Here is a 57671-nt window from a genome sequence, read left to right on the forward strand (position 1 = left end):
GGGTTGAGCGGTCGGCCGCGGCTGTTCCGCGGTTGCGGGTCGCCTGCCCCTGCCCGGGGGAACGTACGCGCGAAAGATGCCGATTGCCGCTGCCCGTCCCGGCCGCTCCACGGCCGGCCGGCTCCGCGTTTCCCCAGGGGAATCCAGGACAGATGGCATGGACGCGGCGTGCGCGGGCGCCCGGCCGGGCGTTCGGCCCCGGGGCTCCGTCGCGTGGCAACGGAGGAGACATGGGAGGAAACATCCGAAGAGAACAGAAGGACCAAAGACCTGCGGACGCCGGCCCGGGGCCGGCGGTCGGGCACCAGGCACCGGACCAGCCGACGGAGTTGCCGAGGGCCTCGTGGTGGGTCGTGCTGAAACGGACCTTCAAGGAGTTCCAGGCCGACGAACTCCAGGACCGTGCCGCCGCCTTGACGTACTACAGCGTGCTGTCGCTGTTTCCCGCGCTGCTCGTCATGGTCTCGGTGCTGGGGGTCTCCGGCAGGTCGGCGACCGAGAAGGTGCTGGCCGACCTGACCCGCCTGGCGCCCGGCTCGACCCGTGAACTCCTCACCCAGGCCGTCCAGCAGCTCCAGGACAGCGCGGGCACCGGCTCCGCGCTCGCCGTCGTGGGCCTCCTGGCCGCGCTGTGGACCGCCTCGGGCTACATGGGCGTCTTCATCCGCGCGGCCAACGCGGTCTACGACGTGCCCGAGGGCCGCCCGCTGTGGAAGGTCCTACCGCTGCGCCTCGGGCTCACGGTGCTGCTCATGGTCCTCGCCTACGCCAGCGCCGTCACCGTGGTGTTCTCCGGGGCCCTCGCCCGCCAGACCGGCGCCGCCTTCGGCATCGGCGACTCGGCGCTGACGGTGTGGTCCTACGCCAAGTGGCCCGTCCTCGCGCTGCTGGCGGTCCTGACGATCGCCGTCCTGTACTGGGCAGCGCCCAACGCCAAGCGCAGCGGCGTCCTGTGGATCACCTCCGGCGGGGTGCTCGCCCTGCTGCTGTGGATGGCCGCCGCCGGCGGGTTCGCCGCCTACGTCTCCAACTTCGGCTCCTACAACAAGACGTACGGCGCCCTCGGAGGCGTCATCGTCTTCCTGGTGTGGCTGTGGATCACCAACCTCGCCGTCCTCCTGGGCCTGGAGTTCGACGCGGAACTGGCGCGTGCCCGGGCCGTCGCCGGCGGTCTCCCGCCCGACCGCGAGCCGTACGTGACCCCGCGGGACACCGAGGAGTGGAGCGAGGAGGAGCGGGAGCGCCTGGAGTGAGGCCGCGGGCGGGGCCCGGCGGGACCGTGCGGTGTTTCGGTCCCGGCCGAGCGGTGAGACGACCTCCATGACTGACACGAACAGGCAGGCGAAGTCGCCGAAAGCGACCGACAGCAGGAAGACCGCGGCACCGAAGTCCCGGCGGACGGCCTCGAAGACGGCGGCGTCCTCCCGCGGCAAGGCACCCTCCGAACGCCGCCCCGCCCGGCAGCGGCAGGACGCGGGCGCCGCATCCGGCACCGACGGCGGCACCAGGACCGGCCAGGCCGACCAGGCAACCGGGACCGCCAAGTCCGTCTCGAAGGCCGCCGGCAGCACGGCCGGTGCGGTGCGGGCCACGGCCGACACGGCGACGTCCGGCGGGCTGTCCGCAGTGGCGGAACGGGCCGGCCGGCTGGCCGCTCAGCCCCTCGAGACCGGCCGGCGGACGGTGGGCACCGTCTCCCGCGGCACCGTGGCGACCGCGCGGACCACATGGCGGCTGATCCGCGCACGCGGTGCCGTCGTGGCGGGCGCCGGCGTCTCGGCAGCGGTGGCGGGGGCCTGCTACGCGGCCGGCCGGCACGCGGCCGCCCGCGGCATGGGTCCTCTCACCCGCGCCACCGGGGGCCGTCTGTAACCCCGCCCGGGCAAGTCGCGCGCGCGGCCCCCTCCTCCACCGTGCGGATCGACGTGTCATCCAGCGGGTACGGCACGTGCGACCACCCGGATCAGGTGCCTACCGCCAGACGGGCCGGGGCACGACCGGGTCGGCGGGGGGCGGACCCGCCGTTCGGGCACGAGCGCGAACCGAGGCGCGTGCGCGCACGGCCTGTACGTTGTCCCCGGCTACAAGGGCACGCACGCGCATCGACCAGATGCCGGGGCCGGGCGCTGCCGGCGAGGAGCCGCAGCGCCGGGGCAGCCGACCGACAACGGAGGAGTTCCCGATGCCACACGACGTCACGGCTGTCGCCCAGCTCGTCCTGCACGAACGGCAGGCCCGAGACCGCGGGTGGTGGGACACGATGCAGGAGGGCTACGCGACCGACTCGGTGGTGCGGCTCAGCTGGTTCCGTGGCAGCGGTGCCGAGTTCGTGGAGCAGTCTCGGCACATGGCGGGGCGGGGGGACCGGGCGATCCACCGGCTCGGTCCGCCGGTCGTCGACGTACGAGGTGAGCGGGCCCTGGTGGAACTGCCCGCCGCGATCGAGGTGACCGCGGAGGTGGACGGCGTCGAGGCGGTCCTCGTTTCCCACGCCCGGCTCCTGTACCGCGCGGCGCGGGCCGAGGGGCGGTGGAGGATCAGGTCTCTCGACCCGGTCTACGAGAGGGACACCCTCACGCCGGCGATCCCCGGAACCGGCCTCAGCGTCGACATGGAGGTTCTCCGGCACTACCGGGTCCCCTACCGTTTCCTCGCCTATGTGCTGGGGCACCGGGGCTACACGATCGGCGACGACCTCTTCGGCGACGACCGCCCCGACGAGGTCGCCCGGCTCTACGAAAACGCCCACCTCTGGCTGGGTCTGTCCGACCGGTAGCGGCCGGACTGGGGGAGCGGTCCGGTCCGCGGTGAGCCCGAGCGCGGGCGCGGAGGACCTCCTGGTCACCTTCAGGGCCGGCCGGGCGCCGTGCGAAGGTCAGGCCGGCGGGAAGCCGCATCCGTCACGCAGGATGGCGAACGCCTCGGTGACGAGGTCCTTGAACGTTCCTTCGGCAGCCTCTCCCCGCGCTGTGACATCGCGGAAGCGGCTGAAGGCCGTGCGCATTCCGGCGAGTGCCGCTCGCGCGGTGACTTCGGCGCGCAGCAGTTGGCGGTCGTCGGGGTCGTCGACGCCGTTCCGCTGGAGCAGCGCCTTGACCAGGTCGGCCTCCCACTCCGCGAACACCGCCAGTACGCGTGCCGAGGGAAGGGTGGGTGGCACCGGCCCTCCGGTGTCCACGGTCGAGTGGGGGAGCAGGGCCGTGAGGCTGACCAGCACATCGCGTCCACCGGCTCCGAACGACAGCAAGGCGTTCAGCACGGCCTCGAGCGGAGCCTCGTCCGCCGGCCGGTCGACGACTTCTGCGGCCAGAGCGGGACCCAGCTGCCGCAGCTCGTGCGACAACACGTCCTCCTTGCTGGCGAAGTAGCGGAAGAACGTGCGTGCGGAGACGTCGACGGCCTCGGTGATGTCCACGACCGTGGTCTCCGCGAAGCCTCGCTCCGCGAAGAGCCGCATCGCGGCCCTGTGCAGCGCCTCCTGGGTCGCCGCGCGCTTGCGGCCTCGGCGTGAGGGTTCGGCCATGGCCGGAATTCTTCCATGCGGAGGGAGCGCGGGCGCAGGGCCGCGGCGCGGGCTTCAGGCGTGCAGGTGGGGCAGGACCCGGTCCAGGCGGCGGGGCAGCCACCAGTTGGCCTTGCCCACCAGGAGCATCGCTGACGGGACCAGGACGAGCCGGACCACTGTGGCGTCGAGGATGACGCTGACGGCCAGTCCGAGGGCGAGCATCTTGATCACGACGGTGGGCGAGGCGGTGAAGGAGAGGAACACCACGGTCATGATGAGAGCCGCGCTGGAGATGACCCGCCCGGTGAGCGAGAGGCCGACCGCGACGGCCCGGGCGTTGTCCTTGCTTTCCTGCCACGTTTCCGCGACGCGGGAGAGCAGGAAGATCTCGTAGTCCATGGAGAGCCCGAAGACGATGGCGAACATCATCATCGGCACGTAGGACTCGATGGGCACTGGTTCGGTGAGCCCGAGGATCTTGTCGCCCCATCCCCACTGGAAGGCCGCGACCAGGACGCCGTAGGACGCGCCGGTGGTCAGGAGGTTGAGCAGGACGGCCTTGAGGGGGATGAGCAGGCTGCGGAAGACGGTCATGAGCAGCAGGAAGGCGGCGGCCAGGACGATGCCGATGATGATCGGCAGCCGCGCGGTGACCAGGTCGCGGAAGTCGAGCTGGCCGGCGGTGCTGCCGGTCAGGTACGCCTTGGCGCCGGTGCCCCTGACCGCCATGGGCAGGGTGCGGCCGGTGAGTTCGGTGTAGAGGCCGCTGGTCAGGGCGTCCTGCGGCCCGCTGGACGGTGTGAGCGTGCCGACGAGCACGCGGCTGTCCCGGCTCGGCCGCAGCGGGGTGACGTGGGCCACGCCACTGGTCTTCCGCAACGCGTCGGAGACGTCCGTCGCGACCTCGGCGCTGGACCCGCTCGCGTGCTGGACGTCGACCACGACGACCATGGGCCCGTTGGCGCCAGGGCCGAAGCCGGGCCCTGGGGCGTCGGCGATCCAGTGATAGGCGTCGCGGGTGGTGCTGCCGGCCGGGTCGGCGCCGTCGTCCACGTGACCGAGGCGCATGGAGAACAGGGGGACGGCGCAGACGGCGAGCAGGACCACACCGGCGGTCAGGAAACGCCAGGGGTGGCGGGAGATGAGGGCGGCGTAGCGGTGCCAGCCGTCGTGGTCGCCGCCGGTCTCCGCGGTGGGGCGGCGCACGTGGAGCCGGTCGATGCGGCGGCCGACGAGACCGAGGGCGGCCGGCACGAGAGTGAGCGCCGCGGTCGCGGTGACGAGGACCGCGACGGTGGCCGCCAGGCCGAGCTTGCCGATCAGGCTGAGCCCGCAGGCGTACAGGCTGAGCAGGGCGATTGCGACGGTGACGGCGGCGACCAGGACAGCGTGCCCGCTGGTCGCGGCTGTTCGTCCCGCGGCCTGTTCCGGGGCATGCCCGTCCATGAGGTCCTGGCGGAAGCGCGTGGTCAGGAAGAGCGCGTAGTCGATTCCGACGCCCAGGCCCATCATGACGGCCAGCGTGGGTGCGGACGTGGCGAAGGTGACGCTGCCCGCGACGATGCCGACCACGCCCATCCCGACGCCCACACTGACCAGTGCCGTGACCAGCGGCATCACAGCGGCGGCGACGCTTCCGAAGGCGAGCAGGAGCACGACCAGGGCCGCGGCGACCCCCGCCCCTTCGCTGACGGCGTCCTTCTGCGGGGTGCGCACGATGCTGTCGAGGTCGCCGCCGTAGGCGACCTGGACGCCGTCGGCCTCGGCGGGCGCGGTGGCTTCGTCGAGCGTGCCCTTGTAGCCGTGCCCGAGGTCCTTGATCTGCTGGTCGAAGGAGACCGTGGTGTATGCCGTGCGTCCGTCACTGCTGGTCACGGGTGACGAGGCGGCGGTGACATGGGGCATCTTCGCCAGGCGGCTGACGGAGTCCGCCATGCCGCTGCCATGGCCGGAGACGGTGCCGGAGCCGACATGGAAGACGACCCGGCCGCTGGGATCGCCGGCCGTCGGGTCGGACGCCTTGAGCAGATCGGCCCCGCGGGCCGACTGGGTGCCGGGAAGGCTCACCTGGTCGCTGTACACGGCCCCGACCACGTTTCGCCCGGCCAGGCCGGCCAGCAGCACGACGAGCCACGAAGCGACGACCCACACGGGGTGCCGGGCACAGAACGCCCCGAGCCGTCCCAGCAGTGGCAGGGGAGCGGGCGGTTTCGTCGCGGTCGACGTCACCTCGGATGTCGGGGTTTCCGACTCGGTGGATGACACGGCACCTCCAGGAAGGGTCTCTCGTACGCCCCGCACCCTAGCCAGAAAATGTCACATCTGACAATTGACACAAGTGACATTCTGGCGGAAGGTGGTGGGCACGCCACCGGCACCCGACCCCGGATCGGAACTCCATCACTGTGAACAATCGTGGGATCGCCCTCGTCTCCGCCGTCTCCGCCGCTGTGATCGCCGGCGCCGCCGGTGCGACCGACCTCGTCGTCGAACACGTCGCCGAGCAGCGCGTCGTCAAAGCCGCGACCTGCAAGCTGAAGCCCACGGGTTCGGTGAGCGCCGACCTGGAGGGCTCCTTCGCCGGCTTCCACGCGCTGACCGGCGATCTCGGGACCGTCCGGGTGGATGCCGACGGCGTCAAGCGCCAGGGCGCCTCGGTGGACGTGCGGGCGGTTCTGAAGGACGTCACCAGGCAAGGCGGCACGGGCGGGGGAAGCGCCGCCGTCACCGTGCCCTACAGCGAGTTGCACAAGCGCCTCGCCTCCGGAAGCGGCGCCGGGAGCGCGGGACTGGGCGGAATGACGGTCGGTTCGGACGGCTCCGCGCTCACCCTCACCGGGAGCGCGGGCCAACTGGGTCTCCCCGTCACGGTGGAGACCTCGCTCACCACCGCCGCGAACAGTCTCACCATCACCCCGACGAGCGTGGGGGTCCTGGGCCGCGACATTCCGGTGGGCCAGTTGGGCAGCGCGCCGATGGCCGCCGGCCTGGCGGACAAGCTGAAGCCGCGCACGGTCAAGCTGGACCGGCTTGCAGCCGGCGCGGTGCTCACCTCCGCGTCGGCAGGCACGCGGGGCCTGGTGCTGCACCTGTCCCTCGGCCCCGGCGCGGGGGCCGCCAAGAGCTCCGGCTGCTCGATGTAGCCGGCCCGTGGGCGCGATGGGGCCGGTGGTGTCCCGCTACCGGTTCCGCAGGCGTTGCGTCAGCCGGGGCCAGCAGGGGGAGCGCGGCTGAGAGCGTGGCGCGCTCCTCGGGGACTTCGTGCCCGACGCCCCCGTGGGGACCCTGCTGCTCCCGACCAGCGGACCGTGGACCAAGCTCGGCGAGGCCGCCGACTACGTCCGCGCGGTCAAGCCCGAGCAGATCGTCCAGATCCACGAACTGATGCTCAGCGACCTCGGGCAGCACTCCGTCGCCAACCTGCTGGGTGAGAACGGACTGACCGGCATCGCCGTCCGGCGTCCCGCCCCCGGCACAGCCCTCCAGCTCTGAGCACCCTTCCCGCTCTGAGAACCCTTCCCGACTCCCGAAGAAGGAGTGCCATGCGCTTCGCGACCATCCGCACCGGCGACACCCGCACCGCCGCCCGGATCGAGGGCGACCGCGCCGTGCTGGTCGACGCCACCGACGCCGTCGACGCCTACCTGCGCCGAGACCGCCTGCGGGACATCGGCGAGACGGACGCCCGGACCGCCCCCTACGACTGCGTCTCGCCCGCTCCGGCGCACATCCTGTGCATCGGGCTCAACTACCGCGCCCACATCGAGGAACTGGGACGTCCGATGCCCGAGTACCCGACGTTCTTCGCCAAGTTCGCCTCCACCCTGACCGGCCCGCGGGACACCGTCACCCTGCCCCGCGTCAGCGACCAGGTCGACGGCGAGGCCGAACTGGCGGTGGTCGTCGGACGCCGGCTCTCCCGCGCCGACGTGCGGGAGGCGGCAGACGGCATCGCCGGCTACGCCGTCGCCAACGACATGTCGATGCGCGACTGGCAGCACCGCACGACCGAGGCGCTCCAGGGCAAGGTCTTCGACCGCTCTACGCCCCTCGGGCCGCTGCTGGCCACCCCCGACGAGGTCGACGACGCCCGCGACCTCGGTGTCACCTTCACCGTCGACGGCGTCGAGTGGCAGCGCGGATACACCGGTGACCTGCTGTTCACCCCCGCCGAACTCCTCTCCTACTGCAGCACCTTCCTCACCCTCGAACCCGGGGACGTCGTCCTGACCGGCACACCGGGAAGGACGACCGCGGCCGGCGCCACCCTCGAACCCGGCCGGCGGCTTGTCACCGCGATCGAGGGACTGGGCGAAGCGGTCAACCCCACCGCCGCAGACCCGCTGCCCGACACGAGGCCCGCCTGGACGGAGCGGACACCGGCCCGGTGGACACCACCCATCCGGACCTGACGACGGCCCACCCCGTACGGTGGCCCTCTGCCCTCCGGGGTCCGCGCCCACCGCTCCTTCCGGCCACCGCGCCCTCGGGCGATGCACAGCGAGGATGACCATGCCCGTACCGTTCGACAGCGAACTGCGCACCTTCTCCACCGCCCTCAGGGACGAGATGGGGGTGATGAGCCTCGACCGCCTCGCGGACGTCCGCGCGGAGGACGCCGCCGAGGTCCCGGACCTCGAAGAGTTGCGGCGCGGCGGCCGGTTCGCCGTCGGCGAGCGCTCGGTCCCGGGGCTGGCCGGCAACCCCGAGGTCGCGCTGCTCATCTGCGAGCCCGCCGGCGCAACCGGACCGCGGCCGGTGATCTACTACACGCACGGCGGCGGTATGTTCAGCGGCGACCACTGCCTCGGCCTCGACCCGATGCTCGACATGGCCGAGCAGTTCGGCGCCGTGCTCGTCTCGGTCGGTTACCGCCTCGCCCCCGAGCATCCGCACCCCGCTCCGATCGACGACGTCTACGCGGGGCTGTTGTGGACCGCCGCTCACGCGGTCGAACTCGGCCTCGACCCGGCACGGATCGTCATCGCCGGCGCGAGCGCCGGCGGCGGCCTCACCGCCGCGCTCGCGCTGACCGTACGCGACAAGGGCGGCCCCCGGCCGCTGGGGCAGCTGCTGATGTGCCCGATGCTCGACGACCGCGGCGAGAGCGCCTCGATGCGGCAGATGGACGGCCACGACTTCTGGGACCGCGGCTGGAACGGGTTCGGCTGGAGCGCCCTGCTCGGCTCCGCCCGGGGCGGCCCGGACGTGCCGGCCTACGCCGCTCCCGCGCGCGCCACCGACCTGTCGGGGCTGCCTCCCGCCCACATCGAGGTGGGCTCCGCCGAGTCCCTCCGCGACGAAGCCGTCGACTACGCCCACCGCATCTGGCGGGCCGGCGGTGAAGCCGAACTGCACGTGTGGTCGGGAGGCTTCCACGTCTTCGAGGTGATCGTCCCCGACGCCCGGATCAGCGTCGCGGCCCGCCAGGCCCGCCACTCCTTCCTCGACCGCCTTCTCGCCGGCCGGCCGTAGGAGGAGGGGGCGGGCAGGGTGCGGCGGGGCCCTCGGCGAAGGGGATCAGATATCGCGGAAGATCTCGATCTGCGCGCCGATCGTGTTGAGCCGTTCCGCCAGGTCCTCGTAACCCCGGTTGATGACATAGACGTTGCGCAGCACCGACGTGCCCTCGGCGGCCATCATCGCCAGCAGCACCACCACCGCGGGGCGCAGCGCGGGCGGGCACATCATCTCCGCGGCGCGCCACCGGGTCGGGCCCTCGACCAGCACCCGGTGCGGGTCGAGCAGTTTGACCTGGGCGCCCAGCCGGGTCAGTTCGGTGAGGTAGATCGCGCGGTTGTCGTAGACCCAGTCGTGGATGAGCGTGGAGCCCTGGGCGGTCGCCGCGATGGCCGCGAAGAAGGGCACGTTGTCGATGTTGAGCCCGGGGAAGGGCATCGGGTGGATCTTGTCGATCGGCGAACTCAGCTTCGACGGGCGGACGGTGAGGTCCACCAGCCGGGTGCGGCCGTTGTCCGCGCGGTACTCGGGGGTGAGCTCGTGGTCGAGCCCCATCTCGTCCAGGACGGCGAGCTCGATCTCCATGAACTCGATCGGCACCCGGCGGATGGTCAGTTCGGACTCGGTCACCACCGCGGCGGCCAGCAGGCTCATCGCCTCGACCGGGTCCTCCGAGGGGGCGTAGTCCACGTCGCGGTCGATCTCGGCGACGCCGTGCACGGTGAGGGTGGTGGTGCCGATGCCCTCCACCTTCACGCCGAGTTCCTCCAGGAAGAAGCACAGGTCCTGGACCATGTAGTTGGAGCTGGCGTTGCGGATGACGGTCGCGCCGTCGTAACGGGCGGCGGCCAGCAGCGCGTTCTCGGTCACGGTGTCGCCGCGCTCGGTCAGCACGATCGCCCGCTTCGGGGCGATGCCGCGTTCCACCTCCGCGTGGTAGAAGCCGTCGGTGGCGGTGATGTCCAGGCCGAAGTGGCGCAGCGCGTTCATGTGCGGCTGCACGGTGCGGGTGCCCAGGTCGCAGCCGCCCGCGTACGGGATGCGGAAGCGGTCGGTGCGGTGCAGCAGCGGGCCGAGGAACATGATGACGCTGCGGGTGCGGCGGGCGGCGTCGGTGTCCATCGAGGCCAGGTCCAGCTCGGCCGGCGGTACGACCTCCAGGTCGTTGCCGTCGTTGATCCAGCGGGTGCGCACCCCGATGCTGCCCAGCACCTCCAGGATGCGGTAGACCTCCTCGATCCGCGCCACCCGGCGCAGCGTGGTGCGGCCCGCGTTCAGCAGTGTGGCGCACAGCAGCGCGACGCACGCGTTCTTGCTCGTCTTGACGTCTATGGCGCCGGACAGCCGCCGCCCCCCGACCACTCTCAGGTGCATCGGCCCGGCATAGCCCAGTGCCACGATCTCGCTGTCCAGCGCTTCGCCGATTCTGGCGATCATCTCAAGGCTGATGTTCTGGTTGCCGCGTTCGATCCGGTTGACGGCGCTCTGGCTGGTGCCGAGCGCCTCCGCGAGTTGCGCCTGTGTCCAGCCGCGATGTTGCCGGGCGTCTCGGATGAGCCGGCCGATGCGTGCCAGGTAGTCGTCGGTCATATCAACGACCTTATCTCATATGTGAGATAGCGTCGCATCGGTTGGGCCGTCCGTGGGCGGGTCGCCGTCTTCACCGTAACGCCGCAGGGGCCGCCTGCCATCCGGGGCGCGGCCAGGCGGTGGACGCTCACCCGCGCGGACCTGGGCCGCCGCCCGGCGGCCGGGGGCGTCCACCCGCACAGACGGCGCCCGTCCGGTCCTGGTTCCCCGGGTGCCGGCGCATCACCCGGCGGGCCGGGGGTACCCGATTGCGGCAGGTGTACTAGAGTTATCTCGACATCGAGATATCTGCCGAGGCGTGCCGTCAGGACGCCAGCAATGCGGTGGTACGCGCGAGAACATGCATGAAGGAGACTGTCGTGTCGGCGAACAGCTTCGACGCCCGCAGCACCCTGCAGGTGGGCGACGAATCGTATGAGATCTTCCGGCTGGACAAGGTCGAGGGTTCGGCCCGGCTGCCGTACAGCCTGAAGGTCCTGCTGGAGAACCTGCTGCGTACCGAGGACGGCGCGAACATCACCGCCGACCACATCCGGGCGGTCGGCGGCTGGGACTCGCAGGCCCAGCCCAGCCAGGAGATCCAGTTCACCCCGGCCCGCGTGATCATGCAGGACTTCACCGGTGTGCCGTGCGTGGTGGACCTGGCGACCATGCGCGAGGCGGTCAAGGAGCTGGGCGGCGACCCGGCGAAGATCAACCCGCTCGCCCCCGCCGAGCTCGTCATCGACCACTCGGTGATCGCCGACCGCTTCGGCACGCCGGAGTCCTTCACGCAGAACGTCGAGCTGGAGTACGGCCGCAACAAGGAGCGCTACCAGTTCCTGCGCTGGGGCCAGACCGCTTTCGACGAGTTCAAGGTGGTCCCGCCCGGCACCGGCATCGTGCACCAGGTGAACATCGAGCACCTGGCCCGCACCGTCATGGTCCGCGGCGGCCAGGCCTACCCCGACACCCTCGTCGGCACCGACTCCCACACCACCATGGTCAACGGCCTGGGCGTGCTCGGCTGGGGCGTCGGCGGCATCGAGGCCGAGGCCGCGATGCTCGGCCAGCCGGTCTCCATGCTGATCCCGCGGGTGGTCGGCTTCAAGCTCACCGGCGAGCTGCCGGCCGGCACCACCGCCACCGACCTGGTGCTGACCATCACCGAGATGCTGCGCAAGCACGGCGTCGTCGGCAAGTTCGTCGAGTTCTACGGCGAGGGCGTCGGCGCCACCTCGCTGGCCAACCGCGCCACCATCGGCAACATGTCCCCGGAGTTCGGCTCCACCGCGGCGATCTTCCCGATCGACGCCGAGACGCTCAGCTACCTGGGGCTCACCGGCCGCTCGGCCCAGCAGGTCGCGCTGGTCGAGGCGTACGCCAAGGAGCAGGGCCTGTGGCTGGACCCGGCCGCCGAGCCGGACTACTCCGAGAAGCTGGAGCTGGACCTGTCCACGGTGGTGCCGTCCATCGCCGGGCCCAAGCGCCCGCAGGACCGCATCGTGCTCGCCCAGGCCGCGCAGCAGTTCGCCCGCGACGTGCGCAACTACGTCACCGACGACGAGGAGGCGGGCAAGGAGTCCTTCCCGGCCTCGGACTCCCCGGCCACCCACAACGGGGTGCCCAGCAAGCCGACCCTGGTGACCACCCCCGACGGCGGCACCTACGAGATCGACCACGGCGCCGTCACCGTCGCCGCGATCACCTCCTGCACCAACACCTCCAACCCCTACGTGATGGTGGCCGCCGCCCTGGTGGCGAAGAAGGCCGTCGAGAAGGGCCTGACCCGCAAGCCGTGGGTGAAGACCACCCTCGCCCCGGGCTCGAAGGTCGTCACCGACTACTTCGACAAGGCGCACCTGACCCCGTACCTGGACAAGCTCGGCTTCAACCTGGTCGGCTACGGCTGCACCACCTGCATCGGCAACTCCGGCCCGCTGCCGGAGGAGGTCTCCAAGGCGGTCAACGAGGCCGACCTCGCGGTGGCCGCGGTGCTCTCCGGCAACCGCAACTTCGAGGGCCGGATCAACCCCGACGTCAAGATGAACTACCTCGCCTCGCCGCCGCTGGTCGTCGCGTACGCCATCGCCGGCTCGATGAAGGTGGACATCACCAAGGACGCGCTCGGCACCGACACCGAGGGCAAGCCGGTCCACCTCGCGGACATCTGGCCGACCGAGGCCGAGGTCAACGACGTGGTCGCCTCCGCGATCGGCCAGGACATGTTCACCGAGTCCTACCAGGACGTCTTCGCCGGCGACGCGCAGTGGCAGGCGCTGCCGATCCCCACCGGCAACACCTTCGAGTGGGACCCGCAGTCCACCTACGTGCGCAAGCCCCCGTACTTCGAGGGCATGGGCACCGACCCGGAGCCGGTCACCGACATCTCCGGCGCCCGGGTGCTCGCCAAGCTCGGCGACTCCGTCACCACCGACCACATCTCGCCGGCCGGTGCCATCAAGGCCGACACCCCGGCCGGCCAGTACCTCACCGAGCACGGCGTGCAGCGCCGCGACTTCAACAGCTACGGCTCGCGCCGCGGCAACCACGAGGTCATGATCCGCGGCACCTTCGCCAACATCCGCCTGCGCAACCAGATCGCGCCGGGCACCGAGGGCGGCTTCACCCGCGACTTCACCCAGGAGGGCGGCCCGGTCGCCTTCATCTACGACGCCTCGCGCAACTACATCGCGCAGGGCACCCCGCTGGTGGTGCTGGCCGGCAAGGAGTACGGCTCCGGCTCCTCCCGCGACTGGGCCGCCAAGGGCACCGCGCTGCTGGGCGTCAAGGCCGTCGTCGCCGAGTCCTACGAGCGCATCCACCGCTCCAACCTGATCGGCATGGGCGTGCTGCCGCTGCAGTACCCCGAGGGTGAGACCGCGCTGAGCCTGGGCCTGACCGGCGAGGAGACCTTCAGCATCAGCGGGGTCACCGCGCTCAACGACGGCAGCACGCCGCGCACCGTGAAGGTCAGCACCGACACCGGCGTCGAGTTCGACGCGGTGGTGCGGATCGACACCCCCGGAGAGGCCGACTACTACCGCAACGGCGGCATCATGCAGTACGTGCTGCGCTCGCTGCTGCGCAAGTAGCCCCGGTGACCTCGGCGTAACCCCGCCGAAGCACCGCTGTCGGCCGTACGGGCCGCACCCCTGTCACCCGGGGGTGCGGCCCGTACGTGTTGCTGCGGCAGGTCTCCCCGCCCCGGTGCCCTCCGGCCGGTTCACTACTTGAACACACCGGACCAGGAGGGGCGTTACGACTGAATACAAAGCCGACCGGAGCTTTCGGGCGGACGAACGTCCCACGTTTCGGACAGGTCTCAACTCGGGAAAGCTTGGCGGCCAAACTTTCTTTCGATCTTGCCCTGTCCGAGCCGAGTGGACTATACCTGTCGGCGTCCGGGAACCCGCTGAGCGCGGGACCGCGCGGGGGCGCCGACAGGGCGGCCAAGGCAGCCGTCGGCTATCGTTCCTCGCCTCACTGGATGCACCGCATCACTCACGCTTCAACTGTTCGCGGTCGTCGGCGGCTTCCGCTGCACCGCATGAGTCCTGGAAGAAGGCTGAGGACTTGAGCATGGGCTCCGAGATCAACCGCCGTGATGCCATCAAGCGGGCCATGGCCATCGGTGTGGTGGCCGTCCCGTCCGCCTCGCTGCTGTCGGCCTGCGCCTCCAGCGGTGGCGGCAGCGACAAGCCGAAGTCCGAACCCACCGGTGCCAAGACGGCGAACAACCCGCTCGGGGTGAAGAAGGGTGCCCCGCTGGAGGCGTTCATCTTCAAGGGCGGCTTCGGCGACTCGTACGTGAAGGCCGCCGAGGCGGTCTACAACTCCGAGTACGGCATCACGGTCAAGCACACCGGCACCCAGGGCCTCGGCCCCAAGCTCCAGCCGCGCTTCGCCAGCGACACGCCGCCGGACGTCATGGACAACTCCGGCGCCGACAACCTCGACACCGCGGCCCTGGCCAAGGAGAACAAGCTCCAGGACCTGACCGCGCTGCTCGACGCGCCGACCGTCGACGACCCGAGCAAGAAGGTCCGCGACGTCCTGATCGCCGGCACCGTCGAGCAGGGCCAGTTCGGCACCCAGGCGATGTACGCGTTCAACTACGCCTTCACCGTCTACGGCGGCTGGTACTCCAACAAGCTCTTCCAGGACAAGGGCTGGGAGTACCCGCAGACCTTCGACCAGGCGCTCGCCCTGGGCGCCAAGGCGAAGAAGGAGAACATCTCCCTCTTCACCTACCCGGGCAAGTACCCCTACTACGTCCACTTCGACCTGCTCGCCCAGATCGGCAAGATCGGCGGCAAGGACGTCCTCAACGCCATCGACGACCTCGAGGACGGCGCCTGGCAGGTGGACGCGGTCAAGCAGGTCATCGGCTACTACGAGGAAGTGGCCGCGAAGAAGTACTTCATGCCCGGCTCCGAGGGCATGACCCACATCCAGATGCAGACCGCCTGGACCAAGGGCAAGGCCGCCATCGTGGCGGACGGCTCGTGGGTGGAGAACGAGGCCGCCCCGACCATGCCCAAGGACTTCGACCTGGCGGTCGGCCCGCTGGTCGGCGCCGGCTCCTCCGACAAGCTGCCCTTCGGCACCGTCTACGCCGCGGCCGGCGAGCCGTACATCGTCGCGGCCGACGGCAAGAACCCGATCGGCGGCATGGAGCTGCTGCGCATCATGATCAGCAAGAAGGAGACGGACAACTTCACCAACACCACGAAGTCGCTGACCTGCATCAGCGGTGCCGCGGAGGGCCTGACCCTCACCCCCGGCCTGGCCTCGGCGTCCAAGGCGCTGACGGCGGCGGGCACCAATGTGCTGAACTCGCGGCTCCAGGACTGGTACGTCAAGCTCAACCAGGAGACCCTGGGCAACCTGACCCTCCAGCTCCTGACCGGAAAGATCGACGCCAAGAAGTGGATCGAGGGCGCGCAGAAGGCCGCCGACGCGACCAAGGCGGACTCGTCCGTGCCCAAGTTCAAGCACGTGTGACCCGAACCTTCCCTGACGGCTGAGACGAGAGCGACCGGCACCATGCGACACGGCAAGTACCGGTTCATCATCGGGTTTCTGGCAGTACCTGTGGCGTTGTACGCGGTCCTCGTGATCTCGCCCTTCATCCAGGACTTCCAGATCTCCTTGACGGACTGGAGCGGGTTGACCCCCGAGAAGCACTACATCGGGCTGGACAACTACCAGAAGATCATCCACAACAACCTCTTCTGGAAGGCACTGTGGCACAACGTCCTGATGCTGCTGATCGTGCCGATCGTGACGCTGGGACTGGGACTGTTCTTCGCCTTCATGCTCAATGTCGGCGGCCGGCGCAAGGGCAGCGCGTCGGTCGCCGGCGTTCGGGGCGCGGGTTTCTACAAGATCGTCTACTTCTTCCCGCAGGTGCTGTCGGTCACCGTGGTCGCGGTGCTGTGGGAGCAGATCTACAACCCCGACCCGGACAGCGGCCTGCTCAACGCGCTGCTGCACCACGCGCACCTCGACTCGCTCCAGCAGTCCTGGCTGGGTAACCCGAGCATCGCGCTCGCCTGCATCATGGCGGTGATGGTCTGGTCCAACGTCGGCTTCTACGTGGTGCTCTTCTCCGCCGGCATGGCCTCGATCCCCGCGGAGATCTACGAGGCGGCGCTGCTGGACGGCGCCAACCGGATCACCACCTTCTTCCGGGTCACCCTGCCGCTGCTGCGGGACACGGTGGCCACCGGCTGGGTGTACATGGGCATCATCGCCATGGACGGTTTCGCCCTGGTGCAGCTGATGTCGGTCAACAACGGCGGGCCGAACGAGAGCACGGACGTGGTGCCGCTGCTGCTGTACAAGACGGCCTTCCGCGACAACAGCCAGTACGGCATGGCAGCCGCGATCGGTGTCGCGATGCTGATCGTGACGCTGCTGTTCGCCGTTCTGACGCTGCGGCTCTCGCGCCGCGAGCGCATCGAGTTCTAGGGGTGCCGCGATGACCACTGAGACCTACGAAGACGCGCCCGGACCGGCGGACAAGGCTCCCCAGGCGTTCCCCGAGCCCGCGCCGGACGCGGCCGCCCGACACCGCTGGCGCGGCGAGGGCGTGGTGCTGAACGTCTTCAGCCACGGCTTCCTCATCGTCTGGGCGCTGATGGTGGCGGTACCGCTGCTGTGGGCGGTGTGGAGCTCCTTCAAGACCTCCGGCGACATCCTGTCGCACCCCTGGTCGCTGCCGTGGCCCCTGCACGGCGGCAGCTGGACGCGCGCCTGGACCAAGGCGCACATGGGCCGCTACTTCATCAACACGGTGATCGTGGTGGGCTTCTCGACCGTCGGCACGATGCTCTTCGGCTCGATGGCCGCCTACGTGCTGGCCCGGTTCGAGTTCTTCGGCAACCGCTTCATCTACTTCCTGTTCGTCGGCGGCATGGCCTTCCCGGTCGTCATGGTGCTGGTGCCGCTGTTCTTCGTCACGAAGAACCTGGGCATCCTCAACACGCTGCCCGGGCTGATCCTGGTGTACATCGCCTACTCGCTGCCGTTCACCGTCTTCTTCATGACGTCCTTCTTCCGGACGCTGCCGACGTCGGTGGCCGAGGCCGCGCTCGTCGACGGGGCGAGCCACACCCGCACGTTCTTCCAGATCATGGTGCCGATGGCCAAGCCGGGCATCATCAGCATCGGGATCTTCAACGTGCTCGGGCAGTGGAACCAGTACCTGCTGCCGCTGGTGCTCAACCAGGGCAACACCGACAAGTGGGTGCTGACCCAGGGGCTCGCCGACCTGGCGGTGCAGCAGGGATACAAGGGCGACTGGTCGGGTCTGTTCGCGGGGCTGTCGATCGCGATGCTGCCGGTGCTGGCGGTCTACGTCGTCTTTCAGCGGCAGGTGCAGGCCGGGCTCACCGCGGGCGCGGTGAAATAGGCCCGCCACCCGGCCGAGAAGGCCCCGTACGCTGTTCCCAGCGGCTCCGCGAGCATGCGGAGCCGCTGGTCGGCGTCGGGGGTGGATCGCGTAACGGTGTGGTTCTCCCCCTTGACGGGACATCACCCCTAACCCTCAACTTAGAGTTCACATGTTGTAGACGACGGGGTCTCACTGGTGTGGCAGCTCTGGCGCCGGTACCCGGGCCCCGTCCCGTGCGGGCAGCCGGAGGCGCTCCGGCCGCCGGGCAGGAGTGGATGTCGTGGATACTCCGGGATCGCAGTCGTCGCTGCACCGGGCCAACCTGGAGCGCGTGGTGCGGGCCGTCCGGCTCGCCGGTTCGCTCACCCAGGCGGAGATCGCGCGTACGACCGGCCTGTCGGCGGCCACGGTGTCCAACATCGTCCGCGAGCTGAAGGACAGCGGGACGGTGCAGGTCACGCCGACCTCCTCGGGCGGTCGGCGGGCGCGCAGCGTGGCGCTGTCGGGCGACGCGGGCATCGTGGTGGGGGTCGATTTCGGCCACTCCCACCTGCGGGTCGCGGTCGGCAACCTCGCCCACCAGGTGCTCGCCGAGCAGTCCGAGCCGATCGACGTGGACGCCTCGGCGTCCGAGGGCTTCGACCGGGCCGAACAGCTGGTCGGACGGCTGGTGGAGTCCACCGGGATCGACCGCGACAAGGTGCTCGGGGTGGGGCTGGGCGTGCCCGGCCCGATCGACATGGAGACCGGCCTGCTGGGCTCCACCGCGATCCTGCCGGGCTGGAGCGGGATCAACCCGCGGCAGGAGCTGATCGACCGGCTCGGCGTCCCGGTGCAGGTGGACAACGACGCCAACCTCGGCGCGCTGGGCGAACTGGTGTGGGGCAGCGGCCGCGGGGTGCGGGACCTGGCGTACATCAAGGTCGCCAGCGGCGTCGGCGCCGGGCTGGTGGTGGATGGCCGGATCTACCGGGGCCCGGGCGGCACCGCGGGGGAGATCGGGCACATCACGCTGGACGAGTCGGGCCCGGTGTGCCGCTGCGGCAACCGCGGCTGCCTGGAGACCTTCACCGCGGCCCGCTACGTGCTGGAGCTGCTGCGCGGCAGCCACGGCGAGCACCTGACCATCCCGAAAATGGTGCAGCTGGGGCGGGAGGGGGACCCGGGGTGCCGGCGGGTGATCGGCGACGTCGGGCGGCACATAGGCATGGGGGTGGCCAGCCTGTGCAACCTGCTCAACCCGAGTAGGGTCGTGCTGGGCGGGGACCTGGCCGAGGCGGGGGAGCTGGTGCTCGGCCCGATCCGGGAGTCGGTGTCGCGCTATGCCATCCCCAGCGCCGCGCAGCGTCTGTCGGTGATGCCGGGGGCGCTCGGCGCGCGGGCGGAGGTGCTGGGGGCGCTGGCCCTGGTGCTGAGCGAGATGGGTGACTCCACGCTCCTGGACGGGAACGCAGCGGTGGATTCCCCCGCGTTCTCGGCATAACGCAGCGTTCACACTGCTAACGAAACGCGCCGTTGCCATCTCGTTAAGTGTTTACTTCTTGACGACACGTGTCAGCGAGAGTTGACTCACCTGCACCTCGGCCGCAGTGTTGCGGCCCTGTCAGGGAGGCACCTCAGATGAACGCAATGACGCGTCGAATCGTCATCGGCACGGCGGCTGTGTCGATGGCGCTCACCATGGCCGCTTGCGGCAAGGCGGGCGGCAGCAGCAGCTCGGACAAGAGCAAGGACAAGTCGATCGGCCTGCTCCTGCCGGAGAACGCCACCACCCGGTACGAGCAGTTCGACAAGCCCCTGATCGAGAAGAAGATCAAGGAGCTGTGCTCGGACTGCACCATCAGCTATGACAACGCTGCCGGAGACCCGCAGAAGCAGGCCCAGCAGGTCAACACGATGATCACCAAGGGTGTCAAGGTCCTCATCGTGGACCCGGAGGACTCGGTCGGCATCAAGTCCTCGATCCAGGCCGCGGTCAACAAGGGCATCAAGGTCGTCGCCTACGACCGCCTCGCCGAGGGCCCGGTCTCGGCCTACGTCTCGTACGACAACGAGAAGATCGGTGAGGAGCAGGGCCAGGCCCTGCTCGACGCGATGGGCGCCGACGCCAAGCCGACCTCGAAGATCGTCATGATCGACGGTGACCCGGCCGACCCGAACGCCGCCATGTTCAAGGCCGGCGCGCACAAGATCCTCGACGGCAAGGTGAACATCGCCTACGAGCAGTCCGGTCTGTGGAAGGACACCACGGCCAACCAGAAGATGACTGCGGCGATCACCCAGCTCGGCGCGAAGAACATCAAGGGCGTCTACTCCGCCAACGACGGCATGGCCGGCGGTATCGCCACCGCCCTGAAGGGCGCGGGCATCAACCCGCCGCTCACCGGCCAGGACGCGGAGCTCCCCGGTGTGCAGCGCATCCTCGCCGGCACCCAGAGCGCCACGATCTACAAGCCGTACAAGCCTGAGGCCGACGCCACCGCCGAGATCGCGGTGAACCTCCTCGAGGGCAAGAGCATCACCAGCATCGCCACCACGACGTCCAAGAGCGCGTCCGGCCAGACCGTGCCGTCGCTGCTGATCGGCGCCACCGCGGTGACCAAGGCCAACCTCAAGGACACGGTGGTCAAGGACGGTCTGTACCCGACCTCCCAGATCTGCACCACCCAGTTCGCGGCAGCCTGCAAGGCGGCCGGCATCGAGTAGAGCCACCGCCTCCCGGTGAAGCCTGTCCGGTGCCCCGCACCCACCAAAACACCCCGCTGCCGGGGCGGGGCGCCGGACGGAAACACGACGGGACCAGTGGGGGAACGGGCCAAGGCCCGTTCCCGTCAGGCCTTGCAATCCTGTGCTCCCCAGCACTTCCTCCGCGGGCGGTAACCCGGTCCGCGGCATCCCCGCCGGTCAGGCGGCGAAGGAGATGGTTCACGTGTCCGCTACGCCCGTGTTGGCGTTGCGCGGAGTCTCCAAGCGATTCGGTGCGGTGCAAGCCCTCACCGACGTCGAGCTGGAGGTCCACGCCGGAGAAGTGGTCGCCCTCGTGGGCGACAACGGTGCCGGCAAGTCAACTTTGGTCAAGACGATCGCAGGCGTCCACCCGATCGACGAAGGCGTCATCGAGTGGGAGGGCCGCGGCGTCAACATCGGGCGCCCGCAGGACGCCCAGCAGCTCGGTGTCGCCACCGTCTACCAGGACCTGGCGCTGTGCGACAACCTCGATGTGGTCGGCAACCTCTTCCTCGGCCGGGAGCTGCTGCGGTTCGGCAGCCTCGACGAGGTCACGATGGAGAAGCGCTCCCGCGAGCTGCTCAACACCCTCTCCATCCGCATCCCCAGCGTCCGCATCCCGATCGCGAGCCTTTCTGGCGGCCAGCGCCAGGTGGTCGCCATCGCGCGTGCGCTCATCGGTGAGCCCAAGGTCGTCATCCTCGACGAACCGACCGCCGCGCTGGGCGTCGAGCAGACCGCGCAGGTCCTCGACCTCGTCGAGCGGCTGCGCGAGCGCGGTCTCGGCGTCATCCTGATCAGCCACAACATGGCTGACGTGATGGCGGTCGCCGACACCGTCCACGTGCTGCGGCTGGGCCGGAACAACGGTTCCTTCCCGGTGAAGAGCACCACGAACGAGCAGATCATCGCCGCGATCACCGGAGCCACGGACAACGCCGTGACCCGTCGGCAGTCGCGCAACGCGGAGGCGGCCAAGTGAGCGACGAGACGACCATCGACACGTCGAAGGACGGCGACAAGCCGTCCGTCGAGGAAGTACCGCCGCCCGCGGTGGCGGCGGTCGACCCGCGCCTGCTGGTGCGCGAGCAGGGCCTGAAGGGCTACGTCACCGAGTTCCAGCGCCGCCTCAAGGGCGGCGAACTGGGCTCGCTGCCGGTCATCGTGGCGCTGATCGTCATCTGGGCGATCTTCCAGAGCAAGGACAGCCTGTTCCTCAGCTCGACCAACATGGTCAACATCAGCTACTTCGTGGCGGGCACCGGCATGCTCGCCATCGGGCTGGTGTTCGTGCTGCTGCTCGGTGAGATCGACCTGTCGGTCGCCTCGGTCAGCGGCCTGATCTCCGCGCTGTTCGCGGTGTTCACCACCACACACGGCATGAACATGTGGTTGGCGTTCCTGCTGGCGGTGCTCATCGGCATCGGTATCGGCGCCGTGCACGGCATCTTCTTCGCGAAGGTCGGCGTGCCCGCCTTCGTCGTCACCCTGGCCGGCTTCCTCGGCTGGAACGGCCTGATGCTGTGGGTGCTGGGCGACACCGGCAGCCTCTCGATCGCCGACAAGGGCCCGATGCACCTGCTCGGCCAGACGTCCTTCTTCATGGACCAGGACATCGCCGGCGCCTACATCCTGGCCACCGTCGGGGTCGCCGCGCTGCTGCTCGGCTCGTTCGTCGAGCAGGGCCGCCGCCGCAAGGCCGGCGTGCCGTTCCGCCCGACCAGCGAGATCGTCGCCCGCGCGGTGCTGCTGGCGATCGTCGCCTACGTCGTGGCGTTCGTGCTCAACAAGACCGCCGGTGTGCCCAACGCCCTCGTAGTCTTCCTGGTCGCGCTGATCATCTGCGACTTCGTGCTGCGGCGGACCACCTTCGGCCGCAAGGTCTTCGCGCTCGGCGGCAGCATCGAGGCCTCCCGGCGTGCCGGTATCAACGTGGACCTGGTCCGGATCTCGGTCTTCGCCATCGCCGGCGGCTTCGCGGCCCTCGGCGGTCTGTTCCTGGCCGCCCAGACCCAGACCGCGACGCTCCAGGCGGGCAGCGGCAACACCCTGATGCTCGCCATCGCCGCGGCCGTCATCGGCGGCACCAGCCTCTTCGGCGGGCGCGGCCGGGTCTGGTCGGCCCTGCTGGGTGGCCTGGTCATCCAGTCCATCACCACCGGCCTGGACCTGCTGAACATGAACACCTCCATCCAGTACATGATCACCGGTGGCGTGCTGCTGGCGGCCGTGGTCGTGGACTCGGTGTCCCGCAGGACCCAGCGGACGTCCGGGCGCGCCTGACGCCCCGGCCGTACCCGTAACGAGGCACCCGGCGCCGGGTGCGTGCGGACCCCCGGTCCGGACGCACCCGGCGCCTTCGTGGTACGACCGGACCACAGCCCGTGACATATCTCGCACGGGTCGGCCGACGCTCCGGTATGCGGAACATTAGACTCGCGGAACGGCCAGATCGGCCCGCCGCGACGGACAAGTGCGCGCTAGGAAGAGGAGGCACGGGTGGCACTGCTGACCCGTATCAACGGACCCCGCGACCTCGACCGGCTCAACCCGCAGCAGCTGGTCGAACTGGCCGAGGAGATCAGGGACTTCCTCGTCGACGCGGTCTCGAAGACCGGCGGCCACCTCGGTCCCAACCTCGGCGTCGTCGAGCTGACCATCGCGCTGCACCGGGTCTTCCACTCGCCGGCCGACCGGGTGCTGTTCGACACCGGCCACCAGGCGTACGTGCACAAGCTGCTCACCGGCCGGCAGGACTTCGCGAAGCTCAAGAGCACCGGCGGCCTGTCCGGCTACCCCTCGCGCGCGGAGTCCGAGCACGACGTCATCGAGAACAGCCACGCCTCCACCGTGCTCGGCTGGGCCGACGGCCTGGCCAAGGCGAACGAACTGCTCGGCCGCGACGACCAGGTGGTCGCCGTGATCGGCGACGGCGCCCTGACCGGCGGCATGGCCTGGGAGGCGCTGAACAACATCGCCGCCGCCAAGCACCGCCCGCTGGTCATCGTGGTCAACGACAACGAGTGGTCCTACTCGCCGACCATCGGCGGCCTGGCCAACCACCTCGCCACCCTGCGCACCACCGACGGCTACGAGCAGTTCCTCGCCCGCACCAAGGAGGTGCTGGAGCGCACCCCGCTGATCGGCAAGCCGCTCTACGAAACGCTGCACGGCGCCAAGAAGGGCCTGAAGGACTTCGTCACCCCGCAGGGCATGTTCGAGGACCTGGGGCTGAAGTACCTCGGCCCGATCGACGGCCACGACATCGAGGCGGTGGAGTCCGCGCTCCAGCGCGCCAAGCGCTTCCGCGGCCCGGTCATCGTGCACTGCATCACCGAGAAGGGCCGCGGCTACACCCCCGCCGAGCGCGACGAGACCGACCGCTTCCACGGCATCGGCCCGATCCACCCCGACACCGGGCTGCCGGTCGCGGCCGGCGGCGCCGACTGGACCTCCGTCTTCGGCGACGAGATGCTCGAACTCGGCAAGGAGCGCGCGGACATCGTCGCCATCACCGCGGCCATGCTGCACCCGGTGGGGCTGACGAAGTTCGCCAAGGCGTTCCCCGACCGCGTCTACGACGTCGGCATCGCCGAGCAGCACGCCGCGACCTCCGCGGCGGGCCTGGCCACCGGCGGCCTGCACCCGGTCTTCGCCGTCTACGCCACCTTCCTCAACCGCGCCTTCGACCAGGTGCTGATGGATGTCGCCCTGCACAAGTGCGGGGTGACCTTCGTCCTGGACCGGGCCGGGGTGACCGGCAGCGACGGCGCCTCCCACAACGGCATGTGGGACATGTCGATCCTCCAGGTGGTGCCGGGCCTGCGGATCGCCGCCCCGCGCGACGCCGACCAGGTCCGCGCACAGCTGCGAGAGGCCGTCGAGGTCGACGACGCCCCGACCGTGGTGCGCTACTCCAAGGGCGCGGTCGGCCCCGCGGTCGCCGCGGTCGGCCGGATCGGCGGCATGGACCTGCTGCGCGCCCCCGCGGACGGCACCGACCGCCCCGACGTGCTGCTGGTCTCCGTCGGCGCGCTCGCCCCGATGTGCCTGGAGGTCGCCGCGCTGCTCGACGCCCAGGGCATCACCTCCACCGTGGTGGACCCGCGCTGGGTCAAGCCGGTCGACGCCGAGCTGCCGAAGCTCGCCGCCCGGCACCGGGTGGTCGTCACCGTCGAGGACAACGGCCGGGTCGGCGGCGTCGGCTCCGCGATCGCGCAGGCACTGCGCGACGCCGAAGTGGATGTCCCGCTGCGGGACTTCGGCATCCCGCCGCAGTTCCTCGCGCACGGCTCGCGCAAGGACGTGCTGGCCGCCATCGGCCTCACCGCGCCGGACATCGCCCGCCAGGTGACGGGGGTGGTCGCCACCATCGACGGCCGGTTCGCCGACGAGGCAGGCACCGTCGGCACCGCGGGCACCGTGGACGCCGCCGGCGAGGTCAGCCGGGACTGACGGCGCGCTGACCGCCGCACGCCGCCACCGCGGCCCTGTACGGCGCCGCAGGCGCCCGCCGGCGCGTACCAGGGGGTTCACCCGCACGGGTGGACCCCCTGCGCCGTCGAGGGATGTGTAGGCGCGCCTTGACGGGTGAGGTGATCCACCGCAGTGGAGTAACCAGCACCGCACCGGGACCGGCCTGGGCGGCGCAGCGATCCGATGGAGGTGCGCCTGTGGATCTGGGCACGCGCGAGGCGACGTCGACGACGCCACGGCAAGGGGTGTTCCGTACCAAGACCATCGAGCAGTCCATCGCGGACACCGAGGACCCCGAGCACGGCCTGCGCAAGGAACTGTCGGCGCTCGACCTGATCGTCTACGGCGTCGGAGTCATCGTCGGCACCGGCATCTTCGTGGTGACCGGCGCGGTCGCCAAGCAGTACGCGGGCCCGGCCATCGCGCTGTCCTTCATCGCCTCGGCCGTCGTCTGCGGGCTGGCGGCCCTGTGCTACGCGGAGTTCGCCTCCACCGTGCCGGTCGCCGGCTCGGCCTACACCTTCAGCTACGCCTCCATCGGCGAGCTGCCGGCCTGGATCATCGGCTGGGACCTGGTGCTGGAACTGGCGCTCGGCGCGGGCGTGGTGGCCGGCGGCTGGTCCGGCTACGTCACCAACCTGCTGAACAACGTGGGCATCACCGTGCCCGACCAGCTCAGCCACAAAAGCGGCCACTACGGCTTCGACGTCCTCGCCGCCGCCCTGGTGCTGGTGCTCACCGGCATCGTGATGGCCGGCATGAAGCTGTCGGCGCGGGTCACCGGCCTGGTCGTCGCGGTGAAGGTCACCGTGGTGCTGCTGGTGATCTTCGCCGGGCTCTTCTACGTCACCGGCAGCAACTACTCGCCGTTCCTGCCGCCCTCCCAGAGCAACACCGGCGCCGGATCGACCCTGCACGCGCCGCTGGTGCAGGCGGCGTTCGGCTTCACCCCGTCGTCGTTCGGCGTGATGGGGATCTTCTCCGGCGCCGCGGTGGTCTTCTTCGCCTTCATCGGCTTCGACATCGTGGCCACCGCCGCGGAGGAGACCCGCCACCCGCAGCGGGACATGCCGCGCGGCATCTTCGGCTCGCTGGTGGTGTGCACCGTGCTGTACGTCGCGGTGTCGCTGGTGGTCACCGGGATGCAGAAGTACTCGGAGCTGGACACCAGCGCCCCCCTGGCCAGCGCGTTCAAGGCGGTCGGCGCGCCCTTCTGGTCCGGCCTGATCAGCTTCGGCGCCGCGGTCGGCCTGACGTCGGTGGTGATGATCCTGCTGCTCGGCCAGACCCGGGTGTTCTTCGCGATGAGCCGCGACGGACTGCTGCCGCGCGCCTTCTCCCGGGTCCACCCGCGCTTCGGCACGCCCTACCGCACCACCGTGCTGCTGGGGGTGGTCGTCGCAATGATCGCCGGGTTCTTCACCGTCGGGCAGCTGGAGGAGATGGTGAACATCGGCACGCTCTTCGCGTTCGTCGTCGTCGCCGTCGGCGTGGTGGTGCTGCGCCGCACCCGCCCCGACCTGCCGCGGGCCTTCCGGGCGCCGTGGGTGCCGGTGCTGCCGGTGCTGTCGGTGTGCGCGTCGCTGTGGCTGATGATCAACCTCAGCGTGGAGACGTGGCTGCGGTTCGCCGGATGGATGGCGCTGGGCTTCGCGATCTACTTCGGCTACGGCCGCGGCCACAGCCGCCTCGCGCGCCGCGACTGACCCGCCGCGGCCGCCCGCCCCGGCCCGCCGGGGGCCGCCGCCGGGGCCCGGGCCACCCGTTTTCCGGGCCGGGCCGCGGCGGTGGTAGAAATGCGCGAGAGCAGTGCGGGACGATCGAGGTGGCGTAGGCATGACGGAGTCCAAGGGACCCGGCAAGAGCGGCGGCGCGGCGGCGCCGGCGAAGAAGAAGCGGAAGGGCCCGCTCGCCAAGATACGGCCGTACGCGGTCGGCATCATGGCGGTCGTCGTGGTCTTCGGCGGCTCCGCGCTGATCGGCGCGCACGTGCGCGCCTCCAAGGACGACAAGGTGTCGGCCCCGTCCGGCGCCGTCGGCCCCGCGGTGGCGCCGACCGGCCCGGTGGACCTGAGCAGCACCGCGAGCCCCACCCCCACCGCGAGCAGCGGCCCCAACCTCCAGGTGGCGGTGCGCCCGTCGGTCCCGGTCACCATCACCGTCTACGAGGACCTGCGCAGCCCCGACTCCAAGGCGTTCGCGCAGGAGTACCAGGACGTGCTGCGCCAACTGCTGACCACCGGCCAGGTGCAGATCCACTACCAGCTCGTCACCGCCTCGGACCGCACCTACGGCGGCAGCAGCTCGCAGTACGCCGCCAACGCGGCCGCCTGCGCGCAGGACCAGGGCCGGTTCACCCAGTTCGTGCAGGAGGTCTGGGACCACCAGCCCGACCCGCACAGCGGCGGCCTCGGCAGCGAGAAGCTCATCAAGTCGCTGGCGCACAAGGCCAAGAAGATCAAGATGGCCAACTTCGAGCCGTGCATCGAGCAGGGCGACCACAAGGGCTGGGTGATCAAGTCCCAGGCCGACTTCGCCCACTCCGGCCTCGGCCAGGTGCCCGCGCTGGAGATCAACGACAAGCCGGTCAAGGACGTCCGCACCTCGCTCACCCCGGCCAAGCTGCGCACCATGGTCAACAAGGAGGCCAAGCGCGTGATCGCGCTCCAGGCCACCCCGACCGCCTCGCCCGCCCTCAGCTGACACCGGCTCCCCGTACGACACGACCGTGCCCGGTCGCCACCCTGGACGGGAGGCGACCGGGCACGGTCGTCATGGGGGTCTGTCAGGCCGGGACACTCGCCACGCCCGGCGCCAGGAACGGCGAGCCGTTCACCCGCTCCGAGACGCCCTCGCGGTCCAGGTAGGGGGTGATCCCGCCGAGGTGGAAGGGCCAGCCGGCCCCGGTGATCAGGCACAGGTCGATGTCCTGCGCCTCGGCCACCACACCGTCGGCGAGCATCAGGCCGATCTCCTGCGCCACCGCGTCCAGCACCCGGGCGCGCACCTGCTCCTCGGTCAGGACGGTGTCGCCCTGCTGGAGCAGCGCCGCGACCTCCGGGTCCAGCTCCGGCGCACCGGAGTCGTAGACGTAGAAGCCGCGCTTGCCGGCCTTCACCACGGCCGCCAGGTTCGGCGAGACGGTGAAGCGGTCCGGGAAGGCGCCGTGCAGCGTCTCGGAGACGTGCAGGCCGATCGCAGGGCCGACCAGCTCCAGCAGCACCAGCGGCGACATCGGCAGCCCGAGCGGCTCGACCGCCTTCTCGGCGACGGCGACCGGCGTGCCCTCGTCGATGACGTTCTGGATCTCGCCCATGAAGCGGGTCAGGATGCGGTTGACCACGAACGCGGGCGCGTCCTTGACCAGCACCGCGGTCTTCTTCAGCTGCTTCGCCACCGCGAACGCGGTCGCCAGCGACGGGTCGTCGGTGGCCTCGGCGCGCACGATCTCCAGCAGCGGCAGCACCGCGACCGGGTTGAAGAAGTGGAAGCCGACCACCCGCTCGGGGTGCGCCAGCTTCGCGGCCATCTCCGAGACCGACAGCGAGGAGGTGTTGGTCGCCAGGATCGCGTCCGGCCGGACCACCGCCTCCAGTTCGGCGAAGACCTGCTGCTTGACGCCCATCTCCTCGAAGACGGCCTCGATCACGAAGTCCGCGTCGCCGAACGCCGCCGCCTTGTCCAGGTGGCCGGTGACCAGGGCCTTGAGCCGGTTCGCCTGGTCCTGGCCGATCCGCCCCTTGCCCAGCAGCTTGTCGACCTCGCCGTGGACGTAGCCCACGCCCTTGTCGATCCGCGCCTGGTCGATGTCGGTCAGCACCACCGGCACCTGGAGGCGGCGCGCGAAGAGCAGTGCCAGCTGGGAGGCCATCAGGCCCGCGCCGACCACGCCGACCTTGTTCACCGGGCGGGCCAGCGACTTGTCGGGGGCGCCGACCGGGCGCTTGCCGCGCGTCTGCACCAGGTTGAACGCGTAGATGCCCGACCGCAGTTCGCCGCCCATGATCAGGTCGGCGAGCGCGGCGTCCTCCGCCTCGAAGCCCTTGCGCAGGTCGCCGGCCCTGGCGGCCGCGATGATGTCCAGCGCCCGGTAGGCGGCCGGGGCGGCGCCGTGCACCTTGCCGTCCGCGATGAACCGGCCGCGCGCCACCGCCTGGTCCCATGCCTCGCCGCGGTCCACTTCGGTGCGGGTCACCTCGATCTCGCCCTTGAGCACCGCAGCGGTCCAGGCCAGCGACTGCTCCAGGAAGTCCGCCGCCTCGAACAGCGCGTCGGCGATGCCCAGTTCGTACACCTGGGCGCCCTTGAGCTGGCGGTTCTGGTTGAGCGAGTTCTCGATGATGACGGTCACCGCGCGGTCGGCGCCGATCAGGTTCGGCAGCAGCGTGCAGCCGCCCCAGCCGGGCACCAGGCCGAGGAAGACCTCGGGCAGCGAGAACGCCGGCACCGACGCGGAGACCGTGCGGTAGGAGCAGTGCAGGCCGATCTCGACGCCGCCTCCCATCGCGGCGCCGTTGTAGTACGCGAACGTCGGCACCGCCAGCGACTGGAACCGCTTGAGCACGTCATGGCCGCCGCGCCCGATGGCGAGCGCGTCCTCGTGCCGGGTCAGCAGCTCCACGCCCTTGAGGTCCGCGCCGACCGCGAAGATGAACGGTTTTCCGGTGACCCCGACGCCGACGATCTCGCCGGCCGCGGCCTCCTTCTCGACCTGGTCCAGGGCCGCGTCGATGTTCGCCAGCGACTGCGGGCCGAGCGTGGTCGGCTTGGTGTGGTCGAAGCCGTTGTCGAGGGTGATCAGCGCGAACCGGCCGGCGCCGGGCAGGTCCAGGTGTCGTACCTGCGCCTGCGTGACGACCTCGCCGGGGAACAGCTCGGCCGCGCCCCTCAGCAGCTCTGCGGTGGAACTCACTTGCCGCTCCCGTCGAAGTTCGGGTTCTCCCAGATGACCGTGCCGCCCATGCCGAAGCCGACGCACATGGTGGTGATGCCGTACCGCACGTGCGGCTGCTCCTCGAACTGCCGGGCGAGCTGGTTCATCAGCCGCACCCCGGAGGAGGCCAGCGGGTGGCCGAAGGCGATGGCGCCGCCGTACTGGTTGACCCGCGGGTCGTCGTCGGCGATGCCGTAGTGGTCCAGCAGGGACAGCACCTGCACGGCGAACGCCTCGTTCACCTCGAACAGGCCGATGTCCTCGATGCCCAGGCCCGCCTTGGCGAGCGCCTTCTCGGTGGCCGGGATCGGGCCGATGCCCATCACCTCGGGCTCCACGCCGGCGAAGGCGTACGACACCAGGCGCATCTTCACCGGCAGGTCCAGCTCGCGGGCCACGTCCTCGGCGGCGAGCAGCGAGGCGGTGGCGCCGTCGTTGAGCCCCGCGGCGTTGCCCGCGGTGACCCGGCCGTGCGGCCGGAAGGGCGTCTTCAGCCCGGCCAGCCGCTCCAGCGTGGTGTCCGGGCGCATCGGCTCGTCGGCGGTGGCCAGGCCCCAGCCGGTCTCGCCGGCCGAGCCGGCGGCGGAGCCGCTTTCGACCGCAGTGGTGCGGCGGATCGCGATCGGCACCAGGTCCTGCTGGATCTTCCCGTTCGCGTACGCCTTCGCGGCCTTCTCCTGGCTGCGCAGCGCGTACTCGTCGGCGCGCTGCCGGGTCAGCCGCGGGAAGCGGTCGTGCAGGTTCTCGGCGGTCATGCCCATGAACATCGCGGACTCGTCGACCAGCTTCTCGGAGACGAACCGCGGGTTGGGGTCCACACCCTCGCCCATCGGGTGCCGGCCCATGTGCTCCACGCCGCCGGCCACCACCACGTCGTACGCGCCGAAGGCGATGCCGCCGGCGGTGGTGGTCACCGCGGTCATCGCGCCCGCGCACATGCGGTCGATGGAGAAGCCGGGCACGGTGGTGGGCAGTCCGGCGAGGATGCCCGCGGTGCGGCCCAGGGTCAGGCCCTGGTCGCCGATCTGCGTGGTGGCCGCGACGGCGACCTCGTCGACCTTGGCCGGGTCGAGCGAGGGGTTGCGGCGCAGCAGCTCGCGGATGGACTTGATCACCAGGTCGTCGGCGCGGGTCTCGTGGTAGATGCCCTTCGGGCCCGCCTTGCCGAACGGGGTGCGGACGCCGTCGACGAAGACGACCTCCCTCGCGGTACGAGGCACGATGCGACCTTTCTGTCTTTTTGTGTTCGGCTCGCCTCCGGGGGCTTCGACCCGGTGTCGACAGTCGACCATGCTCGGTCCCTCGTCCCTCGGGACCTGCGCGTGCTCTCCCTTTCGACACCGGCGCCCCCTTCGGCTCGCTCACCGGCGGACCCGGGCGGATGCTGGCCGTGCGGGTGGAGCTGTTCCGCAGGGTGCGCGCAACCACCGACGTCCATGCTACTCATCGGTAACCGGTGTGCATACTCTTACCCCGGGCTGCGGCGTAGGTCACACCGAAGGGCCGCCCGGGGGAGGACGGCCCTTTGACGTTACTTGGGGTTACTCCGTGGTCGGAGGGGTGGTCGGAGGGGTGCTCGGCGGCGTGACCGGGGCGGCCGGGGGCTGGGTGGTGAGGGCCTTGGTCAGCAGGGGAGTGTTGAGGGCGACCTGCCAGGGGCGGGCGCCGAGCGCGGTCAGGGCGGCCGCGACGTTCTCCGGGGTGATCTCGGCCGGCGGGGTCCAGCAGACCCGGCGGACGGTGTCGGGGGTGACGAGGTTCTCCTGCGGGAGGTTGAGCTCCTCGGCCAGCGCCGAGACGGCCGCGCGGGCCGCGGACAGCCGGGCGGCGGCGACCGGGTCCTTGTCCGCCCAGGCGCGCGGCGGGGGCGGCCCGGTGTAGGCGGCCGTGGGCTGCGGGAGTTCGCGCTCCGGCAGGGCCCGGGCCCGGTCGACGGCCGCCTGCCACTGCTCCAGCTGCCGCCGGCCCATGCGGTGGCCGAAGCCGGGCAGCGCCGCGAGCGCGTGGACGTTCGGCGGCACCTCCAGGGCGGCGGTGACGATGGCCGCGTCGGTGAGCACCCGGCCCGGCGAGACGTCCCGCTCCCGGGCCGTGCGGTCGCGGGCCTCCCACAGCTCGCGGACGATGCCGATCTGCCGCCGGCGGCGCACCTTGTGCATGCCGGAGGTACGGCGCCAGGGGTCCACCCGGGGCGCCGGCGGCGGGGCGGCGGCGATCGCGGCGAACTCCTGGAGCGCCCAGTCCAGCTTGCCCTGGCCGCGCAGTTCCTCCTCCAGCGCGTCGCGCAGGTCGACCAGCAGCTCCACGTCGAGCGCCGCGTACCGCAGCCAGGGCTCCGGCAGCGGCCGGGTGGACCAGTCGACGGCGGAGTGGCCCTTCTCCAGGGTGAAGCCCAGCACGTTCTCCACCATGGCGCCCAGGCCGACCCGGGCGAACCCGGCCAGCCGTCCGGCCAGTTCGGTGTCGAAGAGCGTGGTCGGCCGCATGCCCAGCTCGTACAGGCAGGGCAGGTCCTGGGTGGCGGCGTGCAGCACCCACTCGGTGCCGGCCAGCACCTCGCCCAAGGCGGACAGGTCGGGACACCCGACCGGGTCGATCAGCGCGGTCCCTGCCCCGGTGCGGCGCAGCTGGACCAGGTAGGCCCGCTGCCCGTAGCGGTAGCCGGAGGCGCGCTCGGCGTCGATGGCGACCGGACCGGTGCCCGCGGCGAAGGCCGCGACGACTTCCGCGAGGGCCTCCGGGCTGGCGGTCACCGGCGGGATTCCCTCGCGCGGGTCCAGCAGCGGGACCGGCGCCGATGGTTCCTGGATTGCGGTCTCTTTGGCGTCGGTCACCTGTCAAGGGTAGCCGGGGTGGGCCGCGGTGGTGGATCTACGTCGCGGCCCGGCTGCCGATCGGTCCCTGTCATGGCCGCGGACGGGGTGCCGGGCGGTGCCGCGGCGGCGCGCGGACCCGGTCCCGCGGTGGTCGGCGGCGCCGCGGCGGAACGTTCCGCCCGGGGCCGCCGACCGGCGCCGGCTCAGTGGATGATGCCGGTGCGCAGCGCCACCGCGACCATGCCGGCCCGGTCGCCGGTGCCCAGCTTGCGGGCGATCCGGGCCAGGTGGCTCTTCACGGTGAGCGCCGACAGGCCCATGGACACGCCGATCGCCTTGTTGGACTGGCCCTCCGCGACCAGCCGCAGCACCTCGACCTCGCGGCCGGACAGCTCGCGGTAGCCGCCCGGGTGGCCGGGCACGCCCGGCGGGCGGCGCTGCATCCGGGCCGCGGTGGCGCCCAGCGGAGCCAGGCCGGGGCGGCCGGCCAGCGCGCCGGCGGTGTTGCGGGTGCCGGTGACGACATAGCCCTTCACGCCGCCGGCCAGGGCGTTGCGCACCGCGCCGATGTCGTCGGCGGCCGACAGCGCCAGGCCGTTCGGCCAGCCGGCCGCGCGGGTCTCAGCGAGGAGGGTCAGGCCGGAGCCGTCGGGCAGGTGGACCTCGGCGACGCAGATGTCGCGCGGGTTGCCGACCCGGGGGCGGGCTTCGGCGATGGAGGAAGCCTCGATCACGTCCCGGACTCCGAGTGCCCACAGGTGTCGGGTGACAGTGGAGCGAACCCGGGGGTCGGCCACGACGACCATGGCCGTCGGCTTGCTGGGACGGTAGGCGACCAGGCTCGTGGGCTGCTCGAGAAGAACGGACACCGGGCCTCCTGTGCAAAGGGGACTGAAACGGTCACAGTCTCCTTCGGCAGCAATTGCTCCCGGCTTTAGGGAAAGATCACGATTTGTTGGAGAACAATTCCGGGCGAATCGGATGGCCGGGCGAAGGCGTGCCGACGACGGGCCCGACGAGGGCCGCGCCGGGGCGCGGGGCAGGCCCGGCGGACCGTCAGGTGCGGCGCTTCGGCAGCGGCACCACGCCGCTGACCGGCCGTCCTGGCAGGTCCGGGCCGTCGGACGGCGGCAGGCCCGCACACGCGCACAGCAGGTCGCACCAGGCCACCAGGTGCGCCGCCGTGTCCGGCCCCGCCTCCGGCCGCTCGTACGGCGTCCAGGACGCGCGGATCTCGATCTGCGTGTCGTCCCGGCGGTCGGCCAGAGCGCCGAAGTAGTGCGAGGACGCCCGCGACACGGTGCCGCTCGGCTCGTGGTAGCCCGCGCCGCGGGTGGCCAGCGCCCCGGTCAGCCACGACCAGCTCACCTCCGGCAGCAGCGGGTCGCCGGCCATCTCCGGCTCCAGTTCGGCCCGCGCCAGGGTGACCACCCGGAACTCGCCGTGCCACGCGTCGTGGCCGTCCGGCTCGTGCAGCAGCACCAGCCGGCCGTCGGCCAGCTCCTCCCCGTCGGCGAGCACCGTCGCCTCCAGCGCGAACGCGTACGAGGCGAGCCGGCGCGGCGCCGGCACCTCCTCGATCCGCACCTCGGAGCGGAGCCGGGCGGTCCGCAGACCGTCCACCGCGCGCCGGAAGGAGAAGGGAGCCTCGTCCGGCGAGTGCCCGTGAACCGCAGCCATGCCCGGAAGACTAGGCCGCCGCCCACCCGCACGCCCGCATCAACACCCCTTGTGTCACGGCGTGCTGCCGCCCGGGCGCACTTTCGCCCGGTGCCGGGGGCGGCCGCGGGGCCCGGGGCACCATGGCGAGGCGGCGCCCCGGGCGTGGGAGGATTCGGGGGTGAGTGCGCACCAGCTGACCGCTGCTTCCCCGTTCATCCGCGCCTGCCGGCACGAGCCGGTGCCGCACACCCCCGTGTGGTTCATGCGCCAGGCCGGGCGGTCGCTGCCCGAGTACCTGAAGGCGCGCGAGGGCATCCCGATGCTGGAGTCCTGCACCCGGCCCGAACTGGTCGCCGAGATCACCCTCCAGCCGGTGCGGCGGCACCGCGTGGACGCGGCGGTCTACTACAGCGACATCGTGGTGCCGCTCAAGGCGATCGGCGTCGACCTGGACATCAAGCCCGGGGTCGGCCCGGTGGTCGGCACCCCGGTCCGCACCCGCGCCGACCTCGGCGTGCTGCGCGACCTGGAGCCCGACGACGTCTCCTACGTCACCGAGGCGGTCGGCCTGCTCACCACGGAACTCGGCGCCACCCCGCTGATCGGCTTCGCCGGGGCGCCCTTCACCCTCGCCAGCTACCTCGTGGAGGGCGGGCCCTCCCGCAACCACGAGCGCACCAAGGCGATGATGTACGGCGAGCCCGAGCTGTGGCGCGACCTGCTCGACCGGCTCGCCGACATCACCATCTCCTTCCTCAAGGTCCAGATCGAGGCCGGCGCCAGCGCGGTGCAGCTCTTCGACTCCTGGGTCGGCGCCCTCGCCCCCGCCGACTACCGGCGCTACGTCATGCCCGCCTCCACCAAGGTCTTCGACGCCGTCGCCGGGTACGGCGTGCCCCGCATCCACTTCGGGGTCGGCACCGGCGAACTGCTCGGGCTCTTCGGCGAGGCCGGGGCGGACGTCGTCGGCGTCGACTGGCGGGTGCCCCTGGACGAGGCGGCCCGCCGGGTCGGGCCCGGCAAGGCACTCCAGGGCAACCTGGACCCCTCCGTCCTGTTCGCGCCGACCTCCGCGGTCGAGGAGAAGGCCGCGGAGGTCCTCGCCGCCGCACACGCCGCCGGCACCGGCCACGTCTTCAACCTCGGCCACGGCGTGCTGCCGGCCACCGACCCCGACGCGCTCACCCGCCTCGTGGAGTACGTCCACACCGCCACCGCGCACTGACCGCCGCCCGCGACCGGCACCACCACCCACCCCGGCGGGACAGGGCACCCCTGGCACCTGGGAGAGTGGGGGGATGAGCGGGACGCGGGACAAGCAGGTGGTGGTGGTCGGCGGCGGGATCTCCGGGCTGACCGCGGCGCTGGAGCTGGCGAAGGGCGGGGCGCGGGTCACCCTGCTGGAAGCCGCGCAGCGCCTCGGCGGGAAGCTGCACGCGGACGAGATCGCGGGTGCGCCGGTGGACCTGGGGGCGGAGTCGCTCCTGGCCAGGCGGCCGGAGGCGGTCGAGTTGGCGCGTGAGGTGGGCCTCGGGGACGACCTCCAGCCGCCCGCCGTGGGCGGCGCGGCGCTGTGGACGCGCGGCCGGCTGCGGGCGCTGCCCAAGGGCCATGTGATGGGCGTGCCCGGCGACCTGGCGCCGCTGGCCGCCTCCGGGGTGCTGTCGACGGCGGGACTGGCCCGCCTCCCGCTGGACCATGTGCTGCCCCGCACGGAGATCGGCGAGGACACGGCGGTGGGCACCTTCGTGGCGGCGCGGCTGGGCCACGAGGTGGTGGACCGGCTGGTGGAGCCGCTGCTCGGCGGTGTCTACGCGGGCGACTCGTACCAGATCTCGCTGCGCGCCGCGGTGCCGCAGCTCTTCGCCGCCGCCCGCGACCGCCGCTCGCTGATCGAGGCGGCCCGCGGCATCCAGCGCAAGGCGGCCGCGGGCAGCGGCAGCGGCCCGGTCTTCAACGGCATCCGCGGCGGGATCGGCCGGCTGCCGCTCGCGGTGGCGGACGCCTGCCGCGCCGCCGGGGTGCGGATCGAGACCGGCACCGCCGTACGGGAGCTGCGGCGCACCGGCCCGCACGGCTGGCGGGTCGGCCTCGCCGGCCGTGAGCTGACCGCCGACGCGGTGGTCGTCGCGGCGCCCGCGCCGGCCGCCGCCGCGCTGCTGGCGGCGGAAGCGCCCGTGGCCGCCGCCGAGCTGTCCGCGGTGGAGTACGCGAGCATGGCGCTGGTCACCATGGCCTTCCGCCGCCGGGACGCGCTCCAACTCCCGCTCAGCAGCGGCTTCCTGGTGCCGCCGGTGGACGGCCGGACGATCAAGGCGGCCACCTTCTCCAGCCGCAAGTGGGGCTGGCTCGACAAGGCCGGCGACGACGTGTTCGTGCTGCGCACCTCCGTCGGGCGGCACGGCGAGACCGCGGACCTGGCCTGGGACGACACCGACCTGGTGCGGCTGTCCCGGGACGACCTGGGGGAGGCGGTCGGCCTGCGGGCCGCGCCGGTCGCCGCCCGGGTCACCCGCTGGGACGGCGGGCTGCCGCAGTACGCCGTCGGGCACCTGGACCGGATGCGGCGGGTGCGGGAGGACACCGCGAAGCTGCCGGGCCTGGCGCTGTGCGGCGCGGTGTACGACGGCGTCGGCATCCCCGCCTGCGTCGCCGGCGGCCGCCGGGCCGCCGCCGCGATCCTGGCCACCCTGGTGCCGAACGGCGCGGGCGGCGCGGGAGAATAGCCGTATGACCGACTCGACCGCCGACCGCGCCCCCCTCGACTCCGCCGCTGCCGCCGACTCCGCCGACTCCGCGCACGCCCGGCCCGCCAACGCGGGCAAGAAGGCCAAGGACCTCAACGAGGTCATCCGCTACACGCTCTGGTCGGTCTTCCGGCTCAAGGACGTGCTGCCGGCCGACCGCACCGGGTACGCGGACGAGGTGGAGGAGCTGTTCGCGCAGCTCGCCGCGAAGGACGTCACCGTGCGCGGCACGTACGACCTGTCCGGCCTGCGCGCCGACGCCGATCTGATGATCTGGTGGCACGCGGAGACCGCGGAGGCGCTCCAGGACGCCTACAACCTCTTCCGCCGTACGAGGTTCGGGCGCACGCTCGCCCCGGTGTGGTCCAACATGGCGCTGCACCGGCCCGCCGAGTTCAACAAGTCGCACGTCCCGGCGTTCCTCGCCGACGAGGAGGCCCGCGCGTACATCAGCGTGTACCCCTTCGTCCGCTCCTACGACTGGTACCTGCTGCCCGACGAGGACCGCCGCAGGATGCTCGCCGACCACGGCAAGATGGCGCGCGGCTACCCGGACGTGCGGGCCAACACCGTGGCGTCCTTCTCGCTCGGCGACTACGAGTGGATTCTCGCGTTCGAGGCGGACGAGCTGCACCGGATCGTGGACCTCATGCGGCACCTGCGCGGTTCCGAGGCGCGGCTGCACGTCCGGGAAGAGGTTCCCTTCTACACCGGCCGCCGCCGCCCCGTCGCCGAACTCATCGCCGGGCTCGCCTGACGAAGTGCGGCTCGCCGCGTGCTTGCCCCGGGGCGACCCGAGCATATTCAGGGGCGCGTGGGGGCACCTCCCAGGCGAAGCTCTGGGGGAGAACGGCGCGACCAGCCCACCGCCGGCGGGTGGTCCCGGAACCAGCAGTACCCACCACCCCGGAGGGTCCCGCTAGCTCCGGAGCGCCGGATGATCCGCGATGACCGTGGCGGAGTCGGGGGCGACCTCGGTGAAGCCGGCGTCGCGGACCAGGGGCAGCCCGGAGTCGGTGAGGGTCTTCCACTGCGCCGGGGCGGCCGTGCGGACGGCAAGCGGGAACCCCGCCCGCCGCCACGCGCGGCGCTCCTCGGCGGACAGCGCCCACCAGGCGAGTTGGGCGCCGTGGCCGGCCTGGGCCATCGCCTTGCCCGCGGACATCGTGAGGTCCGGTGCCATCCACAGCACCGGTTCGGCCGGGTCCGCGGGCGCGGGCGGCTCGGGGTCGTCGAGCTCGGTGCCGGAGACCTGGAGCCGGGCGAGGTCCTTCGGCCAGCCGTCGAGCGGGATCGGCGGGAAGACCCGGACCTCGGCGTGCTCGCCGGTCACGGTGATGCCCGGCAGCGCCTCCGCCCGGTGCCACTCGGCGCGGCGGGCGCGCCGTACGACCTTGCGGATGCGCGCGTCCTGCCAGGCGGTGACCGCCTGCGTCCACACGCCGTCCTCGGCGGTCGCCCGCTCGTCGGACAGCAGCGTCAGCACGGCGCGGGCCGCGGTCTGGAGGGCGTCGGTGCGGGCCGGGGGCGCGTCGCGCTCGATCCGGACCACCAGGGGCAGGACGTACTGGGGCGCGGCGTCACGGTCGTCCGCCTCGTGCGGGAAAGGGCTGCTCACCTCGCCAGTCTGCCACCGGCTCACAGGGCCGCGGCCAGTTCGGCGGCGGTGATCTGCACCTCGTGGGTGCCGTGGTGCCCGCAGGCGAACGCGCCCGAGACGGCGCCGGCCCGCGCGCACTGGTCGAGGTCGCCGCCGTCGAACAGGGTGTGCAGGAAGGCGGTGACATAGGCGTCGCCCGCGCCGTTGCTGTCCACCACCGGCCGCTCGGGCCGCACCGCGGGGAAGTGCCGTACCAGGTCGGGCCGTTCCCGCTGGAGGACGTACGACCCGTCGGCGCCGTCGGTGGCCACCGCGAGCCGGGCCCGGCCGCGGGCGACGATGTCCCGCAGCACGTCGGGGGCCCGCTCCTTGACGGTGGCGGCGCTCATGAAGACGTAGTCGGCGCCGTACGCCCAGGGGTGGGCCGACGGGTCGGCGCCGTCCCAGACGTGGATGTCGGTCGAGACCGGCACCCCGCGCTGCCGGCACACCTCGAACAGCTCGCGGTTGACGTGGGAGCGGGAGAGGTGGACGTGGTCGGCGCGGTCCAGGTGGGGGCCGCAGAAGGCGAGCGGCATCAGCAGGTCGGCGGGGTGCCGGCCGTCGAAGAAGGAGAACCTGCGGCCCTCCCGGTCGACGAGGTTGACGCTGCGCGGGGTGCCCTCGGGCGCGAGCAGGTGGTCGAAGTCCAGGCCCACCGAGGCGTACCGGTCGAGGATCAGCCGGCCGGGCACGTCGTCGCCGAGGAAGTCGATGAACTTGGTGCGGCGGCCCAGGGCGTGGAAGCCCAGGGCGACGCCGTTGCCGGTGTGGGCGACGTAGTCGCGAACCGGCGGCACCGACACCGAGTCGCTGCCGGGGATCTTCAGTTCGTCGACCCGGACGATGGTGTCGACGCCGCAGCCACCGACCACCAGCACCTCGTACCGCTCGTCGGCGTCCGCCCGGCTGCTGCCGGCTCCGCTGTGCTCGGCCACGGCCCATCCCCCCGGTTCGGTGTGTGGGCGATCACCTTACCGGGGGCCTGACGGGACGCGGTCAGCTGCTCGCGGGGGCCAGCCGCAGCGAGACCGAGTTGATGCAGTACCGCTGGTCGGTGGGCGTGGGGTACCCCTCGCCCTCGAAGACGTGGCCGAGGTGCGAGCCGCAGGTGGCGCAGCGCACCTCCACCCGCACCATGCCCAGCGACCGGTCCTCGATCAGCTCGACCGCGTCGGTGGCGGCCGGGTCGTAGAAGGACGGCCAGCCGCAGTGCGACTCGAATTTCGTGTCCGACCGGAACAGCTCCGCGCCGCAGGCCCGGCAGGAGTAGACGCCCTCGGTCTTGGTGTCGGTGTACTCACCGGTGAACGGGCGCTCGGTGCCGGCCTGGCGCAGCACCGCGTACTCCTGCGGGGACAGCTCGGCGCGCCACTGCTCCTCGGTCTTGTCGACCGGGTAGTTGCGTGCGTCCTGCGACATGCGAACCTCCTCAGACGGGCCTTCGACCGGGCTCAGTCGGCGAGCCGGGCGAGGATCAGGGGGCCGAGCTCCGTCACGTCACCCGCCCCCATGGTGAGAACGAGGTCACCGGGCTTCGCCATTCCCGCCACCCGCTCCACCGCCGCGTCCGCGCCGTGCACCGCGGTGACGTCGGCGCCCGCGGCTTCGGCCGCCGACACGATCAGCTCGCTGGTGATCCCGGGCAGCGGGTCCTCGCGGGCGGGGTAGATGTCCAGCACCAGCGAGGCGTCCGCCAGCGCGAGCGCGCCGCCCATCTCGGTGCCCAGCTCCCTGGTCCGGCTGAACAGGTGCGGCTGGAAGACCACCAGCACCCGGCCGCCGTCGGTGGCCTGGCGGATCGCGGTCAGGTCGGCGGCCATCTCCGTCGGGTGGTGGGCGTAGGAGTCGATCACCTGGACGCCGGCCGCCTCGCCCTTGAGCTGGAGCCGGCGCTTGACGCCGGTGTACTTCGCCAGCGCGGAGGCCAGGTTGCGGGCCGGGGCGCCGGCGGCGATGCCCGCGGCGAGGGCCGCGACCGCGTTGTGCGCGTAGTGGCTGCCGGGCACCGACACCGTGAAGGTGAGCATGCGGCCGTCGAGCAGCACGCTGACCTCGCTGGTCAGGCCGCGCGGGTTGATCCGGGTGATCCGCACGTCGGCGCCCTCGGCCTCGCCGACGGTGACGATGTTCAGGCCGCCGAGGTCCCGGACCCGGCCGGTGAGCTCGACCGCGCCGGGCTGGTCGGCGGAGACCACCAGGGTGCCGCCGGGCCGCACCCTGCCGACGAACTCCTCGAAGGACTCGTAGACCTCCTCCAGGGAGGCGTAGTTGGCGTGGTGGTCCAGTTCCACGTTGAGCACCACCGCGACCTGCGGGGCGTAGCGGTGGAAGCTGCGGTCGGACTCGTCGGCCTCGGCGACGAAGATCTCCCCGCCGCCGTGGTGCGCGTTGGACCCCGGCGCGTCCAGGTCGCCGCCGATCGCGTAGGACGGGTCCAGGCCCAGCGCGGTCAGCGCCACCGCGAGCATCGAGGTGGTGGTGGTCTTGCCGTGGGTGCCCGCCACCGCGATCGGGGTGGTGCCGGCCATCAGCGCGGCCAGCGCGTCGCTGCGGTGCACCACCGGCAGCCCTCGTTCCCGGGCCGCGGCCAGCTCCGGGTTCTGCGCCCGGATCGCGCTGGAGACCACGACCGCCGACGCGTCCGGCGCCAGGTGCGCCGCGTCGTGCCCGAGGTGCACGGTGGCGCCGAGCGCGCGCAGCGCCTGCGCGGTCTCGGAGTCCTTCGCGTCGCTGCCGGCCACCCGCGCCCCGCGCTGGGCGAGGATCTTCGCGATCCCCGACATCCCGGCGCCGCCGATGCCGATGAAGTGCGGTCGGTCCAGGTCGGGGGGTACGGGCGGGCCGGACGGGCTCATGCGCGGGTCTCCAGGGTGGATCGTGGGTGTGCCGGAGCCCCGATCGTGGCACATGTGCGACGCGGTTTTCTCGACGGGCGCACCCGCAGGCTCAGTCGTGCTGCGCGAAGAGCTTCAGCACGGGCACGCCCACCTTGTGCCGGGCCCGGGAGGTCCAGTCGCGGTGGAAGAACTCCTCCACGAAGTGCGGCGCGGTCAGCACCACCACCTCGTCGGCCCCGGACTGCTCCACCACGGCCTTGAGCTTGTCCAGCGGGTGGCTCTGCACCACCTCGCCCTCGGCCGGGGCGCCGGTGGCCCGCAGCGCCTCCAGGGAGTGCGCGAGGGCGAGTTCGGCGGGCTGGTAGGCGGCCTGGCCCTCCGGGATCTCGTTCTCCCGGGCGGCGTCGTCGAGGTAGCCGAGCGCCACGTCGTCCACGGCACGCAGCAGGCGGTCCTGGTCGCCGCGCGGCTGCATGAGCACGACGAAGGAGACCTGCTCGTCGCCGTGGAGCGTGGTGACCAGCTCCACATCGGCCGAGGCGAGCGGCTTCTCGATCATGAGTACGGTCGTGAACACGGGACGCGTCCTTCTCTCTCGCGAGCGAGGCCCCGATCTTCGCCGGGCACCGGTTCCATTGTCCCCACGCCACGCGAAGCGGAACGATCGAATCCGCTTTTTTCGGCCGCAGGTCCCCCGGGAGAGTGCCTTATGCCGTGACCTGCGCCTCCGCCGGCTTGACGCCGAGTTGTTCGAGCCGGCGCCGTTCGACGTACCGGGTGAACAGGAAGCCGTCCTCCTCCAGGACCGACACCGGCGCGAAGCGGGTCGGGGTGCCCTGGCCGGGCCCGTCCATGATCCGCGGCGCGCCGCCGCCGACGGTCAGCGGCGCCACCGTCAGGCACAGCTCGTCCACCACCCCGGCCGCCGTGAACTGCGCCAGCACCCGCGGGCCGCCCTCGTGCAGCAGCCGGGTCAGGCCCAGCGCCGCCAGCTCCCGCACCGCGCGCACCGGGTCCACCCCGGCACCCTCGCCCGCGGTCACCACCCGCGCCCCCGCCGCCTGCGCGGCCGCCAGCGCCTTCGGGTCCGCGCCGGTGCCGGTGAGCACCAGCGTCGGGGTGAGCGCGGCGGTGAACAGCGGCGCCGAGAAGTCCAGGTCCAGCCGGCGGCTGAGCACGGCGATGGCCGGGGCGGGGGTCTGGCCGTCGGCCGCGCGGCGCTCGGCGAACGACGGGCGGGCCTTGCCCGGGCGGTACCCCTCCTGCCGGACGGTCTCGGCCCCGACCACGACCACGTCGGCCAGCGCCCGCAGGGTGCCGAAGATCCGCATGTCGGCGGCGGAGGACAGCGGCGCCGAGGCGCCGTCGTGGGTCGCGGCGCCGTCGAGCGAGGCGACCATGTTCGCCCGGAGGTAGGGGCCCGCCTCCCGCGGCGGGTACGCGTAGGCGTCGGCCAGGTCCACCGCGGGCGCGGCGGCCGGCCCCGGCAGGGGGAGCGGGGGGAACAGTTGCTGCATTTCCGCAGTCTCCCACCCGGCCGGGCAGGGCGCCCCCTGCCCCTTGGGCGCCCTGCCACCGGCCCGCGGCGCCCCCGCAGCGCCCCGCGGCACCCCCGTGGTACGCCCCACCCACCCGCGGGGGGTGCGCCCGGCGGAGAGTAAGGTGGGATGCCGTGCAAGCAGATGTCGCCGCAGGAATAACCGCACCGGTCGTGCTCGCGGAGCGTGACCCGCGCGTCGACACCCAGCGGCTGCTCGCCGAGTTGGTGCCGCCGCCGCGGTTCGACGCGGTGCGCTTCTCCAGCTACGTCCCGGACCGGGACCAGCCCAGCCAGGCCCGCGCCGTGCGCGCCCTGGAGCAGTTCGCCGCCGGGCTCGGCACGCCCGCGGCCGGCACCGGCCGCCGCAGGTGGTTCCGCGGCAAGGCGCCCGAGCAGCCCCCGGCGCCCACCGGCGTCTACCTCGACGGCGGCTACGGCGTCGGCAAGACCCACCTGCTCGCCTCGCTGTGGCACGCCACCGACGCACCGCCCGCGCAGAAAGCGTTCGGCACCTTCGTGGAGCTGACCAACCTCGTGGGCGCGCTCGGCTTCCGCACGGCGGTCGACGCGCTCAGCTCCCACCGGCTGGTCTGCATCGACGAGTTCGAGCTGGACGACCCCGGGGACACGGTGCTGGTCTCCACCCTGCTGTCCCGGCTCGCCGCCGCCGGGGTGCGCCTGGCGGCCACGTCCAACACGCTGCCCGGCAGGCTCGGGGAGGGACGTTTCGCCGCCGCCGACTTCATGCGGGAGATCCAGGGCCTGTCCGCGCAGTTCACGTCCCTGCGGATCGACGGGGAGGACTACCGGCACCGCGGGCTGCCGCAGGCGCCGCAGCCCTACGGCGACGAGCAGGTCACCGCGGCAGCCGTCCGCACCCCCGGCGCCGCGCTCGACGACTTCGAGCCGCTCGCCGCGCACCTCGCGCAGGTGCATCCCAGCAGGTACGGCGCCCTCGTCGACGGGGTCGACGCGGTCTTCCTGCGCGGGGTGCGGCAGGTCACCGACCAGGCGGCCGCGCTGCGCCTGGTCGTCCTCGCCGACCGGCTCTACGACCGCGAGGTGCCCGTCATGGCCTCCGGGGTGCCCTTCGACCAGCTCTTCTCCCCGGAGATGCTCAGCGGCGGCTACCGCAAGAAGTACTTCCGCGCGGTGTCCCGCCTCACCTCCCTGGCCCGCGACTCCTCCCGCCTGGCCTGATCCCGCCCCGCCTGATTCCCACCCCGCCTGGTCCCCCGCGGCCCGAGCACGGGCGGACCCGGGGAGAACAGGGGAGGATCGGGGGATGGCGGAGAAGCTGAGTGCGAGGCTGCGGGTCGAGGCGCGCGGCGGCGCGGTGGACCTGGCGGCGTACGACCCGCGGGGGACGCCGGGCGGGCCGAAGGGCAAGGCGGCGGGGCTGGCCGGGATTCAGGAGATGCGCCCGCGGCTCGCGGAACTCCAGGAGCGGCTGTTCGCGCAGAGCGCGGTGGGCGGGGACCCGCGCCGGGTGCTGGTGGTCCTCCAGGGGATGGACACCTCGGGCAAGGGCGGCACCGTCAAGCACGTGGTGTCCGGGCTGAACCCGGCGGGCCTTCGGGTGCGGGCGTTCAAGGCCCCGACCGCGCAGGAGCGGCGGCACGACTTCCTGTGGCGGGTGCGGCGGGCGCTGCCGCAGGCGGGGGAGATCGGGGTCTTCGACCGGTCGCACTACGAGGACGTGCTGATCGTCCGGGTCCACGACCTGGTGCCCCGCTCGGTGTGGAGCCGCCGCTACGCGGCCATCAACCGGTTCGAGCAGTCCCTCGCGGAGAGCGGGGTGAGCCTGCTGAAGGTGTTCTTGCACATCAGCCCCGAGGAGCAGCGCGCACGGCTGCTGGCGCGGCTCGAACGCCCGGACAAGCACTGGAAGTTCAGCCCGGACGACGTCTTTGAGCGGGAGCGCTGGCCGGCGTACCGGGAGGCGTACGAGGCGGTGCTCGCGCGGTGCTCGACCGAGGCCGCGCCCTGGTACGTGGTGCCGGCGGACCGCAAGTGGTACCGGAACTGGGCGGTCAGCCGGCTGCTGCTGGAGCACCTGGAGCAGCTCCGCCCGGCCTACCCGCAGCCGGATCTCGACGTGGCGAAGTACCGCAGGCTGCTGCTCGCCACCTGAGCCGTCCCCGCATCTGCCGGAACCGGCTGAGCCGCCTCAGCCGGAGCAGGCGGTGCGCTGGGCCTCCTGCCAGGCGCAGACCGGGCAGAGGGTCGCGCCCTTGGTGCTGTCGGGGTACTCGGTGGGCTCCCCGCACAGCACGCAGTCGGCACGGGGCTCGGCGGCCGGATCGGCGGCTGCCTCGGCCGTCTCTGCGGGGACCTGCGGGGAATCGCTCACGGCTCCACCGTAGCCTGCGCGGGTCCGGTGTCGTGGGCGCGCAGGACGGCCGCCCCGCGTGGGGGGAGCTGGACGGCAGGGCCGGGCAGGGTGCGGCAGGCGGGGCGGGCCAGCAGCACCTCGCAGGGCGTGTTGAGGGGGATGCGCGCGGGGGCGTCGGAGAAGTTCACCAGCACCCGGAAGGGGCCGCGGGCGATCCGCAGGGTGCGCCCGCCCGCGGTGGCCGTCACCGTGTCCAGCCGGGGCGAGGCCAGCTCGGGTTCGGCCCGCCGCAGGGCGATCAGCGCCCGGTACCACTCCAGCAGTTCGCGGTGCCCGGGCTTGCCGGCCTCGGCCCAGTCCAGGCAGGAGCGGTCGCGGGTGGCCGGGTCCTGCGGGTCGGGCACGTCCTCCTCGGCCCAGCCGTGCGCGGCGAACTCCCGCCGCCGCCCCCGGGTGATGGCCGCGGCCAGCTCCGGGTCGCCGTGGTCGGTGAAGAACTGCCAGGGCGTGGTGGCGCCCCACTCCTCGCCCATGAACAGCATCGGGGTGAACGGCGAGGTGAGCACCAGCGCGGCGGCGGTGCCGAGCTGCTCGGGGGTGAGCCGGTCGCCGGTGGCGCGGTTGCCGACCTGGTCGTGGGTCTGGGCGTAGCCGAGCAGGCGGTGCGCGGGCGCCGTCGCCGGGTCCAGCGGGCGGCCGTGGTGGCGGCCGCGGAAGGACGACCAGGCGCCGTCGTGGAAGAAGCCGTGGGTGAGGACCTTGGCGAGCGCGGCGGGGCCGGCGGCGGCGAAGTCGGCGTAGTAGCCCTGGGCCTCGCCGGTGACCGCGGTGTGCAGGGCGTGGTGGAAGTCGTCGTTCCACTGCGCGTGCAGCCCCAGGCCGCCGGCCTCGCGCGGCGCGGTGGTGCGCGGGTCGTTGAGGTCGGACTCGGCGATCAGGAACAGTGGGCGGCCCAGCGCCGCCGACAGCCCGTCCACGGCAGTGGACAGCTCCTCCAGGAAGTGCAGCGCGCGGGTGTCGACCAGCGCGTGCACCGCGTCCAGCCGCAGGCCGTCCAGCCGGTAGTCGCGCAGCCAGGCCAGCGCGCTGCCGATCAGGAAGTCCCGCACCTCGTCCGAGCCGGGCGCGTCGAGGTTGACCGCGTCGCCCCAGGGCGTGTGGTGCCGGTCGGTGAAGTACGGCCCGTACGGGGGCAGGTGGTTGCCCGACGGGCCGAGGTGGTTGTGCACCACGTCCAGGACGACGCCCAGGCCGTGGCAGTGGGCCGCGTCGACAAAGCGCTTCATCGCCTCGGGGCCGCCGTACGGCTCGTGCACCGCCCACAGCGAGACGCCCTCGTAGCCCCAGCCGTTGGTGCCGGGGAACGGGCAGACCGGCATCAGCTCGACATGGGTGATGCCGAGCCTGGCCAGGTGGGGCAGCCGCTCGGCCGCGGCGTCGAAGGTCCCCTCGGGGGTGAAGGTGCCGACGTGCAGCTCGTAGAGCACCGCGCCCGGCAGGCCGCGGCCCGGCCACGGCGAACTCCATCGGAAGGCGCCGTGGTCGACCACCGCGCTGGGGCCGTCCGGCCCGTCGGGCTGGCGGCGGGCGCGCGGGTCGGGCAGCGGCGGCCCGCCGTCGAGCCGGTAGGCGTAGCGGGTGCCGGGCCCCGCCGGGGCGTCCACCCGCCACCAGCCGGCGCGTGCGGGGTCGGGCCCCATCCCGTATGGCTGCCCGTCGACCAGCGCCTCCACCTGGCGGGCGTTCGGCGCCCACACCTCGAACAGCACGCAACGGCTCCCGTCCGGCCCGGTCGTCCCGGCCCCGCGTCGTCGTCCGCCCGGCTCTGCCCGTCCGGCGGCCTTCCGGGCACATGCATGCCCGCCGGCGGTGGCGTCTAGACGAAATCCACCCGTTCCTGGGTGATCGGGTAGCCGGCGCGGGCGAAGGCGCGGGCCATCGGGAAGTTCGGCTGGTCGGTGGCCGCGGCGATCTCGGTCGCGCCGAGGTCGACCAGGTCCCGGCCGCACTCCGCCAGCAGGTCGTAGGCGTAGCCGTGGCCGCGCTGCTCGGGGACGACCGCGACGAAGCCGACGCAGTGCGTCCTGGTGTTGCGCGCCGGGACGTGCAGGCCGACGAGGTCGCCCTCGGGGGTGAAGGCGACCCGCCGCCAGTCGTCGGGGGAGGGCATCCAGGACAGGATGCCGAGCGTCTCGTCGAGCGCGGCGTCCAGGCCCTCCGCGTCGAGCGTGTGCCGGTCATGGGCGTCGAGCGTGCCGGACATGGTCCGGGCCATCACCGCGCGGAAGGCGGCGTCGTCCGGTTCGGGCCGGTACACCAGCCGGCCGGTGCGGGCGGGCAGTGGTCCGTCGGCGGCGGTCCAGGTGTAGCGGTAGCGCTCCACGAGACGGTGCATCCCGGCGGCCTCCAGCGCCTCGGCGCGGGCGTCGTACGCGGCCCGCAGCGCGGGGTGCCCGCGCCAGCCGGGCGGCAGCAGCAGGCTGTGCTCGGCCCTCAGCCGTGCGGCCCGCAGCAGGGCGACCGCGGCCTCCTGCTCGCCGTCGGCGACGTCGAACCAGTCGAGCGCCACCGGCGCGGTGTCGTCGGGCTGCGCCCACCACGCGGCGCGGGCCACCGGGGTGCCGTCGCGCAGCGCGACCCACGACCACTCCGGGCGGTACGGGCCGCCCGCGTCCATCAGGGCGAAGTCCTCCCCGAGCAGGGCGCGGCCGAGCCGGTCCGCGACGGGGAGTGAGGTGAACAGGGCGGACTCGCCCGCGGTGAGCGGGCGGAGTACCAGATCAGACATGTGCGTCCTTCGGGAGTCAGCGGTGCGCTCCCGAAGAGGTCACGGACGTCCGGCGGACGGGCGGGAGCGCGGGTGGGTGGTCCTCGACATCGCTCTCGCCTCCTCTTCCTGGTCCTGGCCGGACGTGTCCGCGAAGCGTAGTCCGCCCGCGCCCGCGGCCGCCATCGCTTTTCCCGGCCGGGCCGGCCCGGCCGGCCGGGGCCGCGCGAGGTCCCGTGACCCGCGGCCCCGTGCGGTGTCCCGGGGCCGGCGGATCGGCGGGCGGGGGATCGGCGGACGTAGGATCAGCGGGCCATCAGCTCGCGCAGGGCGGCGGCCACCTCCGCGGGGGCCTGCTCCGCCATGAAGTGCCCCCAGCCGACGGTGGCGTGCACCAGGTCGTCCGCCCACGCGCGCCACAGTGCCCGGGCGTCGTAGCCGAGCGCGGCGCCCCAGTCCTGCTGGAGGACGGCGACCGGCATCCGCAGCCGGTTGCCCGCGTCGCGGTCGGCCTGGTCGTGGGTGACGTCGATGCCGGCCGAGGCGCGGTAGTCCGCGACGATCGACGGGACCGCGGCGCGGCAGGCGGCCAGGTACGCGGCGCGCACCTCGGCCGGGATCGCGGCGGGGTCGGCGGCCCAGGCGTCCAGGAAGTGCCCGAAGAACGCGTCCGGCGCGCCCCCGATCAACTGCTCGGGCAGGCCCGGCGGCTGTGCCATCAGGTACAGGTGGAAGCCGACCGCCGCCGAGGTGCCGTGCATCGCGGCCCACATGTCCAGCGTCGGCAGGACGTCCAGGCACGCCAGATGGGTGACCGCGTTCGGGTGGTCCAGCCCGGCCCGGAACGCGACCAGGGCGCCCCGGTCGTGCCCGGCCAGCGCGAACCGCTCGTGGCCCAGCGCCCGGGCGAGCGCCACGGTGTCGGCGGCCATGGTGCGCTTGGCGTACGCGGTCCCGTCGGGGTCGGCGGGCTTGTCGCTGGCGCCGTAGCCGCGCAGGTCCGGGCAGATCACGGTGTGGTCCGCGGCGAGGTCGGCGGCGACGTGCCGCCACATCAGGTGCGTCTGCGGGAAGCCGTGCAGCAGCACGACGGGACGGCCGGCGCCCCCGACCGCGACGTTCAGGGTGACCCCGTCGGCGACCTTCACGCGCCGCTGCTCGAAGTCCGGGATGCTCGGTGCCATGGTGCCCTGCTCTCAGTGGGTCGTCCGGGTGACACCTCGAGCCTCCCGCGCCCCGATCAGCAGCCGATCAGCAACCGGTCCGGCGGCAATCCGCCCCGCCCGCCCCCGCCCTGCCCGCTCCCGTCCCGCCCGGCTCCGCCCCGCCCGGCCCCCGCGCCGCCGTCACCCGGCGGCGGCCCGCGCGAGCGCCCACTCCTCGTACTCCCGCTCGGAGGTCTCCCGCCGCATCCGGGCCGCCTCCTCCACGTCCTCGCCGACCAGGTGCCGCAGCCGGTCCGCGGGTTCCTCGGCCGCAGCGGCGACCGCCTCGGCCACCGCCTCCGGTGTCGCCACGCCGGCGGGGACGCCCTCCTGGTAGCGCGCCACGGCCTGCCGCACATAGCCGGCGTACGCGGGCGGCACGGGTACGGTGCGGGACGCCTCCTCGGTGTTCCGGACGAAGCCGGTGCCCGGCACCAGGCCGGGTTCGACGAGCTTGACGGTGACGCCGCGCACGGCCAGCTCGTGGCGCAGGGACTCGGTGAAGCCCTCGACGGCGAACTTGGTCGCGGAGTACAGCGACATGAGCGGTTCGGGCACGATGCCGGCGCCGGAGGACACGTTGACCACCCGGCCGCCGCCCTGCGCCGCGAAGTGCGGCAGCACCGCCCGGGTCACCCGCATCACGCCGAAGACGTTCGTCTCGAACAGGTCCCGCACGGCGGTCATCGGGGTGGCCTCGAAGACTGAGAGCAGCCCGGCGCCCGCGTTGTTGACCAGGCAGTCGATGCGGCCGAACCGCTCGGCGGCCCGCTCGACGGCGGCGCCCACCGATTCCTCGTCGCGTACGTCCATGGGCAGGAGCAGCAGGTTGCCGGCCGGGTCCGGGCGGTCCGCGGCGCCGGGGCGCCGTGCCGTGGCGGCCACGTTCCAGCCGCGGGCCAGGAACGCCGCCACCGTCGCCTTGCCGAGACCGGACGCGCCGCCGGTCACCAGAACCGTCCTGGGGTGATGTCGATCAGTCATGTCTCCAGGATGGAAAGCAGACGGCGGACTGTCTATCATCAATAGTCCGCCAATGATGAGCGATCGTCCGAGAGGAGTGGGCGTCCGGGATGGCTGATCCGCTGACCGACCTGATCCGCCTCATCCGGCCGCACGCCGTGCTGCGCAAGCGGATCGAGGGCACCGGCCGCTGGGCGGTCCGCTTCCCCGCGGGCGACGACATCACCTTCGGCACGGTGACCCGCGGCAGCTGCCTGCTCCTCGGCGCCGGACCCCGACTCGCGCTCGCCGAGGGCGACTTCCTGCTGATCTGCGCGCCGCCGGACGGCTTCACCTTCGCCGCCGACCCCGACACCCCGGCCGCGGACGGCGACGCGCTGCTGGAGCGCTCCCCCGACCACGCGGTGACCGTCGGCGACGGTACGGGCGAGCCCTGCCGGCTGACCGGCGGCCACTTCCTGACCGACCCGGCCAACGCCCACCTGCTGCGCGCCCTGATGCCCGGCCGCGTCCACCTGCGGGGCGCGGAGCCCGGCACCCGCCGGATCGCGCAACTCCTCGACCTGATCGGCGACGAGGCGGCCGCCGACCGGCCCGGCGCGGGCTACGTCCTGCCGCGCCTGGTCGAGATCATGCTCGTGGAGGCGCTGCGCGGCCACGGCGCCGCGGAGCCTGGCGGCCGCCCCCGGGACGTGCCGCCGGGCCTGCTCGGCGGGCTCGCCGACCCACCGGTCGCCGCAGCGCTGCACGCGCTGCACGCCGACGTCCGCCGGCCGTGGACGGTGGCCGCGCTGGCGGCGGTGGCCCGCATGTCGCGCTCGGTGTTCGCCGAGCGGTTCGCCGCCCGGGTCGGCACCACCCCAATGGAGTACCTGCTCGCCTGGCGGATGGCGCTGGCCAAGGACGCGCTGGGCCGCGGCGGGCAGACGCTCGACGCGATCGCCCACGGCGTCGGCTACGGGTCGGCGAGCGCCTTCAGCAACGCCTTCCGCCGCACCACCGGGGTGGCGCCGGGCCGCTATGCGGCGGCGCGGGGGTTCGCGGCGGGAGGAGGCGGGGCGGGGACGTAGCGTGGGGGGATGGCGGAGGTGGAGTTCGGGGTGCTCGGGGCCGTCGTGGCGGAGCGGGGCGGGGCGCGGGTAGGGCTGCGGGGGCCGCGGCACACGGCGGTGGTCGCGCGGCTGCTGGTGGCGCGGCGGCGGGTGGTGCCGGTCCGTCAGCTGGTCGCGGACCTGTGGGAGGAGGAGCCGCCGCAGGGGGCGGTGGGGGCCGTGCAGACGTTCGTGGCCGCGCTGCGCAAGGCGCTGGAGCCCGAGCGGCCGCCGCGGGCCCCGGCGCGGCTGCTGGTCACGGAAGGACCCGGTTACGCGCTGCGGGCGCGGCCGGACGCGGTGGACGCCTGGCGGTTCGAGGCGGCGCTGACGGCCGCCGCCGAGTTGCCGCCCGGCCCGGCGCTGGAACGGCTGGAGGGGGCGCTCGGCCTGTGGCGCGGCCCGGCGTACGCGGAGTTCGCCGGTGCCCGCTGGGCGGACACCGAACGCGCCCGGCTGGCCGAACTGCGGCTCCAGGGCGAGGAGCGCAGGGCCGCGGCCCGGCTCGCGCTGGGCCGCGCCGAACAGGCCGTACCCGACCTGGACGCGCACCTCGCCGACCACCCCTGGCGGGAGGAGGCGTGGCGGCTGCTGGCGCTGGCGCTGTACCGCTCCGGCCGCCAGGCCGACGCGCTGGCGGTGCTCCGCCGGGCACGGGAGACCCTGGCCGGGCGGCTGGGCCTGGACCCCGGGGCGCGGCTGCGCCGCCTGGAGGCGGACATCCTGGCGCAGGACCCGCACCTGGACCTGCCGGCGGACGCCGGGCCGACGAATGCCGGGCCGACGAATGCCGGGCCGACGGATGCGCCCGCCACCGCCGCCGACCTGCTGTGGCGGGAGGCGGCCGCGGCATACGACCGCACGGTGGGCGGCGGCGCCCGGGCCCGGCTGGAGTCGGCCGTCGGCCTGATCCGCAACCTCGCGGTGACCGGGGGCGGCGGCCTGGAGGCCGCCCGGCGGCACCGGCTCGCGGCGATCACCGCGGCGGAGGAACTCGGCGACCCCGAGCTGACCACGCGCGTCATCGGCGGCTACGACGTCCCCGCGGTCTGGCCGCGCGGCGACGACCCGCAGGCCGCCGCACGGATCGTCGCCGCGGCCGAACGGACCCTCATCGCGCTGCCGCCGGCCGCCGCGTACGACGCCGCGCGCTGCCGCCTGCTCGCGACCGTCGCGGTGGAGACGCGCGGCACCCGCTCCCCGCGCGGCCCCCAGGCGGCGCGCGCGGCCGAGGAGATCGCCCGCCGGCTGGACGACCCCGCGCTGCTCGCCTACGCGCTCAACGGCGTCTTCATGCAGTCCTGCACCCGGGCCGGCCGCGCGCCGCTCCGGGACGAGGTCGGCGCGGAACTGGTGGCGCTCGCCGCCCGGCACGACCTGCCCACCTTCGAGGTGCTCGGGCACCTGATCCGGATGCAGGCCCGCGCGGCGCTCGCCGACCTCGCCGCCGCCGACGCGCACGCCGCCGCGGCCGACCGCCTGGCCGAGCGGCACGAACTGCCGCTCGTCGGGGTCTTCACCGGGTGGTACGCGGCGCTGCGGCTCGCCGCCGCCGGACGCTCCGGCCCGGCCGAGGCCGCCTACCGGGCCGCCGACGCCCGCCTGGAAGGCGCGGGCATGCCGGGGGTGCGGCGCGGCCTGCTGCCGCTGGCGCTGCTGTGCCTGCGCCTGTCGGGCGGGGACGGCAGCGGGCTCGGCGCCGGGGCGGTCGCGGCCGCCGCGGAAGGGGCGGACCCCGGCGCGGACTGGGGCCCGTACCGCCCCTGGGCCGAACCCTTCCTCCTGCTGCGCGCCGGTGACCGCCTCGCCGCCCGCCAGGCGCTGGCCGCGCTGCCCGAACCACCGGCCGACCTCACGTACGAGGCCCTGTGCTGCCTCCAGGCCGCCCTCGCCGCCGAACTCCGCGACCCGCCCGCCCTGCGCCAGGCCCGCGCCCACCTCCTCCCGGCCGCCGCGGAACTCGCGGGCGCGGCCACCGGCATGTTCACCGCCGGCCCCGTCCGCGCCTACCTGACCGCGATCACCGCGGCCCTGCCTTAGGCCGTCTCCGACGCATCCCGCCCCGGCCGGGTCCGGCGCGCACGCCCTCTCCCTGCCTCCGGCGGGGGCGCCCCCAGCGTTGCCGGTCGCCGGCGCAGCCCGTTCCCCCAGCGCCCTGCGCCTTGCGATTGGGGGCACCGCCCATGCCGCAGGCTTGGGGAGTACCAGGCCCCGCCGGCCCGCCGCTTGGGCGGGGAGGCGTCGTTTGTCCGGCACAGCCCGGTTCCTTGACGCCCTCGCGGTACCTAGGGTGGTCGGGGAACGGCCGCGGGGCCGGGGCCGGGCGAGGGAGGGGTGCGTCATCGACCGGGTGGAAGTCAACGGTGCCGAAGCGGACGCGGAGGATCTGAGGGTGCTCGCGCGGGCCACCTACGCGCACTTCTCCTCGATGCAGGTGCGGGACCGGGCGGTCCGCGGACTGGATCTGCACCTGAAGCGGCTGGACGGCAGTACGCGGGAGCTGTTCGGAACGGGACTGGACGCCGACCGGGTGTGCTCCTGCGTGCGGCACGCGCTCCGTGACCGCCCGGACGGGGCAACGGTCCGGGTGACCGTCTTCAGCCGCCACCACGAGGCCGTGGTGCGCGGCGAGGACGTGGAGCCGGACGTGGCGGTGGCGACGAGCGCGCCTCTTGCGGCGCGGACCTCACCGGTGCGGCTGCGGACGGTGGCGTACGAGCGGGACCTGCCCCACGTCAAGCACGCCGGGACGTTCGGGCTCGTCCGCCACCGGCGCCAGGCGGTGCGCGCCGGGTACGACGACGCGCTGTTCACCGATCGCCACGGCCGCGTCAGCGAAGCGTCGATCTCGAACATCGGCTTCTTCGACGGCGAGCGGGTCGTCTGGCCCGAGGCCGCCGTACTGCCGGGCATCACGATGCAACTGCTCCAGCGCGGGCTGGCGGCCAAGGGCATCCCGTCCGGCCGGCGGGAGATCCACCGCCGCGAGCTGGGAGCCTGGGCGTCTGGCACCCCCGCCCTCGCGGCCTTCCTCACGAACTCGATCTCGCCGGCCGTCCCGGTCGCGGGCATCGACGAGGCGGCGTTGACCGTCGATCCCGAGGTGACGAACCTGCTCGTGGACTGCTACGGGACGAACCCCTGGCAGACCGTCTGAACGCTGCGGGTGCGCGTCCGCCGGGGGCACGCGGGTGGGCGGGTCATGCGTCGCGGGTGAGGAGGGCTGCCGGGGCGGCGGCGAGGAGGGCGGTGAGGGGGACCGCGCCTTCGTGGACGGCGCCGCCGAGGCAGTCGCGCCAGCGGCCCGGGGGGAGGGGGAGAGCGGTGCCGCGCCAGCCGCCGGACTCGGCCAGCCGCGCGGACAGGCGGGTCACCACGGTCAGCGCGCCGCCGCCGCGGAGGAAGGCGACGCAGTGCTCGGCGGCGGGGCCCTCGGCGTACAGGGGGGCGTAGGCGGCGTGCGGGCCGTACCACTCGGGGTGGTCGCGGCGCAGCCGCAGGGCGACGGCGGTCAGCCGCGGCTTGGCCCCCTCGGACGCGCCGGGCGCGGGTGCGGCCAGGGGCTCGCGGTTGTCGGGGTCGACAAGGGTGAACACCGGGAACTCGGTGCCCTGGTAGAGGTCGGGCACGCCGGGCATCGTGAGGTGCAGCAGGGCCGCGCCCAGCGTGTTCGCCTCCGCGTACGGTGCCAGGTCGGCGGCGAAGGCGGCCACGTCCGGCTGCCGCGCGCCGCAGGGGCCCTGCCGGGCGAAGTCGGCGACCGCCGCCTCGTAGTCCGCGTCCTGCTCGGTCCAGGTGGTGCGCAGGCCCGCCTCGCGTACGGATTTCAGGGCGGCGGGCACCAGCCGCTCGGGGGTGCAGGAGGCGCCGAGCCCGACCGCGGTCTGGTAGAGGGTGTACTCGGTGTGCCGGTCCGGCGCGGCGGGGCCCGCCCCGGCGGTCAGCCACTCCCGCCAGGCGCCGGGCCGCTCGGACAGCACGGCGAGCCGCAGCCGCAGGTCGGCGCTGCGCTTGGTGTCGTGCGTGGACAGCACGGTGCCGGTGGCCGGCCAGGTGCGCTGCCGCTGCCGGCAGGAGGCGTGGAACTCGGCGGGGGAGACGGCCGGCGCCCCGGGGTCGCGGCCGACCTCGCACAGTGGCAGCAGCGGCCCGTAGCGGTAGAACGCGGCGTCCTCCACGGACTTGGCGTGCAGCGCGGAGGCGACCTGCGGGAAGCGGACCGCGACGTCGTCGGCGTCCGGGCCGGGCGCACAGCCGGCGGCGGCGGGCCGCCCCAGCGCGAGGTCGCGGAGCAGGGCGAGCGCGGGGGCCAGCCGCGGGCCGACCTCCTCCGCCGCCTGCCGCGCGGCGGCGGTGAGCAGGGCGACGTCCGTGCCCGCGGGTTCGGTGCCGGGCCGGACGTACGTGCGGTAGACCGGGACGCGCACCAGCAGTTCGCGCAGCGCCTCCGCGAGCACCTCGGGCGCGTACGGTGACGGGTAAGGGGTGTCCTCCCGGCTCGCAGGACTTACCGCGGCGCCTGCGTCCCCGCGCACGCCGGAGGGTGCGTAAGGGGCGTTTTCCTGGTGCGCAGGGCTTACCGATTGCCCGGCGCGGCGGGCGCGGTCCGCGCTCCGCGCCAGCCGGGCGACCTCCGCGGCCAGGTCCCGGCCCACCACCCGGTGGGCGGCCCGCCGCACCGTCGCCTCCCACCGGCCGCCCTCGTCGTCGGGCACCCCGGTGAACTCCCGGAAGAAGTCCGCCAGGTGCGCGGCCCCGTCCGGGTCGGTGAACAGCCCGTCGATCCGGTCGAGCGCGTCGTACCCGGTGGTGCCCGCGCACGCCCATCCCCGCGGCAGCTCCTCGCCGCGCTGGAGGATCTTCTCCACCACCGTCCAGCGGCCCCCGCTCGCGGCCGCCAACTGCCGCAGGTAGCCCGCCGGGTCGGCCAGCCCGTCCGGGTGGTCGATCCGCAGGCCGTCGGCGACGCCGTCCCGCAGCAGCCGCAGCACCGTCGCGTGGGTCGCCTCGAACACCTCCGGCCGCTCCACGCGGACCGCGATCAGGTCGGAGATGGTGAAGAAGCGGCGGTAGTTGAGGTCGGTGCGGGCCGTGCGCCAGTACGCGAGCTCGTAGTGCTGGGCGGCCACCAGTTCGGGCAGCGGCAGGTCCTCGGTGCCGGGCCGCAGCGGGAACCGGTGCTCGTAGTACGCCAGCACCCGGCCGCCGCCGGCCCCGGACCCCGGGTCCGACCGTTCGGCGCGCTTGTCGGCCACCACCGCGAGCGCGCCCAGCACGTCCGGCAGCGGCTCGCCCAGCACCGGCAGCAGCACCCGCCCGCCCCGCGCGGCCCAGTCGATGTCGAACCAGTCCGCGTACCGCGAGCCGGGCCCGTCCCGCAGCACCTCCCACAGCGGGCCGTTGAGGTGCTCCGGCGCCGGGACGGCCATGTGGTTGGGCACCACGTCCAGCACCAGCCCCAGGCCGTGCGCCCGGGCCCGCGCGGACAGCTCCCGCAGCCCCTGCTCGCCGCCCAGCTCGGCCCGTACCCGCGTGTGGTCCACCACGTCGTAGCCGTGCGTCGAGCCGGGTACCGCCTCCAGCACCGGTGACAGGTGCAGATGGGTGACCCCGAGCGCGGCCAGGTACGGGACCCGGGCCGCCGCGTCGGCGAAGGTGAAGCCCGGTTGCAGCTGGAGCCGGTAGGTCGAGGCGGGGACCGCCGGGTCCGCGCCGGGCGGGGCGGGAGCCGGTGAAGGAGCCGGGGAAGCCGTCATATGGTCTTCTTTACCCCGGATCTGACCGGATCTGCCCGGGACACCCCGCCCCGGCGTGCCCGCACCACCCCGGCGTGCCGCGCCCGCCCCCACAGTGCCGCGCCCCGGCCCGCCGCGCCCGCACCACCCGTCCGGGTCAGTCCGCCGGCCGCTGGAGCACCACGATGCTGCGGTCGGCCAGCAGCAGCCGGTCCCCGGCCGCGACCCGCTCGCCGGCGCCCGGCGGCACCCCGTCCGGCCGCTCGGTGTCGACCACGAGCTGCCACTCCTTGCCGTGGTTGACCGGCAGCACGAACTCCAGGGCGCGCGGGGCGGCGTTGAACAGCAGCAGGAACGAGTCGTCGGTGATCGGCTCCCCGCGCGGGCCCGGCTCGGAGATCGCGTTGCCGTTGAGGAAGACCACCAGCGACCTGGCGTGCGCCGCCTGCCAGTCCAGCTGCGTCATCTCCCGCCCGTCCGGGGTGAACCAGGCGATGTCCGACAGCTCGTCATGGGTGCCCTGCACCGGGCGGCCGTGGAAGAAGCGGCGGCGCCGGAAGACCGGGTGGTCGCGGCGCAGCCACACCATCGTCTTCACGAACTCGTGCAGCTTCAGCGCGTCGTCGTCCGCCTGGCCGCCGCCGGGCTTGCCGGGCCAGGCGATCCACGCCAGTTCGTTGTCCTGGCAGTACACGTTGTTGTTGCCGCGCTGGGTGCGCCCGAACTCGTCGCCGTGGCTGAGCATCGGCACGCCCTGGGA

46 protein-coding genes and 1 pseudogene (1 of these 47 running past the window's edge) are annotated in these 57671 nt (G+C 73.0%); 26 read left to right on the plus strand and 21 right to left on the minus strand.

The features are described from left to right. Positions 1 to 152 precede the first annotated feature (152 nt). The 3 genes from WA788_RS31950 (at position 153) to WA788_RS31960 (ending at position 2776) form a co-directional block, all read left to right on the plus strand. Positions 153 to 1253, plus strand: a complete 1101-nt coding sequence (locus WA788_RS31950) for a YihY/virulence factor BrkB family protein (RefSeq protein ID WP_443034131.1) — start codon at positions 153 to 155, stop codon at positions 1251 to 1253. A gap of 67 nt (positions 1254 to 1320) precedes the next feature. After that, a complete protein-coding gene (locus WA788_RS31955) occupies positions 1321 to 1872 on the plus strand; it encodes a hypothetical protein (RefSeq protein ID WP_335983429.1) in 552 nt (183 codons plus the stop codon). Positions 1873 to 2182: 310 nt separating this feature from the next. Further along, positions 2183 to 2776 carry a nuclear transport factor 2 family protein gene (locus WA788_RS31960; RefSeq protein WP_335983431.1) on the plus strand — a complete coding sequence of 198 codons (594 nt, stop codon included), beginning with the start codon at positions 2183 to 2185 and terminating at the stop codon, positions 2774 to 2776. A 99-nt stretch (positions 2777 to 2875) separates the two neighbouring features. On the opposite strand, the gene WA788_RS31965 is transcribed toward WA788_RS31960, so the two are convergent. Beyond that, on the minus strand, positions 2876 to 3523 hold the full coding sequence (locus tag WA788_RS31965; protein ID WP_335983433.1) for a TetR family transcriptional regulator: 648 nt from the start codon (positions 3521 to 3523) through the stop codon (positions 2876 to 2878). A 54-nt stretch (positions 3524 to 3577) separates the two neighbouring features. Beyond that, positions 3578 to 5770: an MMPL family transporter gene (locus tag WA788_RS31970; protein ID WP_335983435.1), complete on the minus strand. Its 2193-nt coding sequence runs from the start codon at positions 5768 to 5770 to the stop codon at positions 3578 to 3580. A gap of 140 nt (positions 5771 to 5910) precedes the next feature. On the opposite strand from WA788_RS31970, the gene WA788_RS31975 reads away from it, so the two are divergent. From WA788_RS31975 to WA788_RS31990, 4 genes are all read left to right on the plus strand, one after another. Beyond that, positions 5911 to 6648 carry an LmeA family phospholipid-binding protein gene (locus WA788_RS31975; RefSeq protein ID WP_335983437.1) on the plus strand — a complete coding sequence of 246 codons (738 nt, stop codon included), beginning with the start codon at positions 5911 to 5913 and terminating at the stop codon, positions 6646 to 6648. 118 nt (positions 6649 to 6766) lie between these two features. Further along, entirely contained in the window at positions 6767 to 6997 is a 231-nt protein-coding gene (locus WA788_RS31980; protein ID WP_335983439.1) for a hypothetical protein, read from the plus strand. A 50-nt stretch (positions 6998 to 7047) separates the two neighbouring features. Beyond that, the gene (locus WA788_RS31985; protein WP_335983441.1) at positions 7048 to 7917 is read left to right on the plus strand and encodes a fumarylacetoacetate hydrolase family protein; all 870 of its coding nucleotides are present in this window, start codon (positions 7048 to 7050) and stop codon (positions 7915 to 7917) included. Between the two features lie 94 nt (positions 7918 to 8011). Beyond that, on the plus strand, positions 8012 to 8980 hold the full coding sequence (locus tag WA788_RS31990) for an alpha/beta hydrolase (RefSeq protein ID WP_335983444.1): 969 nt from the start codon (positions 8012 to 8014) through the stop codon (positions 8978 to 8980). A 45-nt stretch (positions 8981 to 9025) separates the two neighbouring features. Here the strand turns inward: WA788_RS31990 and WA788_RS31995 are convergent, their stop codons facing one another. Continuing rightward, positions 9026 to 10555, minus strand: a complete 1530-nt coding sequence (locus WA788_RS31995) for a UDP-N-acetylglucosamine 1-carboxyvinyltransferase (protein WP_335983446.1) — start codon at positions 10553 to 10555, stop codon at positions 9026 to 9028. 359 nt (positions 10556 to 10914) lie between these two features. Between WA788_RS31995 and acnA the strand changes: the two genes are divergently transcribed. The 11 genes from acnA (at position 10915) to WA788_RS32050 (ending at position 27341) form a co-directional block, all read left to right on the plus strand. After that, a complete protein-coding gene (acnA, locus tag WA788_RS32000; protein ID WP_335983448.1) occupies positions 10915 to 13629 on the plus strand; it encodes an aconitate hydratase AcnA in 2715 nt (904 codons plus the stop codon). 487 nt (positions 13630 to 14116) lie between these two features. Beyond that, positions 14117 to 15541 (plus strand): N-acetylglucosamine/diacetylchitobiose ABC transporter substrate-binding protein, encoded by a 1425-nt coding sequence (ngcE, locus tag WA788_RS32005; protein WP_335983520.1) that lies wholly within the window; start codon positions 14117 to 14119, stop codon positions 15539 to 15541. 42 nt (positions 15542 to 15583) lie between these two features. Next, positions 15584 to 16510 (plus strand): carbohydrate ABC transporter permease, encoded by a 927-nt coding sequence (locus tag WA788_RS32010; protein WP_335983451.1) that lies wholly within the window; start codon positions 15584 to 15586, stop codon positions 16508 to 16510. 10 nt (positions 16511 to 16520) lie between these two features. Beyond that, positions 16521 to 17453, plus strand: coding sequence for a carbohydrate ABC transporter permease (locus tag WA788_RS32015; RefSeq protein ID WP_335983453.1), 933 nt, complete (start codon positions 16521 to 16523; stop codon positions 17451 to 17453). A 262-nt stretch (positions 17454 to 17715) separates the two neighbouring features. Beyond that, positions 17716 to 18918 (plus strand): ROK family transcriptional regulator, encoded by a 1203-nt coding sequence (locus tag WA788_RS32020; protein WP_335983454.1) that lies wholly within the window; start codon positions 17716 to 17718, stop codon positions 18916 to 18918. A 137-nt stretch (positions 18919 to 19055) separates the two neighbouring features. Then, positions 19056 to 20141 (plus strand): sugar ABC transporter substrate-binding protein, encoded by a 1086-nt coding sequence (locus tag WA788_RS32025; protein ID WP_335983456.1) that lies wholly within the window; start codon positions 19056 to 19058, stop codon positions 20139 to 20141. A 214-nt stretch (positions 20142 to 20355) separates the two neighbouring features. Further along, positions 20356 to 21144, plus strand: a complete 789-nt coding sequence (locus WA788_RS32030; RefSeq protein ID WP_335983458.1) for an ATP-binding cassette domain-containing protein — start codon at positions 20356 to 20358, stop codon at positions 21142 to 21144. After that, positions 21141 to 22445, plus strand: coding sequence for a sugar ABC transporter permease (locus tag WA788_RS32035; protein ID WP_435130006.1), 1305 nt, complete (start codon positions 21141 to 21143; stop codon positions 22443 to 22445). The genes WA788_RS32030 and WA788_RS32035 overlap by 4 nt, the downstream gene beginning before the upstream one ends. Positions 22446 to 22661: 216 nt before the next feature. Beyond that, complete coding sequence (gene dxs / locus WA788_RS32040; protein WP_335983460.1) at positions 22662 to 24617, plus strand: 1-deoxy-D-xylulose-5-phosphate synthase; 1956 nt, start codon at positions 22662 to 22664, stop codon at positions 24615 to 24617. A gap of 113 nt (positions 24618 to 24730) precedes the next feature. Further along, a complete protein-coding gene (locus WA788_RS32045) occupies positions 24731 to 26344 on the plus strand; it encodes an amino acid permease (RefSeq protein ID WP_443034132.1) in 1614 nt (537 codons plus the stop codon). Between the two features lie 130 nt (positions 26345 to 26474). After that, entirely contained in the window at positions 26475 to 27341 is an 867-nt protein-coding gene (locus WA788_RS32050; RefSeq protein WP_335983464.1) for a DsbA family protein, read from the plus strand. 82 nt (positions 27342 to 27423) lie between these two features. On the opposite strand, the gene WA788_RS32055 is transcribed toward WA788_RS32050, so the two are convergent. The 5 genes from WA788_RS32055 to WA788_RS32075 all read right to left on the minus strand — a co-directional run bounded on the left by WA788_RS32055 (position 27424) and on the right by WA788_RS32075 (position 34067). Then, positions 27424 to 29550 (minus strand): 3-hydroxyacyl-CoA dehydrogenase NAD-binding domain-containing protein, encoded by a 2127-nt coding sequence (locus WA788_RS32055; RefSeq protein WP_335983466.1) that lies wholly within the window; start codon positions 29548 to 29550, stop codon positions 27424 to 27426. Further along, complete coding sequence (locus WA788_RS32060; RefSeq protein WP_335983468.1) at positions 29547 to 30791, minus strand: thiolase family protein; 1245 nt, start codon at positions 30789 to 30791, stop codon at positions 29547 to 29549. The genes WA788_RS32055 and WA788_RS32060 overlap by 4 nt, the downstream gene beginning before the upstream one ends. Before the next feature lie 321 nt (positions 30792 to 31112). Further along, positions 31113 to 32405, minus strand: coding sequence for a ribonuclease D (locus WA788_RS32065; protein ID WP_335983470.1), 1293 nt, complete (start codon positions 32403 to 32405; stop codon positions 31113 to 31115). Positions 32406 to 32590: 185 nt separating this feature from the next. Further along, on the minus strand, positions 32591 to 33256 hold the full coding sequence (locus WA788_RS32070; RefSeq protein ID WP_202236784.1) for a response regulator transcription factor: 666 nt from the start codon (positions 33254 to 33256) through the stop codon (positions 32591 to 32593). A 187-nt stretch (positions 33257 to 33443) separates the two neighbouring features. After that, positions 33444 to 34067 (minus strand): DUF3000 domain-containing protein, encoded by a 624-nt coding sequence (locus WA788_RS32075; RefSeq protein ID WP_335983474.1) that lies wholly within the window; start codon positions 34065 to 34067, stop codon positions 33444 to 33446. 160 nt (positions 34068 to 34227) lie between these two features. Between WA788_RS32075 and hemE the strand changes: the two genes are divergently transcribed. The 3 genes from hemE (at position 34228) to hemQ (ending at position 37553) form a co-directional block, all read left to right on the plus strand. Beyond that, the gene (gene hemE, locus WA788_RS32080) at positions 34228 to 35274 is read left to right on the plus strand and encodes a uroporphyrinogen decarboxylase (RefSeq protein WP_335983476.1); all 1047 of its coding nucleotides are present in this window, start codon (positions 34228 to 34230) and stop codon (positions 35272 to 35274) included. Positions 35275 to 35347: 73 nt separating this feature from the next. Continuing rightward, positions 35348 to 36775, plus strand: a complete 1428-nt coding sequence (gene hemG / locus WA788_RS32085; RefSeq protein ID WP_335983478.1) for a protoporphyrinogen oxidase — start codon at positions 35348 to 35350, stop codon at positions 36773 to 36775. 4 nt (positions 36776 to 36779) lie between these two features. Continuing rightward, positions 36780 to 37553: a hydrogen peroxide-dependent heme synthase gene (hemQ, locus tag WA788_RS32090; RefSeq protein ID WP_335983480.1), complete on the plus strand. Its 774-nt coding sequence runs from the start codon at positions 36780 to 36782 to the stop codon at positions 37551 to 37553. A gap of 162 nt (positions 37554 to 37715) precedes the next feature. Here the strand turns inward: hemQ and WA788_RS32095 are convergent, their stop codons facing one another. The 6 genes from WA788_RS32095 to WA788_RS32120 all read right to left on the minus strand — a co-directional run bounded on the left by WA788_RS32095 (position 37716) and on the right by WA788_RS32120 (position 42792). Further along, positions 37716 to 38414: a peptidyl-tRNA hydrolase gene (locus WA788_RS32095; RefSeq protein WP_335983482.1), complete on the minus strand. Its 699-nt coding sequence runs from the start codon at positions 38412 to 38414 to the stop codon at positions 37716 to 37718. 20 nt (positions 38415 to 38434) lie between these two features. Next, a complete protein-coding gene (locus tag WA788_RS32100; protein ID WP_335983484.1) occupies positions 38435 to 39373 on the minus strand; it encodes a carbohydrate kinase family protein in 939 nt (312 codons plus the stop codon). 61 nt (positions 39374 to 39434) lie between these two features. Beyond that, positions 39435 to 39857, minus strand: a complete 423-nt coding sequence (gene msrB / locus WA788_RS32105; protein ID WP_335983485.1) for a peptide-methionine (R)-S-oxide reductase MsrB — start codon at positions 39855 to 39857, stop codon at positions 39435 to 39437. Positions 39858 to 39889: 32 nt separating this feature from the next. Then, positions 39890 to 41293, minus strand: a complete 1404-nt coding sequence (gene murC / locus WA788_RS32110) for a UDP-N-acetylmuramate--L-alanine ligase (RefSeq protein ID WP_335983487.1) — start codon at positions 41291 to 41293, stop codon at positions 39890 to 39892. A gap of 91 nt (positions 41294 to 41384) precedes the next feature. Next, positions 41385 to 41852 carry an indole-3-glycerol phosphate synthase gene (locus tag WA788_RS32115; RefSeq protein ID WP_335983489.1) on the minus strand — a complete coding sequence of 156 codons (468 nt, stop codon included), beginning with the start codon at positions 41850 to 41852 and terminating at the stop codon, positions 41385 to 41387. A 130-nt stretch (positions 41853 to 41982) separates the two neighbouring features. Continuing rightward, the gene (locus WA788_RS32120) at positions 41983 to 42792 is read right to left on the minus strand and encodes a pyrimidine reductase family protein (protein WP_335983491.1); all 810 of its coding nucleotides are present in this window, start codon (positions 42790 to 42792) and stop codon (positions 41983 to 41985) included. A 155-nt stretch (positions 42793 to 42947) separates the two neighbouring features. Here WA788_RS32120 and zapE point away from each other — a divergent pair, with 155 nt between their 5' ends. Then, on the plus strand, positions 42948 to 44015 hold the full coding sequence (zapE, locus tag WA788_RS32125) for a cell division protein ZapE (RefSeq protein WP_335983493.1): 1068 nt from the start codon (positions 42948 to 42950) through the stop codon (positions 44013 to 44015). An 85-nt stretch (positions 44016 to 44100) separates the two neighbouring features. Then, complete coding sequence (locus WA788_RS32130) at positions 44101 to 44949, plus strand: polyphosphate kinase 2 family protein (protein ID WP_335983496.1); 849 nt, start codon at positions 44101 to 44103, stop codon at positions 44947 to 44949. Between the two features lie 36 nt (positions 44950 to 44985). On the opposite strand, the gene WA788_RS32135 is transcribed toward WA788_RS32130, so the two are convergent. The 5 genes from WA788_RS32135 to WA788_RS32155 form a co-directional block, all read right to left on the minus strand. Continuing rightward, the gene (locus WA788_RS32135) at positions 44986 to 45168 is read right to left on the minus strand and encodes a hypothetical protein (protein WP_335983498.1); all 183 of its coding nucleotides are present in this window, start codon (positions 45166 to 45168) and stop codon (positions 44986 to 44988) included. After that, positions 45165 to 46919, minus strand: a complete 1755-nt coding sequence (gene treZ / locus WA788_RS32140) for a malto-oligosyltrehalose trehalohydrolase (RefSeq protein ID WP_335983500.1) — start codon at positions 46917 to 46919, stop codon at positions 45165 to 45167. Before treZ ends, WA788_RS32135 begins: the two co-directional genes overlap by 4 nt. 107 nt (positions 46920 to 47026) lie before the next feature. After that, positions 47027 to 47938: a GNAT family N-acetyltransferase gene (locus tag WA788_RS32145; protein WP_335983503.1), complete on the minus strand. Its 912-nt coding sequence runs from the start codon at positions 47936 to 47938 to the stop codon at positions 47027 to 47029. Between the two features lie 284 nt (positions 47939 to 48222). Further along, positions 48223 to 49101, minus strand: a complete 879-nt coding sequence (locus tag WA788_RS32150) for an alpha/beta fold hydrolase (protein WP_335983505.1) — start codon at positions 49099 to 49101, stop codon at positions 48223 to 48225. Between the two features lie 162 nt (positions 49102 to 49263). Further along, a complete protein-coding gene (locus WA788_RS32155) occupies positions 49264 to 50106 on the minus strand; it encodes an SDR family oxidoreductase (RefSeq protein ID WP_335983508.1) in 843 nt (280 codons plus the stop codon). Positions 50107 to 50195: 89 nt separating this feature from the next. On the opposite strand from WA788_RS32155, the gene WA788_RS32160 reads away from it, so the two are divergent. The 3 genes from WA788_RS32160 to WA788_RS32170 all read left to right on the plus strand — a co-directional run bounded on the left by WA788_RS32160 (position 50196) and on the right by WA788_RS32170 (position 54333). After that, positions 50196 to 51155: an AraC family transcriptional regulator gene (locus WA788_RS32160; protein WP_335983510.1), complete on the plus strand. Its 960-nt coding sequence runs from the start codon at positions 50196 to 50198 to the stop codon at positions 51153 to 51155. A 9-nt stretch (positions 51156 to 51164) separates the two neighbouring features. Beyond that, on the plus strand, positions 51165 to 53216 hold the full coding sequence (locus WA788_RS32165) for an AfsR/SARP family transcriptional regulator (protein ID WP_335983512.1): 2052 nt from the start codon (positions 51165 to 51167) through the stop codon (positions 53214 to 53216). Between the two features lie 310 nt (positions 53217 to 53526). Further along, positions 53527 to 54333, plus strand: a complete 807-nt coding sequence (locus WA788_RS32170; protein WP_335983515.1) for an aminotransferase class IV family protein — start codon at positions 53527 to 53529, stop codon at positions 54331 to 54333. Positions 54334 to 54376: 43 nt separating this feature from the next. Here WA788_RS32170 and WA788_RS32175 read toward each other — a convergent pair whose 3' ends face one another. Next, a complete protein-coding gene (locus WA788_RS32175; protein ID WP_335983518.1) occupies positions 54377 to 56932 on the minus strand; it encodes an alpha-amylase family glycosyl hydrolase in 2556 nt (851 codons plus the stop codon). A 136-nt stretch (positions 56933 to 57068) separates the two neighbouring features. Continuing rightward, a pseudogene (locus WA788_RS32180) lies at positions 57069 to 57671 on the minus strand (glycogen debranching enzyme) (its annotated part continues 462 nt past the right edge of the window); the annotation flags it as partial.

This window comes from Streptomyces sp. CA2R106 (genome assembly GCF_037034245.1).
GTDB lineage: Bacteria > Actinomycetota > Actinomycetes > Streptomycetales > Streptomycetaceae > Actinacidiphila.

Bases quoted from the DNA above. Each gene is read 5' to 3' on its own strand.
- WA788_RS31950 (WP_443034131.1), top strand. From the start codon at position 153: ATGGCATGGACGCGGCGTGCGCGGGCGCCCGGCCGGGCGTTCGGCCCC.
- WA788_RS31955 (WP_335983429.1), top strand. From the start codon at position 1,321: ATGACTGACACGAACAGGCAGGCGAAGTCGCCGAAAGCGACCGACAGC.
- WA788_RS31960 (WP_335983431.1), top strand. From the start codon at position 2,183: ATGCCACACGACGTCACGGCTGTCGCCCAGCTCGTCCTGCACGAACGG.
- WA788_RS31965 (WP_335983433.1), bottom strand. From the start codon at position 3,523: ATGGCCGAACCCTCACGCCGAGGCCGCAAGCGCGCGGCGACCCAGGAG.
- WA788_RS31985 (WP_335983441.1), top strand. From the start codon at position 7,048: ATGCGCTTCGCGACCATCCGCACCGGCGACACCCGCACCGCCGCCCGG.
- WA788_RS31990 (WP_335983444.1), top strand. From the start codon at position 8,012: ATGACCATGCCCGTACCGTTCGACAGCGAACTGCGCACCTTCTCCACC.
- WA788_RS31995 (WP_335983446.1), bottom strand. From the start codon at position 10,555: ATGACCGACGACTACCTGGCACGCATCGGCCGGCTCATCCGAGACGCC.
- ngcE (WP_335983520.1), top strand. From the start codon at position 14,117: ATGGGCTCCGAGATCAACCGCCGTGATGCCATCAAGCGGGCCATGGCC.
- WA788_RS32010 (WP_335983451.1), top strand. From the start codon at position 15,584: ATGCGACACGGCAAGTACCGGTTCATCATCGGGTTTCTGGCAGTACCT.
- WA788_RS32015 (WP_335983453.1), top strand. From the start codon at position 16,521: ATGACCACTGAGACCTACGAAGACGCGCCCGGACCGGCGGACAAGGCT.
- WA788_RS32025 (WP_335983456.1), top strand. From the start codon at position 19,056: ATGAACGCAATGACGCGTCGAATCGTCATCGGCACGGCGGCTGTGTCG.
- WA788_RS32030 (WP_335983458.1), top strand. From the start codon at position 20,356: ATGGTTCACGTGTCCGCTACGCCCGTGTTGGCGTTGCGCGGAGTCTCC.
- WA788_RS32045 (WP_443034132.1), top strand. From the start codon at position 24,731: ATGTGTAGGCGCGCCTTGACGGGTGAGGTGATCCACCGCAGTGGAGTA.
- WA788_RS32050 (WP_335983464.1), top strand. From the start codon at position 26,475: ATGACGGAGTCCAAGGGACCCGGCAAGAGCGGCGGCGCGGCGGCGCCG.
- WA788_RS32075 (WP_335983474.1), bottom strand. From the start codon at position 34,067: ATGGCTGCGGTTCACGGGCACTCGCCGGACGAGGCTCCCTTCTCCTTC.
- hemG (WP_335983478.1), top strand. From the start codon at position 35,348: ATGAGCGGGACGCGGGACAAGCAGGTGGTGGTGGTCGGCGGCGGGATC.
- hemQ (WP_335983480.1), top strand. From the start codon at position 36,780: ATGACCGACTCGACCGCCGACCGCGCCCCCCTCGACTCCGCCGCTGCC.
- msrB (WP_335983485.1), bottom strand. From the start codon at position 39,857: ATGTCGCAGGACGCACGCAACTACCCGGTCGACAAGACCGAGGAGCAG.
- murC (WP_335983487.1), bottom strand. From the start codon at position 41,293: ATGAGCCCGTCCGGCCCGCCCGTACCCCCCGACCTGGACCGACCGCAC.
- WA788_RS32120 (WP_335983491.1), bottom strand. From the start codon at position 42,792: ATGCAGCAACTGTTCCCCCCGCTCCCCCTGCCGGGGCCGGCCGCCGCG.
- WA788_RS32130 (WP_335983496.1), top strand. From the start codon at position 44,101: ATGGCGGAGAAGCTGAGTGCGAGGCTGCGGGTCGAGGCGCGCGGCGGC.
- WA788_RS32145 (WP_335983503.1), bottom strand. From the start codon at position 47,938: ATGTCTGATCTGGTACTCCGCCCGCTCACCGCGGGCGAGTCCGCCCTG.
- WA788_RS32150 (WP_335983505.1), bottom strand. From the start codon at position 49,101: ATGGCACCGAGCATCCCGGACTTCGAGCAGCGGCGCGTGAAGGTCGCC.
- WA788_RS32155 (WP_335983508.1), bottom strand. From the start codon at position 50,106: ATGACTGATCGACATCACCCCAGGACGGTTCTGGTGACCGGCGGCGCG.
- WA788_RS32160 (WP_335983510.1), top strand. From the start codon at position 50,196: ATGGCTGATCCGCTGACCGACCTGATCCGCCTCATCCGGCCGCACGCC.
- WA788_RS32165 (WP_335983512.1), top strand. From the start codon at position 51,165: ATGGCGGAGGTGGAGTTCGGGGTGCTCGGGGCCGTCGTGGCGGAGCGG.
- WA788_RS32175 (WP_335983518.1), bottom strand. From the start codon at position 56,932: ATGACGGCTTCCCCGGCTCCTTCACCGGCTCCCGCCCCGCCCGGCGCG.